General features: G+C 72.0%; 54 protein-coding genes and 1 pseudogene (2 of these 55 only partly in view). 16 read left to right on the top strand and 39 right to left on the bottom strand.

The annotated features are described in order from the left end of the window. The 8 genes from ACFWGP_RS17945 to rpsB all read right to left on the bottom strand — a co-directional run. Nucleotides 1-13, bottom strand: the 5' end (the start) of a protein-coding gene (locus tag ACFWGP_RS17945) for a hypothetical protein (RefSeq protein ID WP_231430781.1). The gene continues 296 nt to the left of window position 1, outside the view; only the first 13 of its 309 coding nucleotides appear in the window; the start codon lies at nt 11-13; its stop codon lies off the left edge, out of view. A gap of 69 nt (nt 14-82) precedes the next feature. After that, the gene (locus ACFWGP_RS17940) at nt 83-661 is read right to left on the bottom strand and encodes a lytic transglycosylase domain-containing protein (protein WP_231430780.1); all 579 of its coding nucleotides are present in this window, start codon (nt 659-661) and stop codon (nt 83-85) included. Between the two features lie 129 nt (nt 662-790). Continuing rightward, nucleotides 791-1345, bottom strand: coding sequence for a DivIVA domain-containing protein (locus ACFWGP_RS17935; RefSeq protein WP_231430779.1), 555 nt, complete (start codon nt 1343-1345; stop codon nt 791-793). A gap of 20 nt (nt 1346-1365) precedes the next feature. After that, nucleotides 1366-2349, bottom strand: a complete 984-nt coding sequence (locus ACFWGP_RS17930) for a phosphatidate cytidylyltransferase (protein ID WP_275506858.1) — start codon at nt 2347-2349, stop codon at nt 1366-1368. A gap of 24 nt (nt 2350-2373) precedes the next feature. After that, nucleotides 2374-2928, bottom strand: a complete 555-nt coding sequence (frr, locus tag ACFWGP_RS17925; protein ID WP_231430777.1) for a ribosome recycling factor — start codon at nt 2926-2928, stop codon at nt 2374-2376. 109 nt (nt 2929-3037) lie between these two features. After that, nucleotides 3038-3769, bottom strand: a complete 732-nt coding sequence (gene pyrH, locus ACFWGP_RS17920; protein WP_231430776.1) for a UMP kinase — start codon at nt 3767-3769, stop codon at nt 3038-3040. Between the two features lie 173 nt (nt 3770-3942). Then, nucleotides 3943-4767 carry a translation elongation factor Ts gene (tsf, locus tag ACFWGP_RS17915; protein ID WP_231430775.1) on the bottom strand — a complete coding sequence of 275 codons (825 nt, stop codon included), beginning with the start codon at nt 4765-4767 and terminating at the stop codon, nt 3943-3945. Nucleotides 4768-4790: 23 nt separating this feature from the next. After that, nucleotides 4791-5711, bottom strand: a complete 921-nt coding sequence (gene rpsB / locus ACFWGP_RS17910) for a 30S ribosomal protein S2 (protein WP_231430774.1) — start codon at nt 5709-5711, stop codon at nt 4791-4793. A 271-nt stretch (nt 5712-5982) separates the two neighbouring features. Here rpsB and ACFWGP_RS17905 point away from each other — a divergent pair, with 271 nt between their 5' ends. Further along, nucleotides 5983-6576: a M23 family metallopeptidase gene (locus ACFWGP_RS17905; RefSeq protein ID WP_275506857.1), complete on the top strand. Its 594-nt coding sequence runs from the start codon at nt 5983-5985 to the stop codon at nt 6574-6576. Between the two features lie 20 nt (nt 6577-6596). Here ACFWGP_RS17905 and ACFWGP_RS17900 read toward each other — a convergent pair whose 3' ends face one another. Together ACFWGP_RS17900 and ACFWGP_RS17895 are read right to left on the bottom strand one after the other, a co-directional pair. Continuing rightward, nucleotides 6597-7541: a tyrosine recombinase XerC gene (locus ACFWGP_RS17900; RefSeq protein WP_275506856.1), complete on the bottom strand. Its 945-nt coding sequence runs from the start codon at nt 7539-7541 to the stop codon at nt 6597-6599. Beyond that, nucleotides 7538-8440, bottom strand: a complete 903-nt coding sequence (locus ACFWGP_RS17895; RefSeq protein WP_376931501.1) for a phosphodiesterase — start codon at nt 8438-8440, stop codon at nt 7538-7540. The genes ACFWGP_RS17900 and ACFWGP_RS17895 overlap by 4 nt, the downstream gene beginning before the upstream one ends. A gap of 197 nt (nt 8441-8637) precedes the next feature. On the opposite strand from ACFWGP_RS17895, the gene ACFWGP_RS17890 reads away from it, so the two are divergent. From ACFWGP_RS17890 to dprA, 3 genes are read left to right on the top strand one after another with little or no spacing between them, the layout of a single operon-like run. After that, nucleotides 8638-8994 carry a YraN family protein gene (locus ACFWGP_RS17890; protein WP_275506854.1) on the top strand — a complete coding sequence of 119 codons (357 nt, stop codon included), beginning with the start codon at nt 8638-8640 and terminating at the stop codon, nt 8992-8994. Then, nucleotides 8994-10529 carry a YifB family Mg chelatase-like AAA ATPase gene (locus tag ACFWGP_RS17885; RefSeq protein WP_231430769.1) on the top strand — a complete coding sequence of 512 codons (1536 nt, stop codon included), beginning with the start codon at nt 8994-8996 and terminating at the stop codon, nt 10527-10529. Before ACFWGP_RS17890 ends, ACFWGP_RS17885 begins: the two co-directional genes overlap by 1 nt. Next, nucleotides 10526-11779 (top strand): DNA-processing protein DprA, encoded by a 1254-nt coding sequence (gene dprA / locus ACFWGP_RS17880; RefSeq protein WP_376931500.1) that lies wholly within the window; start codon nt 10526-10528, stop codon nt 11777-11779. The genes ACFWGP_RS17885 and dprA overlap by 4 nt, the downstream gene beginning before the upstream one ends. A 59-nt stretch (nt 11780-11838) precedes the next feature. On the opposite strand, the gene ACFWGP_RS17875 is transcribed toward dprA, so the two are convergent. From ACFWGP_RS17875 to ACFWGP_RS17855, 5 genes are all read right to left on the bottom strand, one after another. Next, nucleotides 11839-12162: a DUF2469 family protein gene (locus ACFWGP_RS17875; protein ID WP_231430767.1), complete on the bottom strand. Its 324-nt coding sequence runs from the start codon at nt 12160-12162 to the stop codon at nt 11839-11841. Nucleotides 12163-12168: 6 nt separating this feature from the next. Continuing rightward, nucleotides 12169-12855 carry a ribonuclease HII gene (locus tag ACFWGP_RS17870; RefSeq protein ID WP_231430766.1) on the bottom strand — a complete coding sequence of 229 codons (687 nt, stop codon included), beginning with the start codon at nt 12853-12855 and terminating at the stop codon, nt 12169-12171. Beyond that, nucleotides 12855-13601 (bottom strand): signal peptidase I, encoded by a 747-nt coding sequence (lepB, locus tag ACFWGP_RS17865; protein WP_231430765.1) that lies wholly within the window; start codon nt 13599-13601, stop codon nt 12855-12857. Before lepB ends, ACFWGP_RS17870 begins: the two co-directional genes overlap by 1 nt. An 82-nt stretch (nt 13602-13683) precedes the next feature. Beyond that, complete coding sequence (rplS, locus tag ACFWGP_RS17860) at nt 13684-14031, bottom strand: 50S ribosomal protein L19 (protein WP_231430764.1); 348 nt, start codon at nt 14029-14031, stop codon at nt 13684-13686. A 216-nt stretch (nt 14032-14247) separates the two neighbouring features. Further along, entirely contained in the window at nt 14248-14778 is a 531-nt protein-coding gene (locus ACFWGP_RS17855; RefSeq protein WP_376931499.1) for a hypothetical protein, read from the bottom strand. 86 nt (nt 14779-14864) lie between these two features. Between ACFWGP_RS17855 and map the strand changes: the two genes are divergently transcribed. After that, a complete protein-coding gene (gene map / locus ACFWGP_RS17850; protein WP_231430762.1) occupies nt 14865-15632 on the top strand; it encodes a type I methionyl aminopeptidase in 768 nt (255 codons plus the stop codon). 17 nt (nt 15633-15649) lie between these two features. On the opposite strand, the gene nirD is transcribed toward map, so the two are convergent. Next, nucleotides 15650-16000, bottom strand: coding sequence for a nitrite reductase small subunit NirD (nirD, locus tag ACFWGP_RS17845; RefSeq protein ID WP_231430761.1), 351 nt, complete (start codon nt 15998-16000; stop codon nt 15650-15652). Nucleotides 16001-16222: 222 nt separating this feature from the next. On the opposite strand from nirD, the gene nirB reads away from it, so the two are divergent. The 6 genes and pseudogenes from nirB to ACFWGP_RS17815 all read left to right on the top strand — a co-directional run bounded on the left by nirB (nt 16223) and on the right by ACFWGP_RS17815 (nt 26094). Beyond that, nucleotides 16223-18823: a nitrite reductase large subunit NirB gene (gene nirB / locus ACFWGP_RS17840; protein ID WP_376931498.1), complete on the top strand. Its 2601-nt coding sequence runs from the start codon at nt 16223-16225 to the stop codon at nt 18821-18823. After that, nucleotides 18793-19593 (top strand): annotated as a pseudogene (gene cobA, locus ACFWGP_RS17835) (uroporphyrinogen-III C-methyltransferase); the annotation flags it as partial. The gene nirB and the pseudogene cobA, both read left to right, overlap by 31 nt. Beyond that, complete coding sequence (locus ACFWGP_RS17830) at nt 19590-20720, top strand: uroporphyrinogen-III synthase (RefSeq protein WP_376931497.1); 1131 nt, start codon at nt 19590-19592, stop codon at nt 20718-20720. The pseudogene cobA and the gene ACFWGP_RS17830, both read left to right, overlap by 4 nt. A 136-nt stretch (nt 20721-20856) precedes the next feature. Beyond that, complete coding sequence (locus ACFWGP_RS17825) at nt 20857-22245, top strand: MFS transporter (RefSeq protein WP_231430757.1); 1389 nt, start codon at nt 20857-20859, stop codon at nt 22243-22245. A gap of 10 nt (nt 22246-22255) precedes the next feature. Next, entirely contained in the window at nt 22256-24433 is a 2178-nt protein-coding gene (locus ACFWGP_RS17820) for a molybdopterin oxidoreductase family protein (RefSeq protein WP_376931496.1), read from the top strand. After that, a complete protein-coding gene (locus ACFWGP_RS17815) occupies nt 24430-26094 on the top strand; it encodes an NAD(P)/FAD-dependent oxidoreductase (RefSeq protein ID WP_376931495.1) in 1665 nt (554 codons plus the stop codon). The genes ACFWGP_RS17820 and ACFWGP_RS17815 overlap by 4 nt, the downstream gene beginning before the upstream one ends. A gap of 84 nt (nt 26095-26178) precedes the next feature. Here ACFWGP_RS17815 and ACFWGP_RS17810 read toward each other — a convergent pair whose 3' ends face one another. From ACFWGP_RS17810 to ACFWGP_RS17785, 6 genes are all read right to left on the bottom strand, one after another. Next, nucleotides 26179-26934, bottom strand: coding sequence for a sirohydrochlorin chelatase (locus tag ACFWGP_RS17810; RefSeq protein ID WP_231430754.1), 756 nt, complete (start codon nt 26932-26934; stop codon nt 26179-26181). 106 nt (nt 26935-27040) lie between these two features. Continuing rightward, complete coding sequence (trmD, locus tag ACFWGP_RS17805; RefSeq protein WP_376931494.1) at nt 27041-27754, bottom strand: tRNA (guanosine(37)-N1)-methyltransferase TrmD; 714 nt, start codon at nt 27752-27754, stop codon at nt 27041-27043. A 10-nt stretch (nt 27755-27764) separates the two neighbouring features. Then, the gene (gene rimM, locus ACFWGP_RS17800; RefSeq protein ID WP_275506848.1) at nt 27765-28400 is read right to left on the bottom strand and encodes a ribosome maturation factor RimM; all 636 of its coding nucleotides are present in this window, start codon (nt 28398-28400) and stop codon (nt 27765-27767) included. Between the two features lies 1 nt (nt 28401). Then, nucleotides 28402-28638: an RNA-binding protein gene (locus tag ACFWGP_RS17795; protein ID WP_056651189.1), complete on the bottom strand. Its 237-nt coding sequence runs from the start codon at nt 28636-28638 to the stop codon at nt 28402-28404. Between the two features lie 4 nt (nt 28639-28642). Further along, nucleotides 28643-29068 carry a 30S ribosomal protein S16 gene (gene rpsP, locus ACFWGP_RS17790; protein ID WP_231430751.1) on the bottom strand — a complete coding sequence of 142 codons (426 nt, stop codon included), beginning with the start codon at nt 29066-29068 and terminating at the stop codon, nt 28643-28645. Between the two features lie 191 nt (nt 29069-29259). Beyond that, nucleotides 29260-30750 carry an aminopeptidase P family protein gene (locus ACFWGP_RS17785; RefSeq protein ID WP_376931493.1) on the bottom strand — a complete coding sequence of 497 codons (1491 nt, stop codon included), beginning with the start codon at nt 30748-30750 and terminating at the stop codon, nt 29260-29262. Nucleotides 30751-30824: 74 nt separating this feature from the next. Here ACFWGP_RS17785 and ACFWGP_RS17780 point away from each other — a divergent pair, with 74 nt between their 5' ends. Together ACFWGP_RS17780 and ACFWGP_RS17775 are read left to right on the top strand one after the other, a co-directional pair. After that, nucleotides 30825-31766: an ornithine cyclodeaminase family protein gene (locus ACFWGP_RS17780; protein WP_376931492.1), complete on the top strand. Its 942-nt coding sequence runs from the start codon at nt 30825-30827 to the stop codon at nt 31764-31766. Then, on the top strand, nt 31766-32749 hold the full coding sequence (locus ACFWGP_RS17775) for a proline racemase family protein (RefSeq protein ID WP_376931491.1): 984 nt from the start codon (nt 31766-31768) through the stop codon (nt 32747-32749). Before ACFWGP_RS17780 ends, ACFWGP_RS17775 begins: the two co-directional genes overlap by 1 nt. A 117-nt stretch (nt 32750-32866) precedes the next feature. Here the strand turns inward: ACFWGP_RS17775 and ACFWGP_RS17770 are convergent, their stop codons facing one another. The 13 genes from ACFWGP_RS17770 to ACFWGP_RS17710 form a co-directional block, all read right to left on the bottom strand. Further along, a complete protein-coding gene (locus tag ACFWGP_RS17770) occupies nt 32867-34366 on the bottom strand; it encodes an aldehyde dehydrogenase (NADP(+)) (RefSeq protein WP_231430747.1) in 1500 nt (499 codons plus the stop codon). 28 nt (nt 34367-34394) lie between these two features. Beyond that, on the bottom strand, nt 34395-35396 hold the full coding sequence (locus ACFWGP_RS17765; protein ID WP_231430746.1) for a proline racemase family protein: 1002 nt from the start codon (nt 35394-35396) through the stop codon (nt 34395-34397). Continuing rightward, nucleotides 35396-36328, bottom strand: coding sequence for a dihydrodipicolinate synthase family protein (locus ACFWGP_RS17760; protein ID WP_376931490.1), 933 nt, complete (start codon nt 36326-36328; stop codon nt 35396-35398). Before ACFWGP_RS17760 ends, ACFWGP_RS17765 begins: the two co-directional genes overlap by 1 nt. A 78-nt stretch (nt 36329-36406) precedes the next feature. After that, nucleotides 36407-37723: an MFS transporter gene (locus ACFWGP_RS17755; protein WP_231430744.1), complete on the bottom strand. Its 1317-nt coding sequence runs from the start codon at nt 37721-37723 to the stop codon at nt 36407-36409. Nucleotides 37724-37812: 89 nt separating this feature from the next. Beyond that, complete coding sequence (locus ACFWGP_RS17750) at nt 37813-39192, bottom strand: FAD-dependent oxidoreductase (RefSeq protein ID WP_275506843.1); 1380 nt, start codon at nt 39190-39192, stop codon at nt 37813-37815. Further along, on the bottom strand, nt 39189-39431 hold the full coding sequence (locus tag ACFWGP_RS17745) for a (2Fe-2S)-binding protein (RefSeq protein WP_231430742.1): 243 nt from the start codon (nt 39429-39431) through the stop codon (nt 39189-39191). The genes ACFWGP_RS17750 and ACFWGP_RS17745 overlap by 4 nt, the downstream gene beginning before the upstream one ends. After that, the gene (locus ACFWGP_RS17740; protein ID WP_275506842.1) at nt 39428-40588 is read right to left on the bottom strand and encodes an FAD-binding oxidoreductase; all 1161 of its coding nucleotides are present in this window, start codon (nt 40586-40588) and stop codon (nt 39428-39430) included. The genes ACFWGP_RS17745 and ACFWGP_RS17740 overlap by 4 nt, the downstream gene beginning before the upstream one ends. A 40-nt stretch (nt 40589-40628) precedes the next feature. Continuing rightward, nucleotides 40629-41339 carry an ABC transporter ATP-binding protein gene (locus tag ACFWGP_RS17735; protein WP_275506841.1) on the bottom strand — a complete coding sequence of 237 codons (711 nt, stop codon included), beginning with the start codon at nt 41337-41339 and terminating at the stop codon, nt 40629-40631. After that, entirely contained in the window at nt 41336-42214 is an 879-nt protein-coding gene (locus ACFWGP_RS17730; protein ID WP_231430740.1) for an ABC transporter ATP-binding protein, read from the bottom strand. Before ACFWGP_RS17730 ends, ACFWGP_RS17735 begins: the two co-directional genes overlap by 4 nt. Continuing rightward, nucleotides 42211-43410, bottom strand: coding sequence for a branched-chain amino acid ABC transporter permease (locus ACFWGP_RS17725; protein WP_376931489.1), 1200 nt, complete (start codon nt 43408-43410; stop codon nt 42211-42213). The genes ACFWGP_RS17730 and ACFWGP_RS17725 overlap by 4 nt, the downstream gene beginning before the upstream one ends. 1 nt (nt 43411) lies before the next feature. After that, nucleotides 43412-44299, bottom strand: coding sequence for a branched-chain amino acid ABC transporter permease (locus tag ACFWGP_RS17720; RefSeq protein WP_231432314.1), 888 nt, complete (start codon nt 44297-44299; stop codon nt 43412-43414). Between the two features lie 77 nt (nt 44300-44376). After that, the gene (locus ACFWGP_RS17715) at nt 44377-45561 is read right to left on the bottom strand and encodes a branched-chain amino acid ABC transporter substrate-binding protein (protein ID WP_376931488.1); all 1185 of its coding nucleotides are present in this window, start codon (nt 45559-45561) and stop codon (nt 44377-44379) included. Between the two features lie 189 nt (nt 45562-45750). Further along, a complete protein-coding gene (locus ACFWGP_RS17710) occupies nt 45751-46413 on the bottom strand; it encodes a GntR family transcriptional regulator (protein WP_376931487.1) in 663 nt (220 codons plus the stop codon). Nucleotides 46414-46596: 183 nt separating this feature from the next. Between ACFWGP_RS17710 and ACFWGP_RS17705 the strand changes: the two genes are divergently transcribed. After that, nucleotides 46597-47742, top strand: coding sequence for a glutamate--cysteine ligase (locus tag ACFWGP_RS17705; RefSeq protein ID WP_376931486.1), 1146 nt, complete (start codon nt 46597-46599; stop codon nt 47740-47742). A gap of 57 nt (nt 47743-47799) precedes the next feature. Here ACFWGP_RS17705 and ffh read toward each other — a convergent pair whose 3' ends face one another. The 3 genes from ffh to ftsY form a co-directional block, all read right to left on the bottom strand. After that, on the bottom strand, nt 47800-49380 hold the full coding sequence (gene ffh / locus ACFWGP_RS17700) for a signal recognition particle protein (RefSeq protein ID WP_231430735.1): 1581 nt from the start codon (nt 49378-49380) through the stop codon (nt 47800-47802). 93 nt (nt 49381-49473) lie between these two features. Further along, a complete protein-coding gene (locus tag ACFWGP_RS17695; protein ID WP_231430734.1) occupies nt 49474-49962 on the bottom strand; it encodes a DUF2004 domain-containing protein in 489 nt (162 codons plus the stop codon). Between the two features lie 25 nt (nt 49963-49987). Continuing rightward, nucleotides 49988-50863 carry a signal recognition particle-docking protein FtsY gene (gene ftsY / locus ACFWGP_RS17690; RefSeq protein WP_231430733.1) on the bottom strand — a complete coding sequence of 292 codons (876 nt, stop codon included), beginning with the start codon at nt 50861-50863 and terminating at the stop codon, nt 49988-49990. Nucleotides 50864-51009: 146 nt separating this feature from the next. Between ftsY and ACFWGP_RS17685 the strand changes: the two genes are divergently transcribed. Both ACFWGP_RS17685 and ACFWGP_RS17680 read left to right on the top strand, forming a co-directional pair. Further along, entirely contained in the window at nt 51010-51978 is a 969-nt protein-coding gene (locus tag ACFWGP_RS17685) for a TIGR03885 family FMN-dependent LLM class oxidoreductase (protein WP_231430732.1), read from the top strand. Then, a complete protein-coding gene (locus ACFWGP_RS17680; RefSeq protein WP_376931485.1) occupies nt 51975-53636 on the top strand; it encodes an alpha-amylase family protein in 1662 nt (553 codons plus the stop codon). The genes ACFWGP_RS17685 and ACFWGP_RS17680 overlap by 4 nt, the downstream gene beginning before the upstream one ends. 34 nt (nt 53637-53670) lie before the next feature. Here the strand turns inward: ACFWGP_RS17680 and smc are convergent, their stop codons facing one another. Continuing rightward, nucleotides 53671-55153, bottom strand: partial view of a chromosome segregation protein SMC gene (gene smc, locus ACFWGP_RS17675; RefSeq protein WP_376931484.1) — the 3' end only. The gene runs 2036 nt beyond the window's last position; the window shows 1483 of its 3519 coding nt (coding positions 2037-3519); its start codon lies beyond the right edge, outside the window — the gene reads right to left on this strand; its stop codon occupies nt 53671-53673.

The following is a 55153-nucleotide window of genomic DNA, read 5'->3' as shown; positions in this document are numbered from 1 at the left end:
TCGAGCGTGCCATGCGTCCAAGTCTAGAACGGCCGCGCATCGAGGCCGCATCGCCGAGGATGCCTCGGCTGGACGGCCCGACTCAGTACCAGCCGACCGACTCGGAGTGGGCCCAGGCGCCGCAGGGCGTGCCGTAGCGGCCCGAGACGTAGCCGAGACCCCATTCGATCTGCGTCGCCGCGTTCGTCTCCCAGTCGGCCCCCGCGGTCGCCATCTTCGACCCGGGCAGGGCCTGCGGGATGCCGTAGGCGCCGCTCCCGGCGTTGTAGGCGTTGACCCGCCAGCCCGACTCCTTGTTCCAGAGCGCGACGAGGCAGTCGAACTCCGAGGTGGGCCAGCCGCGTGCGGCGACGGCACCGGCGGCGTATGCCTGCGCGGAGCCCGGGTCGGGCGTCACCGCGGGCGGTGCCCAACCGGCGCCGGACGAAGCCGGCTCCACGACCGGCTCGGGCTTCTCCTCGACGACGTACTGCTCGTGCCCGTCGACGGTGACCTCGTAGTCGCCGCCGGCGGCGATCGACTGCACGGCCTCGCCGCCGAACCGGTCGCCCTGCGCGAAGTCGGGCGAAGCGGTCGCCCCGCTGTACGGGTCGACGATGTTCACCAGCACGAAGCTGACCGAGGCGAGGAACGCGAAGACGACGGTCGCGGCCTGCTTCACGGGCCCGCGGGTGATTCTGGGAACGGTCGGGGACGACGGCTGCGCCGCCTCGCCCGATCCTGCATGCCTACCCACGATTCGACGAGTGTAGCGGAGTGGCGGCCGGACGGGCCAATGCCGCGCGCGGGCTCACCGGACCGCCAGCATGACGTCGACGACGGCGTCGAGCACGAGGTCGACCTGCGCCTCGCGGTACCCGCCGCGCTGGGTCGCGAAGACGACCGAGCGGACGTCCTCGACGGAGATGGGCCATCCGTCTCTGAAGTACCGGGTGAGTTTGTCGGCGAACTTGTCGACCTCGCGGACGCTGTAGCCGAGCACGAGCGGATTCATGCGCTCGAACCGCTCGCCCTCGGGCCGCGCGAGCCGGTTGGAGACCACCTGCGCGGTCAGGCGCGCCTCGCGCAGCCACGCCTCGTCGCCGTGCAGCCGGGCCGCATCCTGCCGCTCCTGGGCGGCGAACGCGTCCTCCAGGCGGGCGAGCGCTGCGTCGACGTGCTCCGTCGAGTAGCCGCCCTTCTGCATCGCGAAGGCGGTCAGCCGGATTCGCTCGCTCGTCATCGGCTCGTCACCCGGCGTCGCCGTGCCGTCGTAGGCACGGCGGGCGAGCTGCAGGAACTCCTCGACCTGATCGATCTTGTACCCGAGTCTGGGCTTTCTGGCGCGCGGGAACGTCGAATCCACTGCACCAGTATCGCGCACGCTCATCCGAAGAGCCGGAACGCCACGAAGGCGACGGCCGCCGACGGCAGGATCGAATCGAGCCGGTCGAGGAACCCGCCGTGGCCCGGCAGCCACGAGCTCATGTCCTTGATGCCGATGTCGCGCTTGACGAGCGATTCGACGAGATCGCCGAGCGTGGCGGTGAGGAAGATCGCACCGCCGAAGACGAGCCCGAACCACCACGGCTCGCCGAGCATGAACAGGGCGAGCAGCACACCGGCGACCAGGCTCGTCGCGGCGCCGCCGGCGAAGCCCTCCCAGGTCTTCTTCGGGCTGATCACGGGCGCCATCTTGTGCTTGCCGAACATGAGACCGAACGCGTAGGCCCCGGTGTCGGCGGCGACCGCCAGCACGATGAACGCGAGGGTCCACCACTGTCCACCGTCGGCGGCGGTCAGCACGACCGCGAACGTTGCGAGGAACGTCACGTATCCCTGCACGAACGCACCTGCGGCGAGGTCTCGCCCGAGCGCCGCGCCGTCGGTCCGGCGGGACGGCAGTGCCTGCTCGACGAGCCTCCACGCCGTCACGATCGCGACTCCCGCGACGACCGCGAGGAACTGCCCGCCCGCACCGCCGTAGTAGGCGACGGGCACCGCGATCACCGCAACCGCCACGGTCGGTGCCCGCGGCACGCGGAGGTCGCCCTTGCGGAGTGCCTGCGCGAGCTCGTAGCTCGCGAACCCGGCGATCACGACGGCGAAGAGCATGAAGAGCTCTTTGACGACGAGCAGGCTCAGCAGCAGCGCGCCGCCGAACACGAGCCCGATGAGGATCGCGACGATGAGGTTGCGACCCGTGCGCGCCTTGATCCGTTCCTGGGCCTCGTCGAACTGCGCCTTGGATGCCTCGAACTGACGCTCGAGGTCGGCCTTGCGCGCCGTGACCTGTGCGCGGAAATCGTCGCGCGCGGTGCGGTCCTGCCCCCCGGCGTCCGACTGACCCTCTTCTGGGACGCCTGACATGGCCCTCCCTCAGCCCCCGAGCCCTCAGACCTCGAGGAGTTCGGCTTCCTTGCGCTTGAGGGCCTCGTCGATCGCGTCGACGTGCGTCTTCGTGATCTGCTCGAGCTCCTTCTCGCCGCGCCCGACCTCGTCGTCGCCGACCTCGCCCTTGAGCGCGTCGAGGTCGTCCTTCGCCTTGCGGCGGATGTTGCGGACCGACACCTTCGCGTCTTCGGCCTTCGAACGGACCATCTTGACGTACTCCTTGCGGCGCTCCTCCGTCAGCTCGGGCAGCGTCACGCGGATGAGGTTGCCGTCGTTCGTCGGGTTGGCGCCCAGGTTCGGGGTGTCGCGGATCGCCTGCTCGATGTCGCGCAGCGCGCCCTTGTCGTAGGGCGTGACGACCAGCGTGCGCGCCTCGGGGTTCTGCAGCGACGCGAGCTGCGCGAGCGGCGTCGGCGTGCCGTAGTAGCTCACCATGATCTTCTGGAAGAGCTGGGGGTTCGCCCGCCCCGTACGCACGGTGGCGAAGTCGTCCTTGGCGACTTCGACCGCCTTCTGCATGCGTGCGGTGGCATCGGAAAGTACATCCGCGATCACGGGAACTCCTTTACGGTTCGCTACTCGTGCCAGTCTATCGACTGGCCGGGTCCACACCGTTGCTCGCCGCGACGCCACGTTCGGCGTCACGGCCCGGCGCGGTCGGGTTCTATCGGTTCGACGACTCCACGCCGTTGCTCACGACGGTGCCGAGGTCGGCGCCGAGGATCGCCGCCGTGACGTTGCCGGCCGGCTCCATGCCGAACACCTGCATCGGCATGCCGTTGTCCATGCAGAGGCTGAAGGCGGTCGAGTCGACGACCTTGAGGCCGCGCTGCAGCGCCTCCTGGTAGCTGATGCGGTCGATCTTCGTGGCGTCGGGGTTCGTCCGGGGGTCGTCCGAGTAGACGCCGTCGACGCCGTTCTTCGCGACGAGCACCACGTCGGCATCGATCTCGAGCGCTCGTTGCGCGGCGACGGTGTCGGTCGAGAAGTACGGGAGCCCCGCACCCGCGCCGAAGATCACGACGCGGCCCTTCTCGAGGTGCCGCTCGGCGCGACGCGGGATGTACGGCTCGGCGACCTGGGTCATCGAGATCGCCGACTGGACGCGGGTCTCTGCGCCGGCCTGCTCGAGGAAGTCCTGGAGCGCGAGCGAGTTCATGACGGTGCCGAGCATGCCCATGTAGTCCGCGCGACCGCGATCCATGCCGCGCTGGCTGAGCTCCGCGCCGCGGAAGAAGTTGCCGCCGCCGACGACGATCGCGACCTCGACCGTCTGCGCCGCATCGGCGATCTCGCGCGCGAGGGCGCTCACGACGTCGGGGTTGACCCCGAGCGCTCCCCCGCCGAATGCCTCTCCCGAGAGCTTCAGCATCACCCTGCGCTTGCGTTCCGTCATCCCCGCCGTCCTTCCGGTGCCCGTGTCAAAACTAGTGCTTCACCCGACCGGGTGCACAGCATCCGGTCGAGGCGCGCGGCGCGGCGTCGTCCGAGGACGAGCTCGGCGAAGCATCCGCGCATGGAAAAGGGAGCCCGGATCGAATGGACGATCCGGACTCCCTCATGTCGGCGTTACGCCGTGGCCTTGAAGCGGGCGAACCCGGTCACGGTGAGACCGGCGTCGTCCAGGATCTTCTTGACCTGCTGCTTGTTGTCGCGGGCGTAGTCCTGCTCGAGCAGGGCGACCTGCTTGAAGAACGCGGTGAGGCGACCCTCGACGATCTTCGGCAGGGCGGCCTCGGGCTTGCCCTCGTTGCGGCTGATCTCGGTGACGAGCTCGCGCTCCTTCTCGACGACATCGGTCGGAACCTCGTCGCGCGAGATGAACGACGGGTCGAACATCGCGATGTGCTGCGCGATCCCGCGAGCGGTCTCGGCGTCGGCACCCGTGTAGGCGACGAGCACGCCGATCTGCGGCGGCAGGTCCTTCGACGTCTTGTGCAGGTAGACCGCGAACTCGTCGCCCGAGAGGGTGACGACCTTCGCGAGCTCGACCTTCTCGCCGAGCGTGGCGGCCTGCTCGTCGATGACCTCGCCGACGGTCTTGCCGTCGACCGGCGCCGCGAGAGCGGCCTCGACGTCGGCGGCACCGGCGGCGGCGACCGCGTCGAGCACCTTGTCGGCGAGCGCGATGAACTTGTCGTTCTTCGCGACGAAGTCCGTCTCGCAGGCGAGCTGGATCATCGTGTAGCCGGCGGGCGACTCCTTGGCGGCGACAAGGCCCTCGCTCGTCGAGCGGTCGGCGCGCTTCGCGTTGCCCTTGGCGCCCTTCAGGCGCAGGATCTCGGTGGCCTTCTCGAGGTCGCCACCGGCCTCCTCGAGCGCCTTCTTCGTGTCGACCATGCCCGTGCCGAGCTGCTCGCGCAGGGCCTTGATGTCAGCGATGCTGATTGCCATGTGTGGCTGTCTCCTTCGGGGACTTATTCGGCGGGGGTGGCGGCGGCCTCGGCGGCCTCCGCGCCTTCGACGTCGGCGGCCGACTCGGTCGCAGCGATCTCGGTCGCGGCCTCGTCGACGACCTCAGCAGCCTCGGCCTTGGCCTCGGCCTCGGTCTCGGCGGTCTTCTCGGTCGCGGCGCCCTGCTGGAGGAGCTCCTGCTCCCACTCGGCGAGCGGCTCGACGGCCGAGACGTTGCCGGCCTCTTCAGGCTTCTGGTGGCGCTCGATGAGCCCCTCGGCGGCGGCGTCGGCGATGATGCGGGTGAGCAGGCTCACCGAGCGGATCGCGTCGTCGTTGCCCGGGATCGGGTACTGGACCTCGTCGGGGTCGCAGTTGGTGTCGAGGATGCCGATGACGGGGATGCCGAGCTTCTTGGCCTCGTCGATCGCGAGGTGCTCCTTCTTGGTGTCGACCACCCAGAGGGCCGACGGCGTCTTCGACAGGTTGCGGATGCCGCCGAGCGACTTGTGCAGCTTGTCGAGCTCGCGCTTCTTGATGAGGAGCTCCTTCTTGGTGAAGCCGCTCGTGGTGCCCTCGAAGTCGAGCTCCTCGAGCTCCTTCATGCGCGCGAGGCGCTTGGAGACCGTCTGGAAGTTGGTGAGGAGGCCGCCGAGCCAACGCTGGTTGACGTAGGGCTGGCCGACGCGGGTCGCCTGCTCGGCGATCGACTCCTGCGCCTGCTTCTTCGTGCCGACGAAGAGGATGGTGCCGCCGTGGGCGACCGTCTCGCGGACGAAGTCGTAGGCCTTGTCGATGTAGGCGAGCGACTGCTGCAGGTCGATGATGTAGATGCCCGAGCGCTCGGTGAAGATGAAGCGCTTCATCTTCGGGTTCCAGCGGCGGGTCTGGTGCCCGAAGTGCACGCCGCTGTCGAGCAGCTGGCGAATGGTGACGACGGCCATGAGCCGTTCTCCTTCTGTTCTCAGTTGTCGCAACCGGCCGGCGGCCGGGAGCCCTGGTGCCCGGCACGGCTCCGCCGGTCTCGCTCGCGATGAGCGGGTCGGACTGAATGGAGTCGGCTGCCGAATGGGCACGCGTAGTCACCTCGACATGCGAGGCGCTCCGGATACTCTACCATCGGCACCCGTCCTCCCCAACCGCGGCAGGGGCACCGCAGTCCACAAGCCGCCGCTTCCGCCGAGGGGATGCCTCCCGCCGACGCACGATCGGTGGATGGATGATCTCGACCGTTCCGTTCCGACCCGTCCGCGGCCTCGACGAGCCGCCTGGACCGTCGCCGCACTGTCCTGCCTCGTCGCGGGCCTGCTCGCCGCTGTGGGCGGCGCGACCTCGCCCACGGCTTCCGCGCTCGATCGCGCTCCGACCCCCGCGGGGGCGACGGGTCCGGCTCGGGCGCCATTGCAGTGGGTCTGGCCCGCGCCGGCGCCCGTCAGGGTCGTCGCACCGTTCCGTGCTCCGCCGACGCCCTACTCGGCCGGACACCGCGGCATCGACCTCGCGGTCGCACCCGGCGCGACCGTCGTCGCCGCCGCGGGCGGCACCGTCCGCTTCGCCGGCATGGTCGCGGGCCGGGGCGTCGTGTCGATCGACCACGGCGACGGTGTCATCAGCGCCATCGAGCCGATCACCGCGCTCGTCCGGGAAGGCGACGTGCTCGCCGCAGGCGATCGGATCGGCGCCGTCGACCGCGGCGGCCACTGCGAGGGCGACTGCGTGCACTTCGGCATCAGGGTCGACGGCGAGTACGTCTCGCCCTTCCTGTTCTTCGGCGGACTACCCAGGTCGGTGCTGCTGCCGCTGTCGTGACGATCGCCTCCGAAGGCGGCTCACGCCCGCGGATGCGCGGTGCGGTAGCTCTCCTTCAGGCGCTCGGCCGACACGTGCGTGTAGATCTGGGTGGTGCCGAGGCTCGCATGGCCGAGGAACTCCTGCACGGCCCGAAGATCGGCGCCGCCGTCGAGCAGGTGGGTCGCCGCGGTGTGCCGGAAGGTGTGCGGCCCGCTCGGGCCGGTGCCGGGGATCTCCGCGAGTAGGCCGGCGACGAGGCGGTACACGCTGCGCGTGCCCAACCGGGCGCCCCGCTCGCCGACGAAGACGGCCTCGGTCGTCGGCGCACGTGACGACGCGTCGCCGTGCCGTTCGTCGGCCGCCGCGAGGATCTCGCCCCGGGCGGCATCGAGATAGCGGTCGAGCGCCCGCGCTGCGGGAGCGCCGTACGGCACGACGCGCTCCTTCGACCCCTTGCCGAGCACGCGGACCGTGCGGCGCCGCCGGTCGAGATCGCCGCGATCGATGCCGACGAGCTCCGAGACTCGAAGCGCCGACGCGTACAGGAGCTCGGCGATCGCGACGTCTCGCGCCGCGATCGGATCCCCCGTCGTCACGGCGCGCGCCTCCAGGCGCGCGAGCGCGGCGGCGAGCGCATCGGCCGTGACCACCCGCGGCAGCGCACGCTGGGCGCGCGGCGCCCGAAGACGCGCGCCGGGATCGGCGGCCAGTTCGCCTCGGCGGGTGAGCCACGCCGTCAGCCCGCGCGCCGACGCCGCGCGCCGGGCGATGCTCGACCGGGCGAGACCGCGCTCGGTCGACGCCCAGAGCCAGTCGCGAAGCAGCGCGAGGTCGAGGTCGCGCGCATCGCCGACGCCGTGCGACTCCGCGAACGTCGCCAGGTCGAGGAGGTCGGCCCGGTAGGCGGCGACGGTGTGCTCCGAGTAGCCTCGCTCCGCACGGACGCCGCCGAGGTAGTCGTCGATGGCCGCGTCGAGGTTCATGATTCCGGCTTGCGTGAGAACCGGTCGAGCCGTCGAGCCGGTTCGAGGGACTCGAGCTCGGCGAGATACGCCTCGTCGAATCGAGTGACCACCAGGCCGGGTGGCAGCGGGACGACCGAGCTGGTGACCGCATCGTCGAAGAGATGGACGAGCGAGAAGGAGCGACCGCCGTCGACGCCGACGAGTTCGCGCGGCGGCGCCGAGAGGTCCATCGTGTACGCCGTCGCCCCCGCGACCGCGACCGGCACCCCTGCGAACATTCCCTGCGTCGGATAGTGCAGGTGCCCGCCGAGGATGAGCCGTACGTCGCGACCCCAGACGACCTCGGCGAGCGCGCGCTGCCCGCGGAGCTCGAGCACGTCCATGAGGACGAGCGGGGTCGGGATCGGCGCATGATGGAGCGCGAGCACCGTGCCCCGTGGTGCCGGCACCGACAGCACCCCGTCGAGCCACGCCAGCGCCGAGACATCCAGCTCGCCGTGGTGGTAGCCCGGCACGCTCGAGTCGAGTGCGACGATGCGGAGCCCGTCGAGGTCGAACACCTGGTGCACGGGGTCGTCGCTCGCGGGCTCGTCGAGGAGCTCGGTACGGAAGGGCGCACGTTCGTCGTGGTTGCCCATCACCCAGACGAGGCGGGCACCGGCGTCGGCGGCGACCGGCTCGAGTGCCGCGCGTGCGCGGGCGTACGCGTCGGGTTCGCCGAGGTCGGCCACGTCGCCGGTCACCACGATGGCGTCGAGCGCCGGACCGAGCCTCCGCAGCTGCGTTGCAGCCTGCGCGAGCGCGCCCTCGGTGTCGGCGACTCCGCCGAGCGGCGCGCCGCCCGCGAGCAGATGGGTGTCGCTCACGTGCGCGATGACGGTTCGCGCCGCCGGATACAAGCCGAGTCGTGGGTGCACGGGTCCTCCTCGCGGCCAGCCTAGACGTGGGCGCCGACACGTCCCCGGACGACGCCGGGCGTGCCGGGGCACCCGTCCTCGACAGTGCGGGCGACCCCTCCTCGACAGCTCGGGGTGCGACGGATCCGTCGGTTCGACGGCAGTCGACGGCGGACCGCCGTCCGCGACGGTCGACGCTGGACGCGGAGGTGGTGCCGATGAACCACAACACCGAACTCGGACGACGTGGCGAACAGCTCGCCGCCGAGCATCTCGAAGGCGCCGGCATGACGGTCGTCGACCGGAACTGGCGCTGTGCGCTCGGCGAAGTCGACCTGGTGGCCCGTGCGGGTGCGACCCTCGTGTTCGTCGAGGTGAAGACACGCTCGGGGGCCGGCTACGGCCACCCGTTCGAGTCGATCACGCCGCGCAAGCTCGCGCGACTCCGACGACTCGCGGCGGCCTGGTGCGACGAGACCGGCGCGCGCGCCGACCTCATCAGGATCGACGCCGTCTCGGTCCTCGCGCCGCCCTCCGGTGCGGTGGTCATCGAGCACCTCGAGGGGGTGTGCTGATGTCGGTCGCCCGGACGCGCTCCGTCGCCCTGCTCGGCCTCACGGGATCGATCGTCGAGGTCGAAGCCGACCTCTCCTCGCAACTGCCCGCCGTCGTCATCATCGGACTGCCCGATGCCGCACTCGGCGAGGCCCGCGACCGTGTCCGTTCGGCCGCCAGCAACGCCGGGTGCCCGCTGCCGACCCGACGACTCACGGTGAACCTCTCCCCTGCCGCCCTCCCGAAGCACGGGTCGGGGTTCGACCTCGCGATCGCGCTCGCCTGCCTCGGCGCCGCGGGCGAGGTGCCGACGGCGTCGATCGACCGGGTCGTGCATCTCGGCGAACTCGGGCTCGACGGGCGCCTCCGCCCGATCGACGGCGTCCTGCCGGCCGTGCTCGCGGCGGCGAGGGCGGGGCACGACCTCGTGATGGTGCCGACCGCCAACGCCGCCGAGGCGGCACTCGTCCCCGGGGTGCGCGTCGTCGGGGTCGCGTCGCTCCTGGAGGCGGCGATCTGGCACGGCGCTGCGTACCCTCCGCGCGAGGTGGCAGCGGTCGAGGCCCCCGCCGTCGACGACGTCGTCTGCGAGCTGCCCGGCGATCTCGCCGACGTCGCGGGCAACACGGACGCCGTCGATGCGATGCTCGTGGCCGCCGCAGGCGGACACCACCTCTCCCTCCTGGGGCCGCCCGGTGCCGGCAAGACGATGCTCGCGGCGCGGCTGCCCGGCCTGCTGCCCGATCTCGATGCCGATGCAGCGCTCGAGGTCGCGTCGATCCGATCGCTCGCCGGCCTCCGTCCCAACGGGTCGCTCTCGTTCCGTCCCCCGTTCGAGGCGCCGCACCACACCGCGACGGCGGCGGCGATCGTCGGTGGCGGCAGCCGGATGATCCGTCCGGGGGCCGCCGCCCGCGCGACCCACGGGGTGCTCTTCCTCGACGAGGCCCCGGAGTTCCCGAGGGCGGTGCTCGACGTGCTGCGGCAGCCCATCGAGTCGGGCACGATCTCGATCCATCGCGCGAACGCCGTCGCCACGTTCCCGGCGCGCTTCCAGCTCGTCCTCGCCTCCAACCCGTGCCCGTGCGGCAATGCGGGCACGAGCGACTGCACGTGCGCGCCGATCGTGCAGCGGCGCTATCTCGCTCGACTCTCGGGCCCGCTGCTCGACCGGATCGACCTCCAGTTGCGGGTACCTCGCATCACCGTGGCGGCGATGCGCCTGGCCGGCGACGGTTCGACCGTCTCGACCGCCGAAGCACGACATCGCGTCGGCGAGGCGAGGCTGGCGGCGGCCGAGCGCCTGCGCGGTACGCCGTGGCGCACCAACGCGGAGATGCCCGGTACCTGGCTGCGCGGCGCCGGCCGGCTGCATCCCGGCGGCGCAGCCACGAAGGGCATCGACCGGATGCTCGAGCTCGGTGCCATCACGATGCGCGGCTACGACCGAATCCTCAAGGTCGCGTGGACCCTCGCCGATCTCGCGGGGGCCGGATCGCCCGGAGCCGAGCACGTCGGCCGCGCGAGCTTCTTCAAGACGGGAGCAGAGGCATGAGCACCGACCCGTTCCGCCATGTCGACGCCGCCGTGTTCGACGCCGTCCGCGCACATGCCCGCACCGGCGACGAACGCCGCGCCGATGCCGAGGCGCGGGCACTGCTCGGGTTCCTGGCCGAACCCGGCGACGGGGTGCTCGGCAGGGCGGTCGCCGCTGCCGGCGCCCGCGCCGTCGCCGGCCTCGTCGCCGGCGGGGCACCCGCTTCGGAGCTCGCCGAGGTGCTGGGCCGCGACGGCGAGACGGCGACCCTGCAGTCGGCCGTGCAGGCGCTCGGACGGTGGCGACCGCGCCTCGACGACGAGGCCTTCGCCCGCTCGCTCGTGCAGGCGGCGCGCGTCGGGGCGCGCCTGCTCGTACCGGGCGATCCCGAGTGGCCGTGGCGCATCGACGATCTGGGCGCGGCCGCGCCGGTCTCGCTGTGGGTGCGAGGGCGCCCGGAGGCCCTCGCCGAGGGGCAGGCCACCATCTCGCTCGTGGGCGCCAGAGCGGCCACCGGCTATGGCCAGCACGTCACCGCCGAGGCCTCGGCCGGGCTCGTGGACCGCGGGTTCGCGATCGTCTCGGGCGGCGCATACGGCATCGACGGCACGGCGCACCGGGCCGCGCTCGCGAGCGACGGGACGACGGTCGCGTTCCTCGCCGGCGGGATCGACCGCTACTACCCCAGCGGTCACGAGGCACTGCTCTCACGCATCGCCGAGACGGGCGCCGTCTATTCGGAGGTCGCGTGCGGCACCGCGCCGTCGAAGTGGCGGTTCCTCATGCGCAACCGACTCATCGCCGCGGCCGGCGATGCGACCGTCGTGCTCGAGGCCGGACTGCGGTCGGGCTCGCTCAACACCGCCACGCACGCCACCGAGCTCGGCCGACCGCTCGGGGCGGTGCCCGGGCCCGTCACGAGTCCTGCGTCAGCAGGCTGCCATCGGCTCTTCCGCGAACGCGACGCGATCTGCGTCGTCGACGCGGCCCAGATGGCCGAACTCGCCTCGGGCCTCGGCGCCGCCATCGGCGGGGCTTCCCCGTCGGGCGGCCGAGTCTCGACGTCCGCACCCGTCGAGCCGAGCCACGACGGGCTCCGCGTGCTCGATGCGCTCAGCACGCGTGCGGCCCGCGGAGTCGACGACCTGGCCCGCCGAAGCGGTATGTCGCCGGGACATGTCATGTCCACGCTCGCCGAACTCGAGGTCGAGGGGCACGCCCGGCGCGACACCGGAGGACTCTGGACGCGACGGATCCGACGACGATGAGCCGTGAGTCAGAGGCCCCGCCCTCTCGGAGCGGTGCCGGGGAGCGGGCCCCCGCGGGCTCACTCGTCGAGCGCGAGCTCCTTCGGAAGCTCGAACTCGCGGGTGGCGAGCTCCTCGACGTTGACGTCCTTGAAGGTGAGCACGCGCACGCTCTTCACGAAACGGTCGGCTCGGTAGACGTCCCACACCCAGACGTCCTTCATCGTGAGCTCGAAGTAGAAGTCGTGCTCGGTGTCGCGTCGAACGAGTTCGACCTCGTTCGCGAGGTAGAACCGTCGCTCGGTCTCGACCACGTACTTGAACTGCGCGACGATGTCGCGATACTCGCGGTACAGGGCCAGCTCGACCTCGCGGTCGTAGTCTTCGAACTCGTCTTCATCCATCGCGAATCATCCTACGCCGAGGTCGAACAACGCCGGCGCCTCGCGCTCGCGCTCGTGCAGCCAGGTCCGGCGGTGCAGGTCGCTCGGACCGTGCTCGTCGATCGCGGCGAAGTGCGCGCGGCTCGAGTAGCCCTTGTTCTCGTCCCACGAGTACAACGGGGTCTCGGTGTGGGCCAGGCGCATGCCGCCGTCGCGGTGCACCTTCGCGATGACCGACGCCGCAGCGACCGACGCGCAGTCGCGGTCGGCCTTGATGCGCGTGCGCACGCGGGCGCGGTACTCGATCGCCGGGCTCAGCCAGTCGTGGTTGCCGTCGAGGATGAGCGGCGCCCCGCGGAGCTCGGGGGCGAGTTCTGCCGGCAGCGAGGCGAGTGCCCTGGCCCCCGCCAGACCCAGGCAGGCCATGATGCCGAGCGCGTCGATCTCGTTCGCCGACGCCTCGCCGACCGCAGCCGCCATGACCCATGCGGCAGCTCGGGGCGCCATCGCCTCGCGGCGGGGCTCGGTCATGAGCTTCGAGTCGCGCAGCCCCGTCGGCATGCGCCTGACCGTCTGGTCGATGACGACCAGTCCGACCGTGACCGGGCCGGCGAGCGCACCCCGGCCCACCTCGTCGCAGGCGAGCACGAACGGCGCCCCCTCGTCGAACAGCTCGCGCTCGAGCTTGAGGTTCGGGATCGCCTGCTTCGGCATCAGCCAGTACCCTCGTCGACGCCCTCGAACACGTCGGGGTAGTTGTCGAGCCACGACCAGTGCGAGAGCGGCCAGCTGACGACGAACGCGCGACCGACGACGTTCTCGATCGGGACGAAGCCCTTGAGCGGGGTGTCGGCGTTGTAGCGCGAGTCCTTCGAGTTGTTGCGGTTGTCGCCCATGACCCAGAGCGAGTCGTCGGGGACGACCTCGTCGAAGTCCACCTCCGAGGCCTTCGTGTCGCCCGGCGGCAGGAAGATGTACGGCTCGTCGAGCGGCACCCCGTTGACGCTCATCTGGCCGAGCGCGTTGCAGCACTCGACGTGATCGCCCGGCAGCCCGATGACGCGCTTCACGAGGTGGTCGTTCGAGTCGGGCGCACTCAGCCCGACGAACGCGAGGAACCAGTCGACGGCCGCGACGAGCGGCGGCTGGTTCGGCTCGGGCACCGACGTCAGCCAGCCCCCCGGATCCTTGAAGACGACCACGTCGCCGCGCGAGATCGGCGTGAGCTCCGGCACCAGCTGGTTCACGATGATGCGGTCGTCTTTCACGAGCGTCTCCTCCATCGACTGCGATGGGATGAAGAACGATCGGATGAGGAACGTCTTGATGAGGAACGAAACGAGCACCGCCACCACGAAGATGACGAGCAGGTCCCTCAGGAAGAGGAGGAAGCTGCGCTGCCGTCGTGCCGTTGCCGTACCCGCGCGATCTGCGCGCGTGGTGGTGTCTTCTTCTGTCATTTAACCGCCCGAGCTCCCCACCAGTCTATGGTGGGGAGCTCGGTCGGAAGTTCGCGGCAGGCCGCGATTCACGCGCGCCGGATCAGGCGTCGCGCTTCTCCTTGATCTTCGCCTTCTTGCCGCGCAGCTTGCGCAGGTAGTAGAGCTTCGCGCGACGCACGTCACCGCGGGTGACGACCTCGATGTGGTCGATGACCGGGGAGTGCACCGGGAACTTGCGCTCGACGCCGACCTGGAAGCTGACCTTGCGGACCGTGAAGGTCTCGCGCACGCCTTCGCCCGAGCGGCCGATGACGACGCCCTGGAAGACCTGGATGCGCGAGCGCGTGCCTTCGATGATGTTCACGTGCACCTTGACGGTGTCACCCGCCCGGAACTCCGGGATGTCGGAACGCAGGCTCGCCGCGTCGACATGGTCGAGGATGTGCATGATGATTCGCTCTCTGCGCCCGCCACCGGTCGAACGCGGATCTTGATGGGAAAGTGTCTGGTGCCGCCTCGCACGGTGACCGTGCGTCGCATGCTCCCCGGAGGCAGAGTCGTCGGCAGGATCGCTCCTGCAGCGGCACAATCCTCTATTGTGCCATGCCGACGGCCCGACAGCCAAAGCGACGAGACGGATGCCTCGACCGCGCCGCGACGGTGATCAGTCGCGCACCTCGTGGACGATGATGACATCGCCGTCGTCGTCGCCCCGCCCCGAGCCGGTCGACGGGAACGGCGGACGCCGCGCCGAGGCATCCCCCGCCGGTGCGCCGCCGCGCTGCTCGGCCGCGAGCCGCTCGAACTCGGCCATCGACGCGTTCATGCGCCTCGCGCCGTCGCGCACGAGCTCCCACAGGACCACCCAGAACGCGGCGATCGCACCGACCACCGCGAGGAGGCCGAACACGCCGCTGGAGGCGAGGTAGAACCCGGTGCCGATGATGGCGGCGTGCCAGGCGCCGAGCACGCCGACGTCGGTCCACGAGACCGCCCGCTCGCGGCGGACCGTCGGCCTCGCGTTCACGAGCAGGGCGACCACCCCGAGCGTGAGGAACGCGATCGGCACGACGACGACGAGCCCGAGCGTGCCCCAGCCGCCCGAGCCGAAGATCGCCCAGCCCACGAGCAACCACACCGGCAGCGCGACGATCGCGATGAACTGCCAGCGGTAGAAGAGGCGCCGGATGAGCATGTGCCAAGGCTAATCCCGACCGCCTGCGAGCGCGCCGGGTGTTCACTCAGGGCGGAGCCGACAGAATGGACTCGGAGAGGATGACCGTGATCGAACTGAGGACCCCCGCCGAGATCGAGGAGATGCGGCCCGCCGGCCGCTTCGTCGCGAGCGTCATCGAGGCGACGTCGAAGGCCGCGGCCGTCGGCGTCAACCTGCTCGAGCTCGACGCGCTCGCGCACGAGATGATCCGCAAGGCCGGAGCGGAGAGCTGCTACATCGACTACCACCCGTCGTTCGGCGCGAGTCCGTTCGGCAAGGTCATCTGCACCTCGGTGAACGACGCGGTGCTGCACGGGCTCCCCCGCGACTACAAGCTGCGCGACGGCGACCTGCTGAGCCTCGACTTCGCCGCCTCGGTGAACGGCTGGGTCGCCGACTCGGCGCGATCGATCGTCGTCGGCACCCCTCGCGACGAGGATCTGCGGCTCATCGACTCGACGGAGCGCGCGCTCGCCGCCGGCATCGCCGCCGCGCGTCCCGGCAACCGCATCGGCGACATCTCCCGGGCGATCGGCGACGTCGCGAAGGCGTCGGGCTACCGCGTCAACACCGACTTCGGGGGGCACGGCGTCGGCCGCACCATGCACGGCGACCCGCACATCCCGAACAGCGGGCGCCCGGGTCGCGGGCTTCCCCTCAAGCCCGGCCTCGTGATCGCGATCGAGCCGTGGTGGCTCGAGACGACCGACGAGATCTTCACCGATCCCGACGGCTGGACGCTCCGCAGTGCCGACGGCTCGCGCGGCGCGCACTCGGAGCACACGATCGCCGTCACCGACGGCGACCCGATCGTGCTCACGCAGCGCGGCTGAACCGACGGCGTACAGGTTCACACGTCGAGCTCGACCTCGATCATGCCTCCGACGATCCGGGTGCGGTAGGTGCGAAGCGCGAGCGAGCCGTCGGTGAAGCACTCCCCCGTGCCGAGGTCGTAGACCTCCTTGTGCAGCGGCGAGGCGATCGTCGGGCGCTCGCCCCGCGACCCCACGATGCCGCGCGCCATCACGGGTGCGCCCGTGTGCGGATCGTGGTGGTCGACGGCGTAGACCTCGCGATCGTCGAGCAGGACCAGGGCGATCTGGCGAGACCCGTGCAGTGCGACCTCGCCCCAGCCCGGCTCGAGGTCGTCGACGCCGCAGGTCCGCACCCAGGCGACCCTCGACTCGATCGTCGTCGACATGGCGGCTCCTCTCCTCGGCGGCGCTCGGGGCGCCGGCGCGTGCGTCCGACGCTAGCGGCCGCCTGTTTCGACGATCCTCCCGTCGCCGTTACACCCGCATGACGTCCGCCTCACACCCGGCGACCGGGGGCGTGCGGCGCCGGTGCGCCGAGGTTACCCCGCCGTAACAGCCCCGAAACCGCCCCCACCTACGCTCGCCTCATCCGAGCCCGGGGAGGCAGCATGACCGAGAACAGCCGTGCCGCGGTGCGCGACGTCGTCATCGTCGGCGGCGGGCCCGCGGCCCATCGCCTCGCCGACAGCCTGCACGCCCGCGACGCCGACCACGCGCTGCGCGTCACCGTCGTCGGCGAAGAACGCCATGCGCCGTACGACCGGGTCGCGCTCAGCACCCGGCTCGCGGATGCCGCGACGGACCTCACCCTCGAACCGAGCGCGATGTGGGATGACGGCCGCGTCGAGCTCGTCGTGGGCGACCGGGTCGTCGACGTCGACGCCTCGGCGCGCACCGCGACGACCTCGAGCGGCCTGGTCCTGCCGTGGGACGAGCTCGTGCTCGCGACGGGTTCGAGCGCACCGGTTCCCGACCTCCCCGGGGTCGAGCACGCCCGCGTGTACCGCACGATCGACGACGTCGACGCGCTCGTCGCCGAGACCGCGGCGATCGCCCGGGAGCGAGGCAGGCCCGCCCAGGTCGTCGTCGCAGGCGGCGGGCTGCTCGGCCTCGAGGCCGCGGGCGGGCTCGCCGGGCTCGGCGCGCACACGACCGTCGTGCACTCGGGCGGCTGGCTCATGTCGGCCCAGCTCGACGAGGGCGCGGGACGCGCACTCGGCCGCATCATGGCGGGCCAGGGCATCGGCCTGCACCTCGGCACCCGCCCGGCGGCGGTCGTCGTCGAGCACGGTTCGGTGGTCGGCGTCGAGCTCGCGAACGGGCGTCGCATCGACTGCGACGTGATCGTCTTCGCGATCGGCATCACCCCGCGCGACGAGCTCGCCCGCGACCTCGGCCTCGAGCTCGGCCCGCGCGGCGGCGTCGCCGTCGACACCTCGTGCGCGACGTCCCTGCCGAACGTCTGGGCCATCGGCGAGGTGGCGAGCTTCGACGGGCGGTGCACGGGTCTCGTCGCCCCGGCGAACGCCATGGCGGAGGTCGTCGCCGACCGGCTGCTCGGCGGGACCGCGGAGTTCACGACGGTCGACGACGCGACCAAGCTCAAGCTCTCGGGCGTCGACGTCGCGAGCTTCGGCGACGCCCTCGCGCGAACCGAGCACGCACTCGAGATCGTCTACGCCGACCCCGCTCGCGGGCTGTACCAGAAGCTCGTCATGACCGACGACGCGAAGACGCTGCTCGGCGGCGTGTTCGTCGGCGACGCGGCTCCGTACTCCTCGCTCCGGCCGCTGCTCGGCACGGAGCTCTCGGCCGAACCCGCGGCCTACCTGTCGGCAGCCGGCGTCGAGCCGCCCGCCGGCGACGAGCTGCCGGACGGCGCGCTCGTCTGCGCCTGCAACAACGTCGCCGCGGGCACGATCCGCGGCGCGGTCGCCGGCGACGATCACGTGCCGGGCTGCACCGACCTCGGCGAGCTCAAGGCGTGCACCCGGGCCGGCACGCAGTGCGGCTCCTGCGTGCCGCTCGTGAAGAAGCTGCTCGAGTCGGAGCTCGTGAAGTCGGGCGTGACCCCGTCGCGCGCGCTGTGCGAGCACTTCGACCTGAGCCGGCAGGAGCTCTTCGAGTCGATCCGAGTGCTCGGGCTCACGTCGTTCGACGAGATCGTGGAGCGGCTCGGCACCGGCCGGGGGTGCGACGTCTGCAAACCGGTGATCGCGTCGATCCTCGCCACCCAGCACGGCTCGTACATCCTCGACGGCGGCCGCGGAGCACTGCAGGACACCAATGACCGGGCGATGGCGAACATGCAGAAGGACGGCACCTACTCGGTCGTCCCCCGCATCCCCGCCGGCGAGGTCACTCCTGAGAAGCTCGCGGTCATCGCCGAGGTGGCGATGGAGTTCGGCCTGTACACGAAGATCACCGGCGGCCAGCGCATCGACCTGTTCGGCGCACGGCTCGACCAGCTGCCCGACATCTGGCGCCGGCTCGTCGACGCCGGCTTCGAGTCGGGGCAGGCGTACGGCAAGGCACTGCGCAACGTGAAGAGCTGCGTCGGCTCGACCTGGTGCCGCTACGGCGTGCAGGATTCGGTGGCCATGGCGGTCCGCCTCGAACTGCGCTACCGCGGTCTCCGCTCCCCGCACAAGCTCAAGTTCGGCGTCTCGGGGTGCGCCCGCGAGTGCGCGGAGGCGCGCGGCAAGGACGTCGGCGTGATCGCGACCGACGCGGGCTGGAACCTCTACGTCGGCGGCAACGGCGGCTTCCAGCCGGCGCACGCGCAGCTGCTCGCGAGCGACCTCGACGACGAGACGCTCATCCGGTACATCGACCGGTACCTGATGTACTACATCCGCACCGCCGACCGCCTGCAGCGGACCGCCCGCTGGATGGAGGACCTCGAGGGCGGGATCGGCCACGTGCGCGAGGTCGTCGTCGACGACTCGCTCGGTCTCGCAGCAGAACTGGAAGCCGCGGTCGGCGCGCACGTCGAGCACTACGAGGACGAGTGGGCGGCGACCCTCGCCGACCCCGAGCGGCTCCGGCGCTTCCGCTCGTTCGTCAACGCCCCCGGCACCCCCGACCCGTCGATCGCCCGGGTACCGGAACGGGACCAGTTCCGCCCGGCGACCCCCGAGGAGCGCGCCGACGGGCGGGCGGTGCTCGTCTCGGGGGCGCGCATCCCCGTGCGGGAGGGCGCACGATGACCGGCCGGGTGACGCTCGTCGGCGGGGGCCCGGGCGCCGTCGACCTGCTGACGCTGCGCGCCGCGCGTGCGCTCGCCGACGCCGATGTCGTGCTCTACGACCGGCTGGCTCCGCACGACGAGCTCGCAGCTCTCGCGCCGGGGGCGCTGCTCGTCGATGTCGGGAAGCGCCCGGGCCACCACGCCGTGCCTCAGCACGAGATCGAGGCGATGCTCGTCGGCCACGCGGCATCCGGCGCCCACGTCGTCCGACTGAAGGGCGGCGATCCCTACGTGCTCGGCCGCGGCGGCGAAGAGGTGCTCGCCTGCCATGCCGCGGGCATCCCCGTCGACGTGGTGCCCGGCGTCACGAGTGCGATCTCGGTGCCGGCGGCCGCCGGCATCCCGCTCACGCACCGCGGGGTGAGCCACGCATTCACCGTCGTGTCGGGTCACGCCCCGCTCACCGACGACGAGCTGCGCCACCTCGCAGGGCTCGGCGGCACGATCGTCGTCCTCATGGGCATCGGCACGCTGCCGTCGCTCGCGGCCGGCCTCGCGAGGCACGGACTCCCGGCACGGCATCCCGTCGCCGTCGTGGAACGCGGCTGCACCCCGGCGCAGCGGACGACGCTCGGCACGCTCGGCGACATCGTGCAGGCGGCGGCACGGGCCCGGGTCGCCTCACCCGCCGTCGTGGTCGTCGGCGAGGTCGTGCGCCTCGCGCACGACGGCGACGCGAGCGCCGCCGAGCTCATGGAGCGCGCCGCCCGCTGGTCGGTGGTCGCATGACGGATGCCTCGGACTGCGCGCCGGGCTTCCGGCCCGACCAGCTCGCCGGATTCCGGATCGGCGTGACGAGCGACCGCCGCGCGGGCGACCTGATCGACGCCCTCGCACGACGGGGCGCCCAGGTGCTGCACGCACCGACGCTGCGCATGGCGAACGCGGTCTCCGACGATCCCGTGATCGCCGACACCAGGGCGATCATCGCCGCACGCCCCGACGTGCTGCTCGCCACGACCGCGTACGGGGTGCGGCGCTGGTTCGAGGTCGCCGATGCCGCTGGGCTCGGCGAGGACCTCGTCGAGGCGCTCTCCGCGACCGACATCCTCGTGCGCGGGCCGAAGGCGCGCGGCGGCATCCGCGCCGCGGGCCTCGGCGACGTGGGGATGAGCGCCGAGGAGACGACCGAGTCGCTCGTCGACGAGGTGCTCGAACGCTATCCGCCGGGTCTCACCGTCGCGGTGCAGCTGCACGGCTTCCTGCAGCCGTTCCAGCTCGAACGGCTGCACGAGGCGCACGCCCGCGTGCTCACGGTCGAGCCGTACCGCTGGGTGGAGACCGACGCCGACGACGACCGCGTCGACCGGCTCATCGACGCGGCCTGCTCGGGCGGGCTCGACTGCATCACCTTCACGAGCGCACCGGCGGTGCACGCGCTCTTCGGCGCCGCTGAGGCGCGCGGGCGGTACGACGAGCTCGTCGACGCGATGTGCGGTCCCGTCGTCGCCGCGGCCGTCGGTCCCGTGACTGCCGCCCCGCTCGAGGATGCCGGCATCACCCCGATCACGCCGGTGCGCTACCGGATGGGCGCACTCATCCGCCTCGTGTGCGAGCACCTCGAGCAGTCGCGCGTCATCCGCCTCGACACCCGGCACGGGCCGCTCGAGCTCCGCGGCTCGATGCTCGACATCCACGATCGACGAGTGCCGCTCGCCCCCGTCGCGCTCGCGCTGCTGCGCGCGCTCGTCCTCGCCCACGGCGCGGTCGTCGCACGCGACCGCCTGGCATCCGGCCTGCCCGGCACGACCGACCCGCACGCGCTCGAGGTCGCGCTCAGCCGCCTGCGCCGCACCATCGGCGTACCCGGACTCATCACGACCGTCGTCAAGCGCGGCTACCGGATCGACGTCTGATGACCGCCCTCACACGTCGCCGCCGCGCGGGTGAGCAGGTGGAGACGCAGCGTTCACGACCGCAGCGACCGGTCGAAACACCCGCTCACTAGCGTCGACGTCACGAACCCCGACCGCGACCGCAACGGAGGCCCCGATGACCGACACCGTGAGCACCGAACCGCACTCGACCCAGAGCCCGACCGCTGCGCAGCCCGCACCGGACCTCGTCACCCGGCCCGGCCGGTGGATCGACGGCTGGGACCCCGAGGATGCGGTGCAGTGGGCGTCGCAGGGGCGCAGCATCGCCCGCCGCAACCTGCGCTGGTCGATCTTCGCCGAGTTCCTCGGCTTCGTGGTGTGGCAGCTCTGGTCGATCGTCGCGGTCGCGCTGCCGGATGCGGGGTTCGTGCTCTCGACGAGCGAGGTGTTCTGGCTCATCTCGATTCCGAGCCTCGTCGGCGCGACCCTGCGCATCCCCTACTCGTTCCTCGTGCCGAGGTTCGGCGGACGCAACTGGACGATCGTCTCGGCCGGGCTGCTCCTCGTGCCGACGATCGCGCTCGCCGTCTGCGTCGTGAACCCGGCGACGCCGTTCCCCGTGCTCCTCGCCGCCGCGGCGCTCGCCGGGTTCGGCGGCGGCAACTTCGCGAGCTCCATGGCGAACATCACGTACTTCTACCCGCAGCGCGAGAAGGGCTGGGCGCTCGGCCTCAACGCCGCGGGCGGCAACCTCGGCGCCGCGGTCGCGCAGTTCGCCGTGCCCGTCATCATCACGATCGGCGCCGGCGCGACCCTGCAACTGCCGCTCGCCGGCTGGATCTGGGTGCCGCTCATCGTCGTCGCGATGATCGGCGCCTGGCGCCGCATGGACAACCTCTCGAACGCGAAGGCCGACCTCGCCGGCTCGGCGGCCGCCCTCAAGGAGCCGCACCTCTGGTTGCTCTCTTCGCTCTACATCGGCACGTTCGGTTCGTTCATCGGCTTCGCGAGCGTGTTCCCGAAGCTCATCGCGGACCAGTTCCCCGCGTTCTCGACCTTCGCGGTCGGCGGCGCGTCGGTCTCCCTCGCCTTCCTCGGGGCGCTCGTGGGGTCGCTCGCCCGCCCCTTCGGCGGCCGGCTCGCCGACCGGTTCGGCGGGGCCCGCATCACGATGTGCGCCTTCGCGGCCATGGGTGCCATCACCCTCGTCGTCGTCGTGGTCGTGCCCGCGGCCGGCTTCTGGCCGTTCCTCGGGCTGTTCCTCCTGCTGTTCGCCGCGGCCGGCATCGGCAACGGCTCGACGTATCGCATGGTGCCGGTCGTCTTCGCGCTGCGCGCCTCCGGCGACGACGCCGCCCGTCGCCGGAAGGCGGCGGCGGCGCTCGGCCTCATCTCGGCGATCGGCGCGTACGGCGGCTTCCTCATCCCGCAGGCCCTGAACCTCTCGTTCCAGACGACGGGCGGCTACTCGGCGGCGTTCCTCGGATTCGTCGCCGCCTACGCCGGGCTCCTCCTCCTGACCGCCCTCGTCTACGTGCGTCCGCTTCGTTCGCACCGGGTGTGAGGAACCCGCGATGCCGACAGCCGCCGCCGACACCCACTGCCCGTACTGCGCGCTGCAGTGCGCCATGACCCTCACCGCGGCGGATGCCTCGCGGTCGGCCGCGCCCCCGACGACCGAGCCGATCGCGCCGGTCATCGTCGCCGGCCGCGAATTCCCGACGAACCGCGGTGGCCTGTGCAAGAAGGGCTGGACCTCGCCCGAGCTGCTCCGCTCGCCCTCGCGACTGCTCGCCCCGCTCGTGCGCGGCGCCGACGGCGGGCTCCACGAGGCGAGCTGGGAGGAGGCACTCGATCTCGTCGCGACACGGCTCCGAGGCATCCGCGATCGGTACGGGGCCGACGCCGTGGGCGTCTTCGGCGGCGGCGGGCTGACGAACGAGAAGGCGTACCAGCTCGGCAAGTTCGCGAGGCTCGCGCTCGGCACGAGCCGCATCGACTACAACGGCCGGTACTGCATGTCGTCGGCCGCCGCAGCGGGCAACCGCGCATTCGGCGTCGACCGCGGCCTGCCGTTCCCGCTCGAGGACCTCGACGCGGCCGACACCGTGCTGCTGCTCGGCACGAACGTCGCCGCGACGATGCCGCCGTTCATCGGACACCTGGCGGGTGCGCAGGCCGCCGGCGGGCTCGTCGTGGTCGATCCCCGGCGCACCGCGACCGCGCGGCTGACCGATGACGGCCGCGGGGCGCACCTGCAGCCGGCTCCGGGCACCGACCTCGTGCTGCTGCTCGGACTCGCGCACATCGTGATCGCCGAGGGGCTCGCCGACACCCGCTACCTCGAGCGGCGGACCGCGGGGTACGACGCCGTGCGCCGCAGCGTCGCGAGCTGGTGGCCCGCGCGCGTGCAATCGGTCACGGGGGTTCCCGCCGCGATGCTGCGCGATCTCGCCCGCCGGCTCGCCGCGGGCGGTCGCACGTTCATCCTCACCGGGCGAGGCGTCGAACAGCACGTCGACGGCACCGACACCGCGACCGCCGCGATCAACCTCGCCCTGCTGCTCGGGCTGCCGGGACGACCGGGCAGCGGCTACGGCACGCTCACCGGGCAGGGCAACGGCCAGGGCGGCCGCGAGCACGGCCAGAAGTGCGACCAGCTGCCCGGCTATCGCAAGATCACCGACCCTGCGGCGCGCGAGCACGTCGCCCGGGTGTGGGGCGTCGAGCCCGACGAGATCCCGGGCCCGGGCGTGCCGGCGGTCGAGCTGCTGCAGTCGCTCGGGCGGGCCGGCGGCGTCCGGGCCCTGCTCGTGCACGGCTCGAACCCCGTCGTCTCTTCGCCGAACGCCGCAGCCGTGCGCGACGGGCTCGCGGCGCTCGACCTCCTCGTCGTGTGCGACTTCGTCCCGTCCGAGACGGCCGCGCTCGCCGACGTCGTGCTGCCCGTGCTGCAGTGGGCCGAGGAGGAGGGCACGATGACCTCGCTCGAGGGCAGGGTGCTCCGCCGGAGGCGCGCCCTCGACCCGCCCCAGGGCGTGCGCGACGAGCTCTGGGTGCTTGCGGAGCTCGCCCGCCTGCTGGGCCGCCGCACCGGCTTCGCCACGGAGCCCGAGACCGTCTTCGACGAACTGCGGCGCGCATCCGAGGGCGGCATCGCCGACTACTCGGGCATCGACTACGCGAGCCTCGACCGGGGCGAGCCGGCGTACTGGCCCTACCCGCGCGGCGGCACATCGACACCGCGCCTGTTCACCGAGCGCTTCGCGCACCCCGACGGCCTCGCCCGCCTCGTCGCGGTCGCCCCCCGCGCGGGCGCCCGGCCGGCGCCGGCACCCGACGAGCTCACGCTCGTCACGGGTCGGCTGCTCGAGCACTACCAGAGCGGTGCGCAGACGCGCCGGGTTCCCGAGCTGCTCACCGCGCAGCCCGTCCTCGTCGCGTCGCTGCACCCGGCCACCGCCCTGCGGCTCGGCGTCGCCGACGGCGAGATCGTCGCCATCGAGAACTCCTGCGGCCGCGTCCGATGCCGCGCCGCGATCACCACCGACGTCCGCGTCGAGTGCGTGTTCCTGCCGTTCCACTTCGGCGACGACCAGGCCGCGAACCTGCTCACCTCCGACGCCGTCGACCCGATCTCCGCGATGCCGGAGTTCAAGACCAATCACGTGCGGGTCACCCGCGTCGCACCGCGCGTCGGCGCGACGACCGCGCGGGACGATCGCCTCGAAGAGCACGGAGCCGTCGCATGACCCCACCTCACCGCATCGTCCTCATCGGATACGGCCCGGTCGGCGCCCGCTTCGTCGACGAACTGCTCCCCGCCGTCGCCGAGGGCGTGCTCGAGCTCACGGTCATCGGCGGCGAAGACGTCGAGGCGTACAACCGGGTGCTGGTCGCCGAGTACGCCGTCGGCGCCACCGAGCTCGGTGCGATGACCATCGGCGACCGCGACGCCGCCGAAGCCGCCGGCGCCCGCGTGCTGCTCGGGGTCTCCGCACGCGCGATCCACCGCGACGCGAGGACGGTCGAGCTCTCGACGGGCGAGTTCGTGCCGTACGACCGGCTCGTGCTGGCGACGGGCGCCCGGGCCAACGTGCCGACGCTCGACGGCGTCGACCGGCCGCGACGCGACCTCACGTCGCTCGAGCGGCACGGCGCCGCGCTCGTCGGTCGTGACGGCGACCTGCCGGCCGGCGTCACGACGCTCCGCGACCTCGACGACGCCGAACGGGTGCTCGCCACGGTACGTGAGCGCAAGCGGATCATCGTGCTCGGCGCCGGCGTGCTCGGACTCGAGCTCGCGCTCGCGGCCGCGCACGCCGGAGCCGAGGTCTGCGTCGTGCACCACGGTCAGCACCCGATGCCGCGCAACCTCGATCGCGGAGGCGGACTCGTGCTCCGGGCAGCTCTCCGCCGAAGCGGGATCGCGGTCGTCGCGAACTCCCGCGCCGAGGCGATCGGATTCCGCGGAGCGGACGACGAGCGCCGATTCGACCGGCTGATCACCGCCGACGGCAAGGAGCTCCGCGGCGACCTCCTCGTGCTCTCGTGCGGTGTGAGCCCGCGCAACGAGCTCGCGACGCTCGCCGGCCTGCGCACCGCGGTCGGCATCGTCGTGCACCCGTCACTGCAGACGTGGACCGACCCGGCGATCCACGCGATCGGCGACTGCGCGCAGATCGCCGACTCGGCCGGGCACGGCTCCGACCGGATCGTCCCGGGCGCCCCCGCCGGCCTCATCGGCCCGGGATGGCGCCAGGCGGCCTGGCTCGCCGGTCGCTTCGTCGCGGCGGCGCGCTCGGCCCGATCGTCCGATCTGGCGCCGCTCGGGGCCGTCCCGGCCGCGCCGGGATCGCCGCCCATCGCCGCCGACGAGGCGCTCGCGCCGGAACGCGAACCCATCGTCATGCTGAAGGCCGAGCACCTCGACGTGGTCGCCGTGGGCGACGTGTCGGCTGACCCGTGGGACGACGACCGCGAACGCCCGCGTCGGCGGGTGGCCCAGTGGGCCGACCCGGAGCACGCCCGATACGTCAAGATGGTCACCGAGGACGGCGTGCTCACGGCCTTCGCGAGCGTCGGGATGCCGCGCACCGCCGCCGAGCTCACGCTGCTGTTCGAACGACGGGCCGAGCTGCCCGCCGACCGCTCGATGCTGCTGCGCCTCGACGGCCCCGACGACGACCCGAGCACCGGTTCGGCTGGGCTCGCCCCCGCCGCGACGGTGTGCTGGTGCAACGGGGTCACGGCCGGGCGCATCGCCGAGTCGGCCGCCTGCGGCAACGCCACTGTCGATGCGATCGGGCGCGACACCCGTGCCGGCACGGGCTGCGGTGGTTGTCGCGGCCGGATCGCGGAGCTGCTCGCCCGCGCGTTCGAGGCCGACGACGCACCGAGCCGGGCCGGCTGACGGCGGACCGTGCGGTCACCGGTGCGAGCGGCCCGGCCCACGCGCACCGTCGGCCCGAGCAGGTGCGGCGGAGCGCTGCCCGAGTCAGGCCCCGGGTAGGGTGTCGGGCCGGGTCTCGTCGAAGCGGGCGAGCACCAGGTCGACGAGCTCGGCCGGCGCCGACGCGTCGGGTGTGAGCAGCGCATCGGCGACGACGTCCGCGCCGGAGGTCAGGATCGCGTCGTAGAACTGCCCGGGCGCGAGCAGGTAGGGCCCGACGACCACGCGCCGGCCGCGGTGCAGCTCGCGGATCATCTCGATCGCGTCGCGCAGCCGCGGCAGCCCCGCGGCGATGAAACCGACCGTGACGGGCCGACCGAGTCGCAGCCCGAGCCGGCGGGCGGTCTCGAAGCACTCGCGCACCGCCCGCGGGTCGTTCGAGCCGGCGGCGGCGAGCACGACGACGTCGTCGTCGTCGAGCCCGGTCCGGTCGAGTCGCCTCGCGAGCACGTCGACGATGCGATCGTCGGGACCGAGCCCGGCGGCCAGCCCGGCGTGCGATCGCGAGTGGGCGATGCCGAGCTCGAGCCCCGTTCGCACGTGGAATCCGGCTGAGAGGACGAGCGGCACGATGACCGCGCCCTCATCGCGGTCGGCGACGAGCTCGATCGGTTCTCGAGCGCGGGCGTCGATGAAGGCGATCGACACGTCGAGTGCCGGGCGCGACGAGGCCACGGCGTCGACGAGCCGGATGATGGCCGCTCGGTTCGCCGACGTCGGCCGGCCGTGCGTCACCGCGACCAGTCGCAGGCTGCGGGTCGATGCCCGCATCGCGGGCGAACCCGCACTCGTGACGGCCATGTTCGAACCCCGCCTCCCGCGGGGATCAGGGCACCCGCGGCTTCGACGGTAGGAAGGCGGTGTTACGCGGACGCGTTCCGGGTGTTTCGAACGGGTGAAGAACGGCTCACGCGTCGCCGTCGGCGCCATCGCCTCCGGCGAGCAGCTCGGGTCGGACTCGGCGGGTGCGCTCGAGCTGCTGCTCGTGACGCCAGGCGGCGACCGCGCCGTGGTTGCCCGATCGCAGCACCGGCGGCACCTCGAGTCCTCGCCACTCGGCGGGCTTGGTGTAGCTCGGGTACTCGAGGAGCCCGTTCTCGTGCGACTCCTCGACGAGCGAATCGGGGTTGCCGACGACGCCGGGCACGAGACGGCCCGCCGCCTCGATCATCGCCATCACCGCGACCTCGCCGCCGTTGAGCACGTAGTCGCCGAGCGAGATGAGCCGCACCCGCATGCGCGTCGAATAGTGGTCGACGACGCGTTGGTCGATGCCCTCGTACCGCCCGCACGCGAAGACGACGTGCGGCTCGGCCGCGAGCTCGCGCGCGAGCTGCTGCGTGAACGGCTCGCCCGCGGGCGACGGCACGACGAGCAGCGCATCGGACTCGCCCTCGCCGACGATCGCGTCGAGTGCCTCGCCCCACGGCTCGGGCTTCATGACCATGCCCGCGCCGCCGCCGTACGGCGTGTCGTCGACGGTGCGGTGCCGGTCGTGCGTGTGGTCTCGCAGGTCGTGCGCGGTGATCTCGAGCAGGCCCGACTCCCGCGCACGACCGAGCAGCGAGAGATCGAGCACCGAGAAGAACTCGGGGAAGATCGTGACGATGTCGACGCGCACGGACCCGCTCCTACGCGCGGGGCTCGTCGCCGGCGGCGGGCTCGTCGCCGGGCAGCTCGGCGCCGGCGTCGGCCGACTCGTCGGCCGAGGCATCCTGCTGCCCCGTCTCGGGGATCTCCTCGAAGAGCCCGGCCGGCGGGGTCACCGTGAGCGTGCCGGCCTCGAGGTCGACCTCGGGCACGATCGCGGAGACGAACGGCACCATGACCTCGCCGCCCGCGGTCTTGACGATGAGCAGGTCCTGCGCGGGGAGGTGGTCGACATGGACGACCTCGCCGATGCGCTCGCCGTCGCGGACGACCGCGAGCCCGACGAGCTGGTGGTCGTACCACGCGTCGGGCTCGGCCGCCTCGTCGTCGGCGTGCTCGACCCAGAGGATCGCCTTGATGAGGGTCTCGGCCGCGGTGCGGTCGTCGACACCCTCGAAGAACCCGACGGGGTGCCCGTTGTACCAGCGGAGCTCGCGCAGCACGAGGTGCTTGCCGTGCCAGGGCGATTCCTTCGGCACCTGCAGCGAGAACTCGGCCCCGGGCGTGAAACGTCGCTCGGGGTCGTCGGTGTAGAGCTCGAGCTTGATCGCGCCCTTCAGGCCGTGCGCCTTCGTGAGGCGACCGACCCGGAGCTGCGACTTCGGTGCTTCGGCCACGTCAGTCGTCGGTGTCGACGACGTCGACCCGCACGCGGCGGCCGTCGGCGAGCGCCGTGACGAGCGTGCGGAGGGCCTTTGCGGTGCGACCGGCCCGGCCGATGACACGGCCGAGGTCCTCGGGGTTCACGTGAACCTCGAGGACCTCGCCGCGTGCGCTCGACGCGGAGACGACCTTCACATCGTCAGGGTGATCGACGATCCCCTTGACGAGGTGTTCGAGCGCGGACTGGAGCAAGGCCTTACGCCTCGTCCGTCGCGGTCTCCGCAGCCTCGGCCTCGGCCTCGGCGGGCTCCTCGGCCTTGGGGGCCGGCTTCTCGGCCTTGGGCTTCAGCACCGGCTTCTTCTTCTCGTCGGCGACGAACTCGGCCTTGGCGTCCTTCGTCTGGACCTTCGAGACGGCGTTCTCGTCGCCCTTGAACTTGCCCCAGTCGCCCGTGAGCTTGAGGATGGCGAGCACCTGCTCGGTCGGCTGCGCGCCGACGCCGAGCCAGTACTGCGCGCGGTCGGAGTCGACCTCGATGAACGAGGGCTGCTCGGTGGGGTGGTACTTGCCGATCTCCTCGATCACACGACCGTCGCGCTTGGTGCGCGAGTCGGCGACGACGATGCGGTAGTACGGCGCACGGATCTTGCCGAGACGCTTGAGACGGATCTTGACAGCCACGATTCTCCTGAATGTGTAGAAAGGTTGAACCGATCGCCTGGAGCGTGGGGTGCACACCCGGCGGAAGCTCGAAATGGTCGGACCGCGGCCTGATAGAGGGTCGGGCGGCGATCCAACCCCCTATTCTGCCAGATCGGGGCGGATGCCGCGAACCGGCGCCGCACGGTCGGCGGAGCCGATCCCGCGACGTGTCAGCGGAGCCCGGCCATCCACGCCTCGATGCCCGCGGCGTCGATCGGGAGCCCGCGCGAGAGCACCTCGCCGCCGTCGGCGGTCACGACGACGTCGTCCTCGAGCCGCACGCCGAGCCCGCGGAGCTCGGGCGGGACCGTCTCGTCGAAGGCGTGGAAGTAGAGCCCGGGTTCGACGGTGAGCGCCATGCCCGGCCGCATCTTCGCGCCCTGGTACGCCGCGTGGCTCGCGGCCGAGCAGTCGTGCACGTCGATGCCGAGGTGGTGGCCGACGCCGCACACGATGTATCGGCGATGCTGCTGCCCCTCTGGCGAGAGCGCCTCGTCCACCGAGACCGGCAGGAGGCCCCAGTCGGCGAGCCCCCGGGCGAGCACCTCCATGCACGCCGTGTGGAAGTCGGCCCAGTCACGACCCGGCCCGACGGCTGCGAGCCCCGCGCGGTGGGAGGCCTCGACGAGGTCGTGCACCTCGCGCTGGGCGGTCGAGAACGAGCCCGACGCGGGCAGCGTGCGGGTGACGTCGGCCGTGTAGCCCGACCGGCGCTCGACGCCGAGGTCGAGCAGCAGCAGCGCCTCGGGGTCGACGTCGCCCTCGGCGCGCACCCAGTGCAGGACGGGCGCGTGGGCGCCGGATCCGACGATCGAGGCGTACCCCGTGCCCGCACCGAAGGTGCGCGCGTACCGGTCGAACGTGCCCTGCAGCCATCGCTCGCCACCGCGGCGCACCGCGGCCGGGATCTCGAACGCGGTGGCCGCGAAGCCGTCGACCGTGGTGTCGACCGCGGCGCGCAGCTCGGCGAGCTCCCAGTCGTCCTTCACCATGCGGAGTTCGGCCAGTACGCGCGCGAGCTCGCCCGACCGCGGGTGAGCGGCGATCGCGGCACCCGGACCCGTCGTCGGAGGCGTGCCGGCGAGGAGGGCGCCGCTCGGCAGGTCGAGCTCCTCGATGCGCCGCGTGCGCACGCCGAGCACGTCGGCGTACTCGGCGAGGCCGGCCATCGGGCCGACCCACAGCTCACCCCGCAGCGGGTCGGCGAAGAAGCCTTCGTCGCCCGGGCGGAAGGGCGACGGCAGGTAGAGCGTCGCATCGTGACCGCCGCCCGCCGGTTCGAGCACGAGCACGGCGTCCTCCACCCCCGCACCGACGAGCCAGAGGAAGTCGCTGTCGGCGCGGAACTCGTGCGCGTTGTCGTTGACGCGCATCGGCGCCCGGCCAGCCGCGATCGCGATCACCCGTCCCCCGGCGGCCGCCGAGAGCCGCTCGCGGTGCCGTGCTGCGGCGGCGGGCGCGCCGGAGGGGATGACGGGCGTGCGGTCGACGTCGGCCCAGCCGCGCTGCATGAACTCGCGGAATCCGGGCGACCCGGCAAGGCGCGGCATCCGCGGATCGGACTCGGGCGCCTGCGGCATCGAGCGCGCGGGCCCGGGCGCCGCGTCGGCCTCCGTGCGATCGACGGGGTTGATCGTGGCGGCGCCTTCGTCGGCGTGCATGTCCGCTCCTTCTGCGCTGCTTCGCGCGCTCGCATCGAGGTGATGTATTACGCATCACATAGTAGGCTTGGTGCATGTCCGATGTCATCGCCGCCATGCGGATCCTCGATGCCGCCGCGCTCCGCGCGCGCATCGACATGCCCCGCGCCGTCCGAGCCCTGCAGGCCGCGCTTCGCGCCGGGTTCGATCCCGACGACGACCCGCCCCGATCGATCGTCGACGTGCGGCACGGGCAGCTCCTGCTCATGCCTGCCGACCTCGGCCGCTACGCGGGCCAGAAGCTCGCGACCGTCGCTCCCTCGAATCCCGCCCGAGGGCTCGAGCGCATCCAGGCGGTCTACGTCGTGCTCGACGCCGAGAGCCTCACCCCCGTCGCGCTCCTCGACGGCACCGAGCTCACGAGCCTGCGCACGCCCGCGATGTCGGCGGCGATGCTCGACCTCGTCGCCGAGCCCGAAGCGACGAGCCTCGTGGTGTTCGGCACCGGTCCGCAGGGCATCCGCCACGTCGAGGCGATGCGCGCGATCCGGCCGATCGAACGCGTGCGCTTCATCGGCCGCGATCGGGCGAAGGCGCTGCGCGCGGTGGCCGAGTGCGCGGCATCCGGGCTCGACATCGCCGTCGGCGACGCCGGCGACGTGGCCGAGGCCGACCTCGTCGTCTGCGCGACGACCGCACGCGAGCCGCTCTTCGACGCCGACCTCGTGCGCGACCGCGCCGCACTCGTCGCCGTCGGCTCGCACGAGCGAGGCGTGCGCGAGCTGCCCGGCGAGCTGCTCGGTCGGGCGCAGGTGATCGTCGAGACCGACCGGGTCGCCCGCACCGAGGCGGGCGACGTCATCATGGCGTTCGACGAGGGGCACCTCTCCCCCGCCGATATCGTGCCGATGGCACGCATCGCGACCGGCGTCGTGGAGGTCGCGCACGACCGGCCCCGCGTCGTCAAGACGTGCGGCATGGGATGGCAGGACCTCGCGGTCGCACAGGCCGCGCTCGACGGAGACGGAGGCGCGTGATGCGGTGGACCACCGAGGACTGGCACACGGCGGGCGAGCCGTTCCGCATCGTCGAGGGCGTCGCGACCGAGGGCGCGACGGTCGCCGAACGACGCGTGCACGCCATGGCCGGCGAACCCGACCGGGTGCGCCGGTTCCTCTGCCTCGAGCCGCGCGGCCACGACGACATGTACGGCGGGTTCGTCACGCCGCCCGACGATGACGGCGCCGACTTCGGCGTGCTGTTCTGGCACAAGGACGGGTTCTCGACCGCATGCGGGCACGGCACGATGGCGCTCGGCGCGTGGGCCGTCGCGACGGGGCGGGTCTCCGCGCCCGACGACGGCGAGGCGATCGTCACCATCGACGTGCCGAGCGGGCGGGTGCAGGCGCGCGTGCAGCGCTCCGCGGGCGTCACCACCGGGGTCGTGTTCCGCAACGTCGCCTCCCGCGTGCTCGCACGAGGCATCCCGCTCACGACGAGCCGCGGCGACGTCGAGGTCGACCTCGTCTTCGGCGGCGCCGTCTACGCGACGCTGCCGGCCGCATCGCTCGGCCTCGAGGTCGCGCCCGCGCACACGACCGAGCTCATCCGCCTCGGCCGCGAGATCAAGTGGGCCCTGAACGACCACCCGGCCGCGCAGCTCGACGACGACCGGCTCTCGGGCGTCTACGGCACGATCCTCGTCGACGACCTGGGCCGCACCGACGAAGGCCCGTGGCAGCGCAACGTCACGGTCTTCGCCGACGGCGAGGTCGACCGCAGCCCGTGCGGTTCGGGCACCGCCTCGCGGGTCGCATTCCTCGCGGAGACGGGTGCGCTCGCCGACGGCGAGACGCTCACGCACGACTCGATCATCGGCACGCGGTTCGTCGCGCGGGTGGCCGCTCGCACCGAGGGCGGGGTCGTCCCCGAGGTCACCGGGCAGGCGTACCGGGTCGGCCGCTGCGAGTTCGAGCTCGACCCCGCCGACCCGCTCGCCGACGGCTGCAGCCTGCGCTGACGCCTTCCCGCACCCATCAGGCGGCGCGAGTCGCTGGAAACAGCCCTTCCTCACGCGTCGAAGGACCGTTTCCAGCGACTCGCACGGGCTCCAGCGGCGGTCGACGTGCAGGCCCGGTCAGTGCGAGCCCGTGAGGCTTCCCCACTCGGCGGACCGGCCCGCCGCGCTGCGGCGCTGCGGCACGCCCCACGGGTTTTCGTCGCGGAGCGGTGCCGGCAGCAGCGCCTGAGGCGCGTTCTGGTAGGCGACGCCGCGGAGGAACCGTGTGATCGCCGCGGTCCCGACGCTCGTCGCGTCGCTCGTCGTCGCCGGGTACGGGCCGCCGTGCTGCATCGCGCTCGTCACCGACACCCCCGTCGGCCATCCGCCGAAGAGCACCCGGCCGCTCGTCTCGGCGAGGGCGTCGACGAGGTCGGCGAGCCCGCCGCCGGAGAGCTCGGCGTCGCTCGCGTGCAGCGTCGAGGTGAGGTTGCCCGGGAACAGCTCGCGCTGCACGTCGGGCAGCTCGCCGGCGTCGTCGTAGCGCACGATGATCGAGAGCGGGCCGAACGACTCCTCGAGCAGCTCGTCGCGGTGCGCGCGCAGGGTGTCGAGGTCGACCTCGACCACCGTCGGCGTCGCGAAGCGCTGCTCGGCGTCGTCGACGCGGACGGCGCCCTCGGCGAGCACGGCGACACCGGGCGCGCCGAGGACGGCACTCCGGCGCTCCTCGAACGCCCGGCCGATGCCGGGGTTCAGCAGCCGATGCTCGGACACCGAGGCGGCGGTGTCGCCGACCGCACCGAGCTCGGCCTCGCGCGGCACGAAGAGGAATCCGGGCTTCGTGCAGAGCTGGCCCGCCGAGCCCGAGACCGACGTGAGGAAGCCCTGCAGCAACTCGGGGTCGCCCGCGACGGCGCCCGCCGTCGCATAGACCGGGTTCACGCTGCCGAGCTCGCCGTAGAACGGGATCGGACGCGGGCGCGACGCCGCGATGTCGGCGAGGAGGCGCCCGACGTGCGTGGACCCGGTGAAGGCACCGGCGCGGATGCGGTCGTCCTTCAGGAGCTCGACGCCGGCCTGCTGCCCCGCCACGACCTGGAAGACGCCGTCGGGCATGCCGGCGGTCGCGAGTGCCTCGGCGACGATCTCGCCCGTGCGGCGGGAGAGCTCGGGGTGACCCGAGTGCGCCTTCACGATGAGCGGGCAGCCGGCCGCGAGGGCTGCGGCCGAGTCGCCGCCGGCCACCGAGAAGGCGAACGGGAAGTTCGATGCGGCGAAGTTCAGCACGGGGCCGACCGGCTCGAGCACGCGCCGCACGTCGGGGCGCGGGCCGATGACGTAGGCGGGATCGGCGTCGTCGATGCGGGCGTCGAGGTAGCCGCCGTCGACGATCACCTCGGCGAAGAGTCGCAGCTGGTTCGTGGTGCGACGCACCTCGCCGGTGAGCCGGGCCTCGGTCAGGCCGGTCTCGCGCATCGCGATGGCGATGAGCTCGGGGCCGGCCGCATCGAGCGCGTCGGCGACCGCGACGAGCGCCGCGGCCCTGGCGCGCGGGTCGGTCTCGGCGAAGGGGCGGGCGGCGCGGGCCGCGCGGGCGGCGACGGCGTCGGTGTCGACGTCGGAAGCGGTGGTCATCAGGAGGTCCTCCAGGTGGTCGGGTTCGTCAGAAGACGAAGCCCTCGGGGAAGGGGTCGTCGTCGTCGAGGAAGTACTGTCCGAGGCCGGTGACCCACGCCCGGCCCGTGATCGTCGGCACCACGGCCGGGACGCCGCCCACCTCGGTCTCGCGGATCAGGCGCCCCGTGAACTCGGTGCCGATGAACGACTCGTTGACGAAATCGGTGTCGAGCGCGAGCTCGCCGCGGGCGAAGAGCTCGGCCATGCGCGCGCTCGTGCCGGTGCCGCACGGCGACCGGTCGAACCACCCCGGGTGGATCGCCATCGCGTGTCGCGAGCGCACGGCGTCTGAGCCGGGCGCGATGAACTCGACGTGGTGCACGTGGTTCGCCCCAGCGATCACGGGATGCTGCGGCGGCGCCTGCGTGTTGATCGCATCCATGATCGCGAGGCCGGCGCGCAGGATGTCGCCCTGCCTGGCGCGATCGAACGGCAGCCCGACCGCGTCGAGATCGACGAGGGCGTAGAAGTTGCCGCCGAAGGCGACCGAGTAGGGCACCTCGCCGTAGCCGGGCACCTCGATCGAGGCATCCAGCCGGTCGACGAAGCTCGGGACGTTCTCGATCGTGACGTGCTTCGCGCGGCCGCCCTCGACCGCGACGCGCGCGATCACGAGTCCCGCGGGCACGTCGAGACGGACCTCGGTGACCGGCTCCGTCACCTCGACCATGCCGGTCTCGACGAGCACGGTCGCGACGCCGATCGTGCCGTGCCCGCACATGGGCAGGAACCCGCTCGCCTCGATGAAGACGACCCCCCAGTCGGCGTCGTCGCGCGCAGGCGGCTGCAGCAGCGCGCCCGACATCGACGCGTGGCCGCGGGGCTCGTTCATGAGCAGGCCCCGCAGCCCGTCGAGGTGCTCCATCGCGTAGAGCCGGCGATCGTTCATGGTCGCGCCGGGGATCCGGCCGACGCCGCCCGTGACGACACGGGTCGGCATGCCCTCGGTGTGGGAGTCGACGGCGGAGAGGACCCGGCGCGCACGCATCAGGCGACCGCCGCCCGCCGCGCCGCGAGCGCCGCGAGCGCCCGCTCGGTGTCGGCGGTGACCTGGGCGCGCTGCTCGGCCGACAGCGGGCCGCGCGGCGGGCGGGTCGGGCCGCCGTACGAGTTGCCGCAGATGTCCATCGACAGCTTGATGGCCTGCACGAACTCGGTGCGCGAGTCCCAGCGGAACACGGCGACGAGCTGCTCGTAGAGCGCCTTCGCCTCGTGCCACTTGCCCTCGGCGCAGAGGTTGTAGAGCTCGACGGCCTCGCGCGGGAAGGCGTTCGGGTAGCCGGCGAACCAGCCGACGGCACCGTTCACCATGAGTTCGAAGAGCACGTCGTCGGCACCGGCGATGACGTCGATGTCGCACTGCTCCTTGATCTCGTAGACGCGGCGCACGTCGCCCGAGAACTCCTTGATGGCGACGACCTCGGGGATCTCGGCGAGCTTCGCGACGAGCGACGGCACGAGGTCGACCTTGGTGTCGAAGGGGTTGTTGTAGGCCATGATCGGCAGGCCGACCTTCGCGACCTCCTGGTAGTGCGCGATGACCTCGCCCTCGTTGGCCCGGTAGATCGTGGGCGGCAGCAGCAGCACGCCGTCGGCGCCGTCCTCCTTCGCGTACTCGGCCCAGAGGCGCGCCTGGTGGCTGCCGACGCCGTGCACGCCGGCGATCACGATGCCGCGCCCGTCGACCGCCTCGACGGCGACCTGGATGACCTTGCGGCGCTCCTCGTCGGTGAGCGACGAGTACTCGCCGAGCGAGCCGTTGGGCCCGACGCCGCGGCAGCCGTTCGCCATGAGGAAGTCGACGTGCTCGGCGAACCTGTCGTAGTCGACGCCCAGCCCGGCGGGCGCCTGCGCGTCCTCCTTGAAGGCGAGCGTGGTGGCGACGACGACGCCGCCCAGGTCCATGTTGTTCGTGGTCATCTGCTTTCCATTCTGATCGTTCTCGCCCCTGAGGGCGACGGGGTTGGTGAAGTCCGCGGGTGATGCCGGAGGTGGTGGTCAGTCGCGCATCGAACGCCGGTTCGTCTCGGGCATCGTGAGCACGACGAGGAGCGCGAGCACCGTGACCGCGACGACGTACCAGGCCGGCGCCACGGTCGAGCCGGTGAGCCCGATGAGCCACGTGGCGATGAGCGGTGCGGTGCCGCCGAAGATCGTGAACGCGAGGTTGTAGCTGATCGAGGCTCCCGTGTACCTCACCCGCGCGGGGAAGAGCTCGACGAAGGCCGCACCCGCCGGGCCGAAGAAGAGCCCGAGCGCGAGACCGAGCAGGCCCTGGCTCACGACCGCGGCGCCGAGCGTGCCGACGCCGACGAGCAGGTACGCGGGCACGGCGACGAGCGCGCCGAAGAGGCCGGCGATCAGCAGCATGCGGCGTCGGCCGATGCGGTCGGAGCAGTACGCCGCGACCGGCACGGTGAAGAAGGTGATGAGCAGGGCGATGCTGTTCGAGATGAGCGCGGCCGACGAGTCGAGGCCGATGGTCACGGTCATGTACGAGTAGAAGTAGCCGGTGAGCGAGTAGTAGCCAAGGCTCGCGACAGCGGCGATGCTGAAGCAGACGACCATGTTGCGCCACTGCTCGCGGAACACCGTGCGGATCGGCGCCGACTCGACCTGGCGGCTCTCGCGCATCTCGAGGAAGGCGGGCGACTCGTCGACGCGGGAGCGGATGTAGAGGCCGACGACGGCGAGGGGCGCGCCGAGCAGGAACGGCACGCGCCAGCCCCAGGTCTCGTACGCCTCGGGCGAGAGCACGGTCGTGAGCGCGAGCACCAGCAGGGCGGCGATGACGGGCGGCAGGTTCGACCACGTGTACACGAGGCCGACGTTGAGCCCGCGGCGCGCGGTCGGCGAGTGCTCGGCGACGAACGAGTTCGAGCCGATCGTCTCGCCTGCGGCGGAGAGGCCCTGCACCATGCGCAGCAGGATGAGCAGCACGGGCGCGGCGACCCCGATGACGGCGTAGGTCGGCAGCAGGCCGATGAGCGTCGTGGAGACGCCCATGACGAGGATGACGCCGGCGAGCACGCGCTTGCGGCCGAACCGGTCGCCGAGGTGGCCGAGCAGGAACGCGCCGATCGGGCGGGCGACGAAGCCGACCGCGTAGATCGCGAAGACGGCCATGAGGGCCGCAGCCGGGTCGGAGTCGGGGAAGAAGAGCGACGCGATCACCGGAGCCGCGTACGCGTAGACCGCGAAGTCGAACCACTCGACGAAATGCCCGATGGCCGAGGAGCGCATGACCTTGCGGACGCGGCGCGCCTCGTCGTCGCCGGGCGGGGCGATGCGTTCTCCGGTTGCGGTGGCGGTCATTGGCGGCTCCCTTGTCGCGATACGTGCTATGTAATATATCACACACTACTCCTGGGGAACGGGTGGCTGCCGAGCGCATCGTCGATGCCTCAGCCGGCGTCGGCCGACGCGGCGGGTGCTTCGTCGGCGCAGGCGGCGAGCTCGCCGATCCGCACCGACGAGAGGACCGGTCGCCGGTCGAGGCCGAGCGGCCGGCCGAGCAGGGCCTCGACGCTGCGTCCGCAGGTCCGCCCCTGGCAGGCGCCGAGTCCCGCGCGCGTGGCGAGGCGGATTCCTCGGCTCGAACCCGCCGCCCCGGCCGCCGCGGTCAAGCGGGCGACGGTGACCGACTCGCACCGGCACATGATCGTCTCGTCGTCGAGCCAGGCGCTCCACCCCGGTGCGATGTCGTGCGTCGCGAGGCGCGCGGCGAACGCGTGCATGCGCCGGCGCGCCGCGAGCGGCCCTCGCATCCTCGCGTCGGCCGGGTCTCCCCCGGCGGCGGCGAAGCCCGCGACGGCGCCTTCGGCGAGTGCGGCGTCGGCGCCCCCGATGCCGGTGACCTCGCCGGCCGCGAAGACCCCCGCGACGCTCGTGCCCTGACGTGCGTCGACCACGACGAACCGGTCGGGCGAGATCGCGCAGCCGGCCTGGATCGCGGCCTCGAGCCGCGGCGTGAACCCGTGCCCGAGCGCGACCGCGTCGCACTCGACGTGGCGTTCCGTGCCGGCGATCGGGCGCCAACGGGCGTCGACGCGCTGGATCGTGACTCCCTCGACGGCGCGCTCGCCGTGGATCCGGGTCACGGCCTGCCCGATCCGGTAGGGCGTGCGGTGGCGTGCGAGCGAGAGCGCGTACTCCCCCAGTTCCCCCGCCTTGCCCGCGACCCCGGCGAACTGCCACGGGGCCCGACCCCAACCGCGTGCGATCGCACGGGCGCCGGCCGCCTCGACGACCTCGACGACCTCGCCGCCGACCTGCGCGAGGCTCGCCGCGACCGGCAGCAGGAACGGGCCAGCACCTGCGACCACCGTGCGCCCGCCGAGCGCGACCCCGTCGCGTTTGGCCAGCGCCTGGGCGGCACCGGCGGTCGTGACGCCGGGCAGGGTCCAGCCCGGAACCGGGAGGGCACGGTCGTGCGCGCCCGTCGCGATCACGAGGGCATCGGCGTCGATCACGAGCGGTTCGCGATCGACGGCGTCCACCGGGCCGTGCAGCGCGTGCACGCGCACCCCGTGCTCGGTGTCGACGCGCCAGACGCTCGTCGAGGCGTGCACCGTCGCCCGCTCGAGCGCGCCGCGCAACCGCTCGAACCTCGCCCACTGATGCTGGAGGCGACGATCGGTGAGCGTGTCGTGGTGGCGCCAGAACTGCCCGCCGACCCGCTCGCCCTCGTCGATCACGACGACGTCGGCCCCGTGGGCGAGCGCGGCCTGCGCGGCGGCGAGGCCGGCCGGCCCCGCCCCGAGGATGACGACCCGTCGCTTCATCGCACCTCCCGCTCGATCGCATCGCCGTCGCACGCCGTGCGCTGGCAGGCGCGCACGCTCCCGACCCCGTTCACGGTCACGACGCAGTCCTGGCAGACGCCGATGCCGCAGAACACGCCGCGCTCCTCCCCGTCAGCGGTGCGCCAGCTCCGGCGCCCGGAGGCGAGCAGCACCCCGGCGATCGTCTGGCCCTCGCGCCCGAGGACCTCGTCGCCGTCGAAGCTGATGCGGATGGTCATGCGGCCTCCTCTCGCAGTGCGGCCCTCGTGGGCAGGAACGGCGCCGGGTCGATCGGCGCGGGCACGCCGAGGACGGCGTGCGCGACGAGGTCGCCGGTCGTCGGCGCGAGCCCGATGCCCGCGCCCTCGTGGCCGGCCGCGTGGAAGAGCCCGGCGACCTCGCCGTCGGCGCCGATCGCCGGCAGGTGGTCGGGGGCGTACGGGCGGAAGCCGTGGTAGCTGCGCAGCAGCATCGTGTCGGCGAGGAACGGGAACAGCCGAGCCGCCTTCGCCGCGATCTCGGCGAGCGCCGGCAGCGTGTTCGACTCCGAGAACCCGACGCGTTCGCGGCTCGAGCCGATCAGCACGGTGCCCGCCGGGGTCGACTCGACGACGGTCGAGGTCTGCAGGGCAGCATCCCCGGAGCCGACCGCGCCGACGTAGTCGGCGTCGTACACCTTGTGGAAGACGCGCTGCGGCATCGGCACCGTCACGAGGATGAGGCCGCGGCGCGGCCGGATGTCGAGCCGGGCGCCGAAGCGTGCCGCGACCTCGCCCGCCCACGGCCCCGCGCAGTTCACGACGGCGTCGCCCTCGATCGGGCCTTCCGGCGTCTCGACGCCGATGGCCCGGCCCGCGCGCACCCGGGCTCCGGTCGCCTCCGTCACGCGGACGGTCGCCCCGAGGCGCACGGCCCGGGCGAGCATCGCCTGCGTCGCGAGGCTCGGCTGCACCTGCGCGTCGTCGGGGTAGTGGATGCCTCGCACGACCTCCGGCGACAGGTGGGGCTCGAGTGCGCGCAGCGCCGAGGCATCCACCTCGTTCGCCGTGATGCCGATGCCGCGCTGGGACGCGGCGAACGCGCCGAGCGCTGCCTCGCCGCCTGGGAATGCGACGACGACGCCGCCCTTCGCCTCGAACTCGGTCGCCGGCTGTCCCGGGCCGCGGTCGGCGTCGAGCCGCTCGGCGAGTGCACGCCAGGCGCGATTCGCGACGATCGCGAGCTCGGCCTCGGCGCCCGGACCCTTGTCGGAGACGAGGATGTTGCCCTCGCACCGGCTCGAGGTCTCCCCCGCGACGCCGGCCCGATCGACGACGACCACCTCGGCACCCGCCTCGGCGAGCGCGAGTGCACTGGCCGCGCCGATCGCCCCGGCGCCGATCACGATGACGCGCACCGCGCCACCCCTTTCCCTGTCGTTTCGATGCAGCGTGCGCTCACGCGCCGAGGTACGCCTCGACCACGCGCGGATCGGCGGCGAGCTCGGCGGCGGGACCCGACAGGGTCACCGCACCGGTCTCGACGACGTACGCGCGATGCGCGATCTTGAGGGCCGCACGGGCGTTCTGCTCGACGAGCAGCACCGTCGTGCCCTGGGCGTTCACCTGCTGGATGATCTCCATCACCTGCTTCACGATGAGCGGTGCGAGCCCCATGGAGGGCTCGTCGAGCAGCAGCAGCTTCGGCCCGCCGATGAGCGCCCGGCCGATCGCGACCATCTGCTGCTCGCCGCCCGAGAGCGTTCCGCCCTGCTGCCTGCGCCGCTCGGCGAGGCGCGGCATGAGGCCGTACACCTCGTCGAGCCTGGTCTGGATCGCCCGTTTGTCGCGCACGGTGTAGCCGCCGAGCAGCAGGTTCTCGTGCACGGTCATCGTCGAGAAGATGCGCCGCCCCTCAGGCACGTGGAGGAGCCCCGCCGAGACGATGTTCCACGGCTTCGCGGTCGTCAGGTCGAGGCCGTTCCAGCGCACCTCTCCCGACTTGGGCCGTACGAGGCCGGAGAGCATGTTCATCGTCGTCGACTTGCCCGCGCCGTTGTTGCCGAGCAGGCACACGATCTCGCCCTCCTCGACCGCGAAGCTCAGCCCTCGCAGGGCATGCACCCGGCCGTAGTAGACGTCGGCCTCGTTCACCTCGAGCACGCTCACGATCGGCCTCCGTCCGCACGGGCGGTGCTCGTGGCGCCGCCCTCATCCTCGTCGACGCCGAGGTAGGCCTCGATGACGACCGGGTCGTTCTTGATCTCCTCGGGTGTGCCGTCGGCGATCTCCTTGCCGTAGTTCAGCACGACGATGCGCTCGGCGAGCTCCATGACGAGGCCCATGTCGTGCTCGATCAGGACGACCGCCACCCCCATGTCTCGGATCTTGCGGATCAGCTCCATGAGCGACTGCTTCTCGTTGAAGTTGAGGCCCGCGGCGGGCTCGTCGAGCAGCAGCAGCTTCGGGCTCGTCGCGAGCGCGCGGGCGATCTCGACCCGACGCTGCTCGCCGTAGGGCAGCTGCGTCACGTAGAGGTTCTCGTCCTCGGCGAAGCCGACGAAGTCGAGCCAGCCGCGCGCCTCGCGGGCGCACGCCTCCTCCGCCCTGCGGTATCCGGGCGTGTGCAGCAGCGTCGACCAGAACCCCTCGCGCAGGTTCGCGTGCATCGCCGTCTTCACGTTGTCGAGCACGCTGAGCTCCCGGAAGAGCCGCAGGTTCTGGAACGTGCGGGCCATGCCCCACTTCGTGACCCTCGACGGGAGCACCCGGTAGAAGCCGAAGCTCTGGAGCAGATGGGTGAGGCCGAGCCGCCGCCAGAACCCCGGCACCTCGCGAACGATGCGATTGCCGTCGAACTCGACCGAGCCCGACGTCGGCAGGTAGAACGCGGAGATGCAGTTGAACGCGCTCGTCTTGCCGGCGCCGTTCGGGCCGATCACCGCGAGGATCTCACCGGTCCGGACCTCGAAGCTGAGGCCGTCGACGGCCTTCACGCCGCCGAACTGCAGTCGCAGGTCGCGGACCTCCAGGAGCGCGCTCACGGCTGCCTCCCCTCCTCGGCGTCGGTCGCCGGCAGGCCGTCGACCGACTCCATCACGCTCGGCGGCACGGTCGGCTCGCCGTGGTCGACCGCCGACACGGCGGAGGTGAAGGGCGGCGGCTGCGGCTTCTGCCGCTTCAGCCACGGCAGCACCGCGGTCGCCGGCCAGAGCCCGGCCGGTCGGAACAGCATCACGACGACGAGCAGCACGCCGAAGATCAGGAACCGCCACTCGGCGAAGTCGCGCAGGAGCTCGGGGGCGAGCGAGACGAACAGCGCGCCGATGATGACGCCGGGCGTCGAACCCATTCCGCCGAGCACGACCGCCATGAGGATGAGGGCCGAGTACAGGAACTGGAAGCTGTTCGGGCTGATCGCCGACAGGTGCGTCGCCATGAGCTGTCCGGCCATGCCGGCCCACACGGCGCCGATGATGTACGCCGAGATCTTCGCGATGTAGGTGTTGATGCCCATCGCCTCGGCGGCGTCCTCGTCGTCGCGTACGGCCTTCCAGGCGCGGCCCATCTTGCCCTTGCCGAGGCGGCCCGCCCCGATCACGCCGACGACCACGACGACGAGCGCGACGAAGTAGTAGAACACCACGTAGCCGGGGAACTCGATGCCGCCGATCGAGAAGCCGTCGTCGAAGCTCCAGCCGCCGAACTCCCACGACGGGATGCCGTGGATGCCGCTCGGGCCGCCCGTGATGTCGAGGTTGTTCGCCGTGATCCGGATGATCTCGCCGAAGCCGAGCGTCACGATCGCGAGGTAGTCGCTGCGCAGGCGCAGCGTGGGGGCGCCGATGATGATTCCCGCGATGATGCACGCGCAGATCGTGGCGATGAGCGAGAGCCACATCGGGAAGCCGAGCACCGTCGTGAAGATGCCCGAGACGTAGGCGCCCACGGCGAAGAAGGCGATGTACCCGAGGTCGAGCAGTCCCGCGAAGCCCACGACCACGTTGAGGCCCATGCAGAGCATGACGTAGATGAGGGCGCTCGTCGCGATCGACATCGTGTACCGCGATGCGTCCATGAACGGGAGCACGAGGAGCAGCACGACGGCGAGGCCGCCGAGCGCCCGGAGGACGCCGGTCTGCGAGGTGAACACGCCGCGCGGGGCGCGCGGACGATCGAAGAGCGGCGACGGCGCGCGCAGCGGCGCGTGCTTGAGCGCCTGGTCGAGTCGGCCGGCCATGTCACATCCTCTCGACGACGCGGGCGCCGAGGAGCCCGGTGGGTTTGAAGGTGAGGAACAGGATGAGGAACGCGAACGAGAACACGTCGCGCCACTCGCCGCCGAACCACGCGGCGCCGAACGATTCGAGGAGGCCGAGCAGCAGCCCGCCGAGCATGGCGCCGTAGAGGTTGCCGATGCCGCCGATGACCGCGGCGGTGAACGCCTTGAGCCCGATGATGAAGCCCATCAGGAAGTCGATCGAGCCGTAGTACGCACCCGCCATGACGCCGGCCGCGCCCGCGAGGGCGGAGCCGATGAAGAAGACGGTCGCGATGACCCGGTTGACGTTGACCCCCATGAGCTGGGCGCCCTGGGGGTCGAGGGCGATCGCACGCATCGCTCGGCCCTGGCTCGTGCGCTCGACGATGTGCGCGAGCACGAGCATGAGCACGGCCGCGATGACGACGAGCACGAGCTGCGAGGCCGTGATGCGCATGCCGAGCACGTCGAACCCGGTCGAGGCGAGCCGGATCGGGAACGCCTCGGGGTTGGGCCCGAACAGCTGGCGCACGCCGTACTCGAGCGTGAACGACACGCCGATCGCGGTGATGAGCACGGCGAGCCGCGGGCTGTTGCGGAGCGGCCGGTAGGCGATCCGCTCGATGCCGACGCCGATGAGGCCCGTCGTCACCATCGAGAGCAGCATGATGACGAGCAGCAGCGGGATCGAGGTCTCGTTCGAGATGCCGAACGCCGAGAGGGTGAAGAACCCGACGAAGGCGCCGAGCATGTAGATGTCGCCGTGCGCGAAGTTCAGCAGCTTGATGATCCCGTAGACCATGCTGTAGCCGAGCGCGACGAGTGCGTAGAACGAGCCGACGATGAGCCCGTTCCAGATGAGTTGCATCACGACAGCGGTGTCCTTTCCGCCGGGGGCCTGGGGGTTCGAGGCGGGGCGGGGGCTCGCGCCCCCGCCCCGGCGGCTCAACCCTGCAGGTCGTCCTTCAGCACGAAGGCACCGGTGGCCGGGTCGATCGCGACGATCACGAAGCCGCCGCCCGAGAGGGTGTGGTCGTCGGTGAAGGTCAGGGGGCCGGCGAAGGTGTCGAAGTCCTCGAGCCCCTCGAGGCCTGCGACGACCTCGTCGAAGTCGGTCGACCCGGCGTCCTCCATGGCCTGCGCGATGACGCGGACGGCGTCGTACGACTGCGTCGAGTACGGACCGGGGGCCGCACCCGCGAGCTCCGTGTAGTCGGCGATCCAGTCGTCGGCACCCTCGATCATGTCGGGCGTCTGGGTGAAGGTCCCCACGACGTTGTCGGTGTAGCCGTCGCCCGCGATCTCGGCGAACTTGGCGTCGACCGAGCCGTCGCCGACGAGGAACACGCCGTCGAAGCCGGCGTCCTTCGCCTGGCGGGCGATCAGGCCGCCCTCCTGGTAGTAGCCGGTCCAGTAGACGAGGGCGGGCTGCTCGTTGGCGAGCTGCGTGGCGACCGCCGAGTAGTCGTTCTCGCCCGGCGTGATGGTCGCCTCGAACGCGACGCCGAGGCCGGCGTCGGTCGCCTGCTCGACGAAGGATGCCGCGAGGTCGGCGGAGTATGCGGTCGCGTCGTCGATCGCGGCGACCGAGGAGGCGCCGATCTTCTCCGAGTAGGCGACGGCGGCCTGAGCCTGCTGGGTGCCGGTGCCGTTGATGAGGAAGACGCCGGGGAGCTGCTGCTCGACGAGCTCGTTCGAGTTCGCCGCGGGGATGACCATGGGGATGCCCGCCTCGTCGAAGATCGGCAGCGTGGGCAGCGTCGCGCCCGAGCAGTAGCCGCCGACCGAGGCGGCGATGCCGTCGGTGACGAGCTTGTTCGCACCGGCGACGGCGGTGGTCGCGTCGCAGGCGTCGTCTTCGACGACGAGCTCGAGGTCGCGGCCGAGCACGCCTCCGTCGGCGTTGAGCTCGTCCACGGCGAGCTGGGCGCCGTTCTGCATGTACTCGCCGAAGGCCGACTCGCTGCCCGAGAACGGCGCCAGCATGCCGAGCTTGATCGGGCCGTCGTCGGAGCCGCCGTCATCGCCCCCGCCACCAAGGCCGCCGGAGCAACCGGCGGTGGCGATCACGAGGCTCGCCGCGGCGGCGAACTGCAGGAGGCGCGTACGGCGCCGTGGAGCGTGGGACATGGGGACTCTCCTCTGTCTGCGTCATTGCATGACCTCCGGCTCGCGTCGCTGGTGCCACGCCGCCGTGCGGTACGTGACATATTACTCATGATCGACCATCGCGCAAACCACGACGCCGAACGGCCTCCCGGCAGCCTCGCCGACCGCGAGGCATCCCACGGCCCGGCAATCGGTCGTCGCGCAGTGCGACTACTCGTCGCGTCCGCTCCAGAGCCCCGCGACATGCCCGATGTGGCGGCGCATGAGCTGCTCGGCCGCCTCGCCGTCGCCGTCGACGAGCAGCCGCACGAGCTCGGCGTGCTCGAGCGACGACGCCGCGAGCGCGTCGGTCTCGGCGAGGTCCACGAGCCCGACGAGACGAGTCTGCTGCCGCAGCTCGCGCACGAGGCGCACGAGGTGCCGGTTGCCCGTGAGCTCGAGCAGCGTCAGGTGGAACGTGGTGTCGGCCTCGAGGTAGTCCTCGAAGCGCCCCTCGCGCCCGGCGCTCACGATCTCGTCGGCGAGCGCCAGGAGTTCGCCGACCGTGCCGGCGGGCACCTTGCCGGCGATCGCGCGCATGGGCGGGGCCTCGAGCAGCACCCGCACCTCGCGGAGCTCGCGAAGCTCGTCGTCGGAGACCTCGGTCACCCGGAAGCCGCGATTGCGGATGGGACTCAGGAAACCCCGCCGTGCGAGGTTCAGCATCGCCTCGCGCACGGGCGTGGCGCTCACGCCGAACTCGTTCGCGAGGGTCGGTACCGTGAGCACCGTGCCGGGCGCGAACTCGCCCGCGACGATGCGCGACGACAGGGTGCGCTCGACCTGCTCGCGAAGGCTCTGCACCTCGAGCAGCCGGATCGGCTCCGGACTCATCGCGCACCGCGCACGTGATACATCATGTGCCACATCGTATGCCAATCGACGCCTCGTGCCACCGAACCGAGCGCCCTCGGCGATCGGCGCGTCACGCGGCGTCGCACCCCGCCCCGACCGTCTCGGCCGTGTCATGATTGCCGCACGGGGCGGGTCGGGCGACCCGCCCGAGGAGGGCCGTCCATGTCGATCGAGTTCGCCCGGTCGCCGCGCTCGACCGTCGGTCTCGAGTGGGAGATCGCGATCGTCGATCGCAGCACGGGCGAGCTCGCCTCTGTCGGCGATCGCGTGCTCGCCATGCTCGACGCGATCAGCCCCGGCGGGCAGCACCCGTTCATCACCTCGGAGCTGCTGACGAACACGGTCGAGCTCGTCTCGAGCGTGCACGCGACGGTGGCCGCCGCGGTCGCCGACCTCGAGCACCAGCTCGCCGAGGTGCGGACCGTCGTCGAGCAGCTCGGCGACTACGAGCTCATCTGCGCCGGATCGCACCCGTACAGCCAGTGGTACGACCAGCATCTCACCGACAAGCCGCGCTACCACAAGCTCATCGAGCGCACCCGGTGGTGGGGTCGCAACATGATGATCTGGGGCGTGCACGTGCACGTCGGCGTCGAGGATCGCGACAAGGCGCTGCCCCTGCTCGACGGCCTGCTCACCTACCTGCCGCACCTGCAGGCGCTCAGCGCCTCGAGCCCGTACTGGGCCGGGGTCGAGACCGGCTACGCGTCGAACCGGGCGCTCATGTTCCAGCAGCTGCCGACCGCGGGGCTCCCCTACCGGCTCGACGACTGGGCCGCGTACGAGCGCTTCGTCGACGACCTGCAGCGCACGGGCGTCATCGAGGACCACAGCGAGGTCCGCTGGGACATCCGGCCGTCGCCGCGCTGGGGCACGATCGAGGTGCGCGTGTGCGACGGCGTCTCGACCGCCCGCGAGCTCGGCGCGATCGGCGCCCTCGTGCAGTGCCTCGTCGAATGGATGTCGACCCGGCTCGACCACGGCGAGCCGCTCGAGGTGCTGCAGCCCTGGTACACCCGGGAGAACAAGTGGCGGGCCGCCCGCTACGGGCTCGAGGCCGTGGTCATCGCGGATGCCTCGGGCTCGGAGCGCCCCGTCTCCGCCGATCTCGTCGAACTCGTCGAGACCCTCGCCCCCGTCGCAGCGCGCCTCGGCTGCGCGAACGAACTCGCGGAGGTCGCGCACATGGTCGCGGCGGGGGCCAGCGCGCAGCGGCAGGTGCACGTCGCCGAGGCATCCGGGGGCGACCTGCGAGCCGTCGTCGCCCACCTCACACGGGAGCTGCGCGAGGGCATGGACGGCCGCTGACGCCCGTGCGGGCGCCGGTCGGCGCCTGCCGGCCGCGCAGCCGGCGCTGGGCGGCGCCTACCGGCCGCCGAGCAGCTTCTGCATCGCAGCGAGGTCCTGCTCGCTCGGCCCGTCGGGCTTCGCGCCGCCCAGCCCGAAGCCCGAACCCGCGGGCGCGCCCTGGCCGGCGGGCGTGACGCCCTGTGCGATCGCCGCGTTCTCGGCGGCGCGCTTCGCGGGGTTGCCCGAACGCGAGCCGCCCGACTTCTTCTTGTTCTTGGCCGCCTGCCGCTTGCCGCCGCCGTAACCGCCGGCACCCGGGATCGGCCCCATGCCGGGAATCTGCGGCACACCGCCGCGCGCGACGGTCTTCATCATCTTCGCGGCCTGTTCGAACCGCTGCACGAGCTGGTTCACGTCCGTCACGGTCATGCCGGAGCCCTTCGCGATGCGCAGGCGTCGCGAGCCGTTCAGGAGCTTCGTGTTCTGCCGCTCGGCCGGGGTCATCGACTGGATGATCGCCTCGGTGCGCACGATCTCGCGCTCGTCGAAGTTCTCGAGCTGCTGCTTCATGCCGCCCGCGCCCGGCAGCATGCCGAGCATCTTCTTGATCGAGCCGGCGCCGCGCAGCTGCTGCATCTGCGCGAGGAAGTCCTCGAGGGTGAACTGCTCCTTCGCGAGCTTCTCGGCGACCTTCATCGCCTCCTCCTCGTCGAAGGCCTGCTGGGCCTGCTCGATGAGGGTGAGGATGTCGCCGAGGTCGAGGATGCGGCTCGCCATGCGGTCGGGGTGGAACGGCTCGAAGTCGTCGAGCCCCTCGCCCGTCGACGCGAAGATGATCGGGCGCCCGGTGATCGACGCGACCGAGAGCGCGGCACCGCCGCGCGCGTCGCCGTCGAGCTTCGAGAGCACGACGCCCGTGAAGTCGACGCCCTCCTGGAAGGCCTTGGCGGTCGCGACCGCGTCTTGGCCGATCATCGCGTCGATGACGAAGAGCACCTCGTCGGGATCGGTCGCCTTGCGGATGTTCGACGCCTGCTTCATCATCTCGGCGTCGACGCCGAGACGGCCGGCGGTGTCGATGATGACGACGTCGTGGAGGGCGCGACGCGCCTCGGCGACACCGTCTCTCGCGACCTTCACCGGGTCGCCGACGCCGTTGCCCGGCTCGGGTGCGTACACCGGCACGCCCGCCTGCGACCCGACGACCTGGAGCTGGTTCACGGCGTTCGGGCGCTGCAGGTCGCTCGCGACGAGCAGCGGCGTGTGCCCCTCCTTCGCGAGGTGCTTCGCGAGCTTTCCCGCGAGGGTCGTCTTTCCGGCGCCCTGGAGGCCCGCGAGCATGATCACGGTCGGCGGGGTCTTCGCGAACTGCAGGCGGCGCTGCTGGCCGCCGAGGATCGCCACGAGCTCTTCGTTGACGATCTGCACGACCTGCTGGGCCGGGTTGAGCGCCTTGTTGACCTCGTCGCCGAGCGCGCGCTCGCGCACGTGCGCGGTGAACTGCTTGACCACGTCGAGCGAGACGTCGGCGTCCAGCAGCGCGCGACGGATCTCGCGAACGGTGCCGTCGACGTCCGACGCGGACAGCTTGCCCTTGGTGCGGAGGTTCTTGAAGGTCTCGGCGAGGCGGTCAGACAGGTTTCCGAAGGTAGCCATGGTGCCTTCGATTCTAAGCGAGTCCGGATGCCTCCCCGCTGCGCGGGCCGACGCGGCTCCTCCGGCCGGGCGTTCGGCCCTCGAGCGGGGCGCTCAGCCCTCGAAGCGGACGTCGACGATCTCGCGCTCGAGGTCGATCGCGGCGATGAGTCGCTCGTCGGTGTCGTCGGGCGCGAGGGCGTACTCGAACTCGGCGAACGCGTCGCCGGGTTCGTCGGCGTCGGGCCGCAGGTCGACGCGCACGAGGCTGAGCGAACGCAGCGCGTCGACCTGGCGGTCGCCCGACTCGCGGCCGATCGCCGCCTCGATCTCGTCAGCCTGCTCGAGCTCTGGGTCGAGCATCGTGTCGAGGAATCGCACGATCGGCGAGGAGCGGGTGTCGAGCTGGCTGACGAACGCCTGCCGCAGCTCGTCGTCGACGAGCTCGAGCTCGCCGACGATCGCCGACGCGACGTCGAGCGCCGCCGTCGACACCAGGTCGGCGTCGGCGTCGAGGACGACTTCGACGCGCTGGTCGGCGTACTCGAACGTCTCCGACCAGTAGTCGCCGACGAGTCCGAAGTAGTCGTGTTCGATCGACATGGGGCTCTCCTCCCGAGTCCTTGCGCTATCCGACGAGCTTCTGGGCGAAGACGTGCGGCGTGAAGCCGGTGAGGTCGCCGATGCCCTCGCCCTGCCCGATGAGCTTGATCGGCAGGCCGGTCTTCTCCTGCACGGCGAGCACGAAGCCGCCCTTCGCCGATCCGTCGAGCTTCGTGAGCACGAGCCCCGTCACTCCCCCGTGCTCGATGAACGCCTCGGCCTGGGCGAGACCGTTCTGCCCGGTCGTCGCATCGAGCACGAGCAGCACCTCGCTGATGGGGGCCTGCTTCTCGACGACGCGCTTGATCTTGCCGAGCTCGTCCATGAGCCCGCCCTTCGTGTGCAGCCGGCCGGCCGTGTCGATGATGACGATCTCGGTGCCGTCCTGCTTGGCCTTGTCGACGGTCTGGAACGCGACCGAGGCCGGGTCCTGGCCCTCGCGTTCGGGCCGCACGATGCCGACGCCCGCGCGATCGGCCCAGGTGGCGAGCTGATCGACCGCTGCGGCGCGGAACGTGTCGGCGGCGCCGACCACGACGGAGCGGTCGTACGTGCGCAGGAAGCGTGCGAACTTGCCGATCGTCGTGGTCTTGCCGACGCCGTTGACGCCGACCACGAGCACGACCGCAGGGCGCTCGGTGAGTTTCAGCGTCGGGTCGTACTTCGCCAGCCGCTCTTCGACGATCTCGCGCAGCATCCGCTGCACGTCCTTCGGGTCGGTCGTCTTGAACCGCTCGACCTGCGCCCTGATCTGGTCGACGATCTCCTCGGTGACCGCGGGACCGAAGTCGGCGGTGATGAGCGCCGCCTCGAGGTCGTCCCACGTGTCCTCGTCGATCGTCTTCGCCCCGAAGATGCCACGCAGGGCGTTGCCGAGCGACCATGAAGCGCGTTCTGCCATGGCTCCAGCCTACGGGGGCGGATGCCTCGGCGACTGCCGTGCCCCGGAGCGCGGGGGCGTGAGCCGCTACCCGGCGGGCCGGGACCGCGCAAGGGGTTGCCACGACGGACGGGCCACGGGAGTCTCGGGGCATCGGAAGGATGCAGATGACCTCGGTGGGATTCCATGCCTCGCACGAGCAGCTGCCGCCCGGGCGGTTGCTCGACGCCGTCAAGCGCGCCGAGGAGGCCGGCTTCGGGGCGGCGATGTGCAGCGATCACCTCGAGCCGTGGAGCGTCCGACAGGGGCAGTCCGGGTACGCCTGGAGCTGGCTCGGCGCGGCGCTCGAGGCCACGCGCTTCTCCATCGGCGTCGTGACGGCTCCCGGACAGCGGTACCACCCGGCCGTCGCGGCCCAGAAGATCGCCACCCTCGCCGAGATGTACCCGGGTCGATTCTGGGCGGCGCTCGGCAGCGGCGAGGCGCTCAACGAGCACGTCACCGGCGACCCGTGGCCGGCGAAGGACGATCGCGACGCGCGGCTCGTCGAAGCCGTCGACGTCATGCGGCGCCTGCTCGCCGGCGAGGAGGTGACCGCGAACGGGCGGATCCGCGTCGATCGCGCGCGGGTGTGGAGCCTGCCCGTGGTGCCGGCGCCGCTCCTCGCCGCCGCGGTGAGCGCCGACACCGCGCGCGCGGCCGCCGGCTGGGCCGAGGGCGTGATCACGGTCGACCAGCCGCGGGACGCGCTCCGCGAGTTCATCGACGCCTATCGGGGCGCGGGCGGTCGCGGGCCGGTCGGCGTGCAGGTGCACCTGAGCTGGGCTCGCACCGACGGGGAGGCGCTGGCGATCGCCCACGACCAGTGGCGGCAGGGGCTCGTGCCGGCGCACCTCTCGTGGGAGCTCGATCGGCCCGAGGACTTCGACGCCCGCACCGCCGACGCGACGCCCGAGGAGGTCGCCGCCACGCTGCTCGTCTCGGCCGACCCGGCGCGCCACCTCGCGCACCTGGCGCGCATCGCCGAGCTCGGCGTCGACCGGATCTACCTGCACCACGTCGGCACGGAGCAGGAGGCGTTCATCGACACCTTCGGCGAGCGCGTCGTTCCCGACCTCGAGGCGGTCTCAGCATGAGGATCACGGATCGCAGCGACCTCTGGTGGAAGACCGCGGTCGTCTACTGCCTCGACGTCGAGACCTTCATGGACTGGAACGACGACGGGTTCGGCGACTTCGAGGGGCTCGCCCACCGACTCGACCACCTCGCCGAGCTCGGCGTGACCTGCATCTGGCTCATGCCGTTCCAACCGACCCCCGACCGCGACGACGGGTACGACATCACCGACTTCCTCGGCGTCGACCCGCGGCTGGGCTCGCTCGGCGACGTCGCCGAGTTCACGCGCACCGCCCGCGACCGGGGCATGCGCGTGATCGTCGATCTCGTGATGAACCACACGTCGGCGAGGCATCCCTGGTTCAGGTCGGCCAGGCGGAGCCGGAGGTCGCCGTACCGCGACTGGTACGTCTGGCAGGACGACCCGCCGAAGACGCCGAACGCGGTCTTCCCGGGCGAGGAGGACTCGATCTGGGAGTTCGACGAGCGCGCCGGCCAGTACTTCCTGCACAGCTTCTACCGTCACCAGCCCGACCTGAACATCGCGAACCCCGCGGTGCGCGACGAGATCGCCAAGACCGTCGGCTTCTGGCTCGAGCTCGGCGTCTCCGGCTTCCGGGTCGACGCGGTGCCGTTCCTCATCGAGCCGCCAGACGGCGTCGACGTCGGCGACCCGCACGAGTTCCTCCGCGATCTCCGGCGATTCCTGCAGCGGCGCTCGAGCGAGGCGGTCCTGCTCGGCGAGGTCAATCTGCCCTACTCCGAGCAGCTCGAGTACTTCGGGCGGGTCGGCGACGCGGCCGAGCTCACGATGCAGTTCGACTTCCTCGGCATGCAGGCCCTCTACCTCTCGCTGGCCCGAGAGGACGCCCGCCCGCTCGCGGCATCGCTCGCGAAGCGGCCGAGCATCGAGCCCGAGGCGCAGTGGGCGAACTTCGTGCGGAACCACGACGAGCTCACCCTCGACAAGCTCTCGGACGCCGAGCGCGACGAGGTCTTCGAGGCGTTCGCGCCCGAGGAGTGGATGCGCGTCTACGGTCGGGGGATCGTCCGACGCCTCCCGCCGATGCTCGACGGGGACCCGCGCCGGATCAGGCTCGTCTACAGCCTGCTCTTCTCGTTGCCCGGAACACCCGTGCTGTTCTACGGCGAGGAGATCGGCATGGGCGAGAACGGCGCGCAGAAGGGCCGGCAGGCCGTGCGCACCCCCATGCAGTGGACCGACGAGCGCAACGGCGGATTCTCGCGGGCGACGCCCTCACGGCTCGCCGCGGCACCTCCGGCCGACGGCTACGCGCCGGAGCACGTGAACGTCGAGGCGCAGATGCACGACCCCGACTCGCTGCTCGCCTTCATCAAGCAGCTCGCGACCAGGTACCGGAGCTCCCCCGAGATCGGCTGGGGCGTGCTCGACGTGCTGTCGACGGGTCTCGACGAGGTGCTCGCGCACCGCATCACGGCCGATGTCGGCCGCTTCGTCGCCGTCCACAACTTCGCCCCGACGCCGACGGTCGTGCCGCTCGAGCTCGGCAGGGTCGCGCCCGACGCCGTGCTGAGCGACCTGTTCGCGCCCGACACCTACCCGCTCGACGAGCGCGGGCGAATCGAGGTCCACCTCGACGCGTACGGCTATCGCTGGTTCCGCATCGTGGAGCCCGACGACCGCCGGCTCACGTGAGCGGCCCCATCGGCCGGGCCCGGGCCCGACCGCCTCAGCTCGCCTGCTGCTCGCGCTCCTCTCGCACGCGCTGCCCGACCACGGCCGAGACGCCGTCCTGGCGCATCGAGACGCCGTAGAGGGCGTCGGCGATCTCCATCGTGCGCTTCTGGTGGGTGATCACGATGAGCTGGCTCGAGTCGCGCAGGTCCTCGAAGGTCGTCAGCAGGCGCCCGAGGTTCGCGTCGTCGAGCGCGGCCTCGACCTCGTCCATGATGTAGAACGGGCTGGGGCGGGCCTTGAAGATCGCCATGAGCAGCGCGACGGCCGCGAGCGAGCGCTCGCCGCCGGAGAGCAGCGAGAGCCGCTCGATCTTCTTGCCGGCGGGCTTGACGCTGACCTCGATGCCGGTCGTGAGCATGTCGTCGGGGTTCGTGAGCGAGATGCTGCCCGCGCCGCCCGGGAAGAGCACGGGGAAGACCTCGGCGAACGCGGCCTTCGTGTCGTCGAAGGCGCTGCGGAAGATCGACTCCATCTTGCCGTCGATCTCCTCGATGATCGTCAGCAGGTCCTTGCGCGTGTTCGCGAGGTCCGTCAGCTGCTCGCTCAAGAACTGGTGGCGCTGCTCGAGCGCGGCGAACTCCTCGAGCGCGAGCGGGTTGACCCGACCCAGCTGGGCGTACTTGCGCTCGGCGGCGGCGAGCCGTCGCTGCTGCTCCTCACGACGGAACGGCACGGCCTCGCCGTCCTCCGTCTCGGCCGGCACCGGCTGCTCGGGACCGTACTCGTCGATGAGCACGGTCTCGTCGAGCCCGAGCTCCGACTCGGCGCGCTCGACGAGCCCCGTCACGTGCAGCTTCTTCTCGTAGATGCGCAGCTCGAGGCCGTGCACGTCCTCGGTGACCGCGTGCAGCCGCTCGCGCACGACCGACTCCTCACGCCGAACCGCCTGCAACTCCTCGTTGCGGCTCGCACGCTCGGCCTCGGCGCGGCCGAGGGCGACGCGAGCCTCGGCGACCGACGCGTCGACCGACGCGAGCGCGGGCGGCAGCGCCTCGGCGACGCGTCGGGCGGCGTCGAGCTGCGCGCGGCGGATGACGGCGCGCCGCGCCGCCTCGTCGGCGGCGCGCCGTTCCTGGTCGAACTGGGCCTCCATCGCCCGGATCCGCGCTTCCTCGGCGCGGACCCGCTCCTTCGCGGTCTCGAGCCTGAGCTTCGCCTCGACCTCGGCCTCGCGGGCGGCCTCGACCGACGCGAGCGCCCCGTCGCGCGCTGCGACGTCGAGCACGGGACGCGGCACGGCGCGTGCCGCCTCGAGGGCGGCCTTCGCCTCGTCGGCGGCGCGTTCGGCGTCCGTGACCCGTTCTTCGGCATTCGCCGACGCCTGCTGCAGTCGCTCGGACTCGGCCTCGGCGGCCTCGGCCTGAACGCGCGCGCGGTTGAGGCGCTCGGTGCGCTGTGCGAGCTGCGCGTCGAACTCGCGCAGCGCCGCGAGAGCGCGCTTCGACTGCTCCTTGGACTGCTCGACGAGCCGGCGC

Source organism: Agromyces sp. NPDC127015 (assembly GCF_042725165.1).
GTDB lineage: Bacteria > Actinomycetota > Actinomycetes > Actinomycetales > Microbacteriaceae > Agromyces > Agromyces chromiiresistens.
This window is presented reverse-complemented; position numbering and strand designations above follow the sequence as displayed.

What these genes read in the sequence shown, in the direction of transcription:
- ACFWGP_RS17705 (WP_376931486.1), top strand. Translation starts at nt 46,597, where the DNA reads ATGTCGATCGAGTTCGCCCGGTCGCCGCGCTCGACCGTCGGTCTCGAG.
- ACFWGP_RS17830 (WP_376931497.1), top strand. Translation starts at nt 19,590, where the DNA reads ATGACGGATGCCTCGGACTGCGCGCCGGGCTTCCGGCCCGACCAGCTC.
- ACFWGP_RS17745 (WP_231430742.1), bottom strand. Translation starts at nt 39,431, where the DNA reads ATGACCATCCGCATCAGCTTCGACGGCGACGAGGTCCTCGGGCGCGAG.
- ACFWGP_RS17720 (WP_231432314.1), bottom strand. Translation starts at nt 44,299, where the DNA reads ATGCAACTCATCTGGAACGGGCTCATCGTCGGCTCGTTCTACGCACTC.
- ACFWGP_RS17890 (WP_275506854.1), top strand. Translation starts at nt 8,638, where the DNA reads ATGAACCACAACACCGAACTCGGACGACGTGGCGAACAGCTCGCCGCC.
- ACFWGP_RS17695 (WP_231430734.1), bottom strand. Translation starts at nt 49,962, where the DNA reads ATGTCGATCGAACACGACTACTTCGGACTCGTCGGCGACTACTGGTCG.
- ACFWGP_RS17710 (WP_376931487.1), bottom strand. Translation starts at nt 46,413, where the DNA reads ATGAGTCCGGAGCCGATCCGGCTGCTCGAGGTGCAGAGCCTTCGCGAG.
- ACFWGP_RS17820 (WP_376931496.1), top strand. Translation starts at nt 22,256, where the DNA reads ATGCCGACAGCCGCCGCCGACACCCACTGCCCGTACTGCGCGCTGCAG.
- nirD (WP_231430761.1), bottom strand. Translation starts at nt 16,000, where the DNA reads ATGTCGACGACGATCGAGTCGAGGGTCGCCTGGGTGCGGACCTGCGGC.
- lepB (WP_231430765.1), bottom strand. Translation starts at nt 13,601, where the DNA reads ATGACAGAAGAAGACACCACCACGCGCGCAGATCGCGCGGGTACGGCA.
- ffh (WP_231430735.1), bottom strand. Translation starts at nt 49,380, where the DNA reads ATGGCTACCTTCGGAAACCTGTCTGACCGCCTCGCCGAGACCTTCAAG.
- ACFWGP_RS17930 (WP_275506858.1), bottom strand. Translation starts at nt 2,349, where the DNA reads ATGTCAGGCGTCCCAGAAGAGGGTCAGTCGGACGCCGGGGGGCAGGAC.
- ACFWGP_RS17765 (WP_231430746.1), bottom strand. Translation starts at nt 35,396, where the DNA reads ATGCGTGCGCGCCGGGTCCTCTCCGCCGTCGACTCCCACACCGAGGGC.
- rpsB (WP_231430774.1), bottom strand. Translation starts at nt 5,711, where the DNA reads ATGGCCGTCGTCACCATTCGCCAGCTGCTCGACAGCGGCGTGCACTTC.
- ACFWGP_RS17815 (WP_376931495.1), top strand. Translation starts at nt 24,430, where the DNA reads ATGACCCCACCTCACCGCATCGTCCTCATCGGATACGGCCCGGTCGGC.
- ACFWGP_RS17810 (WP_231430754.1), bottom strand. Translation starts at nt 26,934, where the DNA reads ATGGCCGTCACGAGTGCGGGTTCGCCCGCGATGCGGGCATCGACCCGC.
- ACFWGP_RS17780 (WP_376931492.1), top strand. Translation starts at nt 30,825, where the DNA reads ATGTCCGATGTCATCGCCGCCATGCGGATCCTCGATGCCGCCGCGCTC.
- ACFWGP_RS17685 (WP_231430732.1), top strand. Translation starts at nt 51,010, where the DNA reads ATGACCTCGGTGGGATTCCATGCCTCGCACGAGCAGCTGCCGCCCGGG.
- ACFWGP_RS17900 (WP_275506856.1), bottom strand. Translation starts at nt 7,541, where the DNA reads ATGAACCTCGACGCGGCCATCGACGACTACCTCGGCGGCGTCCGTGCG.
- pyrH (WP_231430776.1), bottom strand. Translation starts at nt 3,769, where the DNA reads ATGACGGAACGCAAGCGCAGGGTGATGCTGAAGCTCTCGGGAGAGGCA.
- ACFWGP_RS17905 (WP_275506857.1), top strand. Translation starts at nt 5,983, where the DNA reads ATGGATGATCTCGACCGTTCCGTTCCGACCCGTCCGCGGCCTCGACGA.
- ftsY (WP_231430733.1), bottom strand. Translation starts at nt 50,863, where the DNA reads ATGGCAGAACGCGCTTCATGGTCGCTCGGCAACGCCCTGCGTGGCATC.
- nirB (WP_376931498.1), top strand. Translation starts at nt 16,223, where the DNA reads ATGACCGAGAACAGCCGTGCCGCGGTGCGCGACGTCGTCATCGTCGGC.
- ACFWGP_RS17875 (WP_231430767.1), bottom strand. Translation starts at nt 12,162, where the DNA reads ATGGATGAAGACGAGTTCGAAGACTACGACCGCGAGGTCGAGCTGGCC.
- ACFWGP_RS17715 (WP_376931488.1), bottom strand. Translation starts at nt 45,561, where the DNA reads ATGTCCCACGCTCCACGGCGCCGTACGCGCCTCCTGCAGTTCGCCGCC.
- dprA (WP_376931500.1), top strand. Translation starts at nt 10,526, where the DNA reads ATGAGCACCGACCCGTTCCGCCATGTCGACGCCGCCGTGTTCGACGCC.
- tsf (WP_231430775.1), bottom strand. Translation starts at nt 4,767, where the DNA reads ATGGCAATCAGCATCGCTGACATCAAGGCCCTGCGCGAGCAGCTCGGC.
- ACFWGP_RS17785 (WP_376931493.1), bottom strand. Translation starts at nt 30,750, where the DNA reads ATGCACGCCGACGAAGGCGCCGCCACGATCAACCCCGTCGATCGCACG.
- ACFWGP_RS17855 (WP_376931499.1), bottom strand. Translation starts at nt 14,778, where the DNA reads ATGCTCATCCGGCGCCTCTTCTACCGCTGGCAGTTCATCGCGATCGTC.
- rplS (WP_231430764.1), bottom strand. Translation starts at nt 14,031, where the DNA reads ATGCACATCCTCGACCATGTCGACGCGGCGAGCCTGCGTTCCGACATC.
- ACFWGP_RS17750 (WP_275506843.1), bottom strand. Translation starts at nt 39,192, where the DNA reads ATGAAGCGACGGGTCGTCATCCTCGGGGCGGGGCCGGCCGGCCTCGCC.
- ACFWGP_RS17825 (WP_231430757.1), top strand. Translation starts at nt 20,857, where the DNA reads ATGACCGACACCGTGAGCACCGAACCGCACTCGACCCAGAGCCCGACC.
- ACFWGP_RS17885 (WP_231430769.1), top strand. Translation starts at nt 8,994, where the DNA reads ATGTCGGTCGCCCGGACGCGCTCCGTCGCCCTGCTCGGCCTCACGGGA.
- ACFWGP_RS17725 (WP_376931489.1), bottom strand. Translation starts at nt 43,410, where the DNA reads ATGGCCGGCCGACTCGACCAGGCGCTCAAGCACGCGCCGCTGCGCGCG.
- ACFWGP_RS17760 (WP_376931490.1), bottom strand. Translation starts at nt 36,328, where the DNA reads ATGACCACGAACAACATGGACCTGGGCGGCGTCGTCGTCGCCACCACG.
- ACFWGP_RS17770 (WP_231430747.1), bottom strand. Translation starts at nt 34,366, where the DNA reads ATGACCACCGCTTCCGACGTCGACACCGACGCCGTCGCCGCCCGCGCG.
- ACFWGP_RS17680 (WP_376931485.1), top strand. Translation starts at nt 51,975, where the DNA reads ATGAGGATCACGGATCGCAGCGACCTCTGGTGGAAGACCGCGGTCGTC.
- ACFWGP_RS17755 (WP_231430744.1), bottom strand. Translation starts at nt 37,723, where the DNA reads ATGACCGCCACCGCAACCGGAGAACGCATCGCCCCGCCCGGCGACGAC.
- ACFWGP_RS17870 (WP_231430766.1), bottom strand. Translation starts at nt 12,855, where the DNA reads ATGCCGAAGCAGGCGATCCCGAACCTCAAGCTCGAGCGCGAGCTGTTC.
- ACFWGP_RS17775 (WP_376931491.1), top strand. Translation starts at nt 31,766, where the DNA reads ATGCGGTGGACCACCGAGGACTGGCACACGGCGGGCGAGCCGTTCCGC.